47 protein-coding genes, 1 tRNA gene and 1 pseudogene (2 of these 49 running past the window's edge) are annotated in these 57,671 nt (G+C 34.6%); 29 read left to right on the top strand and 20 right to left on the bottom strand.

Features of this window, described 5'->3' with window-relative positions:
- From cydB to QY331_15770, 8 genes are all read left to right on the top strand, one after another.
- Positions 1-779 carry the 3' portion of a cytochrome d ubiquinol oxidase subunit II gene (cydB, locus tag QY331_15805; protein ID WKZ69426.1) on the top strand. Its footprint begins 250 nt before the window's first position, so only the last 779 of its 1,029 coding nucleotides appear in the window; its start codon lies off the left edge, out of view; it ends in the stop codon at positions 777-779.
- Between the two features lie 237 nt (positions 780-1,016).
- A complete protein-coding gene (locus QY331_15800; protein ID WKZ69425.1) occupies positions 1,017-6,038 on the top strand; it encodes a DUF1349 domain-containing protein in 5,022 nt (1,673 codons plus the stop codon).
- A gap of 185 nt (positions 6,039-6,223) precedes the next feature.
- Positions 6,224-6,583 (top strand): hypothetical protein, encoded by a 360-nt coding sequence (locus tag QY331_15795; GenBank protein ID WKZ69424.1) that lies wholly within the window; start codon positions 6,224-6,226, stop codon positions 6,581-6,583.
- Between the two features lie 109 nt (positions 6,584-6,692).
- Positions 6,693-7,163, top strand: a complete 471-nt coding sequence (locus QY331_15790; GenBank protein WKZ69423.1) for a PaaI family thioesterase — start codon at positions 6,693-6,695, stop codon at positions 7,161-7,163.
- A gap of 131 nt (positions 7,164-7,294) precedes the next feature.
- A complete protein-coding gene (locus tag QY331_15785) occupies positions 7,295-7,873 on the top strand; it encodes an RNA polymerase sigma factor (GenBank protein WKZ69422.1) in 579 nt (192 codons plus the stop codon).
- A gap of 1 nt (position 7,874) precedes the next feature.
- A complete protein-coding gene (locus QY331_15780; GenBank protein WKZ69421.1) occupies positions 7,875-8,834 on the top strand; it encodes a HEAT repeat domain-containing protein in 960 nt (319 codons plus the stop codon).
- Position 8,835: 1 nt separating this feature from the next.
- Complete coding sequence (locus QY331_15775) at positions 8,836-9,945, top strand: DUF4097 family beta strand repeat-containing protein (protein ID WKZ69420.1); 1,110 nt, start codon at positions 8,836-8,838, stop codon at positions 9,943-9,945.
- Positions 9,946-9,963: 18 nt separating this feature from the next.
- A complete protein-coding gene (locus QY331_15770; GenBank protein ID WKZ69419.1) occupies positions 9,964-11,079 on the top strand; it encodes a hypothetical protein in 1,116 nt (371 codons plus the stop codon).
- A gap of 42 nt (positions 11,080-11,121) precedes the next feature.
- Here the strand turns inward: QY331_15770 and QY331_15765 are convergent, their stop codons facing one another.
- From QY331_15765 to QY331_15755, 3 genes are read right to left on the bottom strand one after another with little or no spacing between them, the layout of a single operon-like run.
- Positions 11,122-11,556, bottom strand: a complete 435-nt coding sequence (locus QY331_15765) for an OsmC family protein (GenBank protein WKZ69418.1) — start codon at positions 11,554-11,556, stop codon at positions 11,122-11,124.
- A 54-nt stretch (positions 11,557-11,610) separates the two neighbouring features.
- Complete coding sequence (locus QY331_15760) at positions 11,611-11,847, bottom strand: hypothetical protein (protein WKZ69417.1); 237 nt, start codon at positions 11,845-11,847, stop codon at positions 11,611-11,613.
- Positions 11,837-12,409 carry an RNA polymerase sigma factor gene (locus QY331_15755; GenBank protein ID WKZ69416.1) on the bottom strand — a complete coding sequence of 191 codons (573 nt, stop codon included), beginning with the start codon at positions 12,407-12,409 and terminating at the stop codon, positions 11,837-11,839. The genes QY331_15760 and QY331_15755 overlap by 11 nt, the downstream gene beginning before the upstream one ends.
- Positions 12,410-12,675: 266 nt before the next feature.
- On the opposite strand from QY331_15755, the gene QY331_15750 reads away from it, so the two are divergent.
- From QY331_15750 to prfA, 4 genes are all read left to right on the top strand, one after another.
- Positions 12,676-14,985: a GAF domain-containing protein gene (locus tag QY331_15750; GenBank protein WKZ69415.1), complete on the top strand. Its 2,310-nt coding sequence runs from the start codon at positions 12,676-12,678 to the stop codon at positions 14,983-14,985.
- Between the two features lie 6 nt (positions 14,986-14,991).
- Positions 14,992-15,903 (top strand): tRNA (adenosine(37)-N6)-dimethylallyltransferase MiaA, encoded by a 912-nt coding sequence (gene miaA, locus QY331_15745; GenBank protein WKZ69414.1) that lies wholly within the window; start codon positions 14,992-14,994, stop codon positions 15,901-15,903.
- Positions 15,900-17,177, top strand: a complete 1,278-nt coding sequence (locus QY331_15740) for a hypothetical protein (protein ID WKZ69413.1) — start codon at positions 15,900-15,902, stop codon at positions 17,175-17,177. The genes miaA and QY331_15740 overlap by 4 nt, the downstream gene beginning before the upstream one ends.
- A gap of 61 nt (positions 17,178-17,238) precedes the next feature.
- Positions 17,239-18,309, top strand: a complete 1,071-nt coding sequence (prfA, locus tag QY331_15735; GenBank protein ID WKZ69412.1) for a peptide chain release factor 1 — start codon at positions 17,239-17,241, stop codon at positions 18,307-18,309.
- A 3-nt stretch (positions 18,310-18,312) separates the two neighbouring features.
- Here the strand turns inward: prfA and QY331_15730 are convergent, their stop codons facing one another.
- The 10 genes from QY331_15730 to QY331_15685 all read right to left on the bottom strand — a co-directional run bounded on the left by QY331_15730 (position 18,313) and on the right by QY331_15685 (position 31,666).
- Complete coding sequence (locus tag QY331_15730; GenBank protein ID WKZ69411.1) at positions 18,313-20,334, bottom strand: T9SS type A sorting domain-containing protein; 2,022 nt, start codon at positions 20,332-20,334, stop codon at positions 18,313-18,315.
- A 207-nt stretch (positions 20,335-20,541) separates the two neighbouring features.
- Positions 20,542-22,041, bottom strand: coding sequence for an oligosaccharide flippase family protein (locus tag QY331_15725; GenBank protein ID WKZ69410.1), 1,500 nt, complete (start codon positions 22,039-22,041; stop codon positions 20,542-20,544).
- Positions 22,034-22,819 carry a class I SAM-dependent methyltransferase gene (locus QY331_15720; GenBank protein ID WKZ69409.1) on the bottom strand — a complete coding sequence of 262 codons (786 nt, stop codon included), beginning with the start codon at positions 22,817-22,819 and terminating at the stop codon, positions 22,034-22,036. Before QY331_15720 ends, QY331_15725 begins: the two co-directional genes overlap by 8 nt.
- Complete coding sequence (locus tag QY331_15715; protein ID WKZ69408.1) at positions 22,806-24,008, bottom strand: glycosyltransferase family 4 protein; 1,203 nt, start codon at positions 24,006-24,008, stop codon at positions 22,806-22,808. Before QY331_15715 ends, QY331_15720 begins: the two co-directional genes overlap by 14 nt.
- A gap of 1 nt (position 24,009) precedes the next feature.
- Positions 24,010-26,487: a hypothetical protein gene (locus tag QY331_15710; GenBank protein WKZ69407.1), complete on the bottom strand. Its 2,478-nt coding sequence runs from the start codon at positions 26,485-26,487 to the stop codon at positions 24,010-24,012.
- 9 nt (positions 26,488-26,496) lie between these two features.
- Complete coding sequence (locus QY331_15705) at positions 26,497-27,243, bottom strand: class I SAM-dependent methyltransferase (protein WKZ69406.1); 747 nt, start codon at positions 27,241-27,243, stop codon at positions 26,497-26,499.
- 7 nt (positions 27,244-27,250) lie between these two features.
- Positions 27,251-28,252: a D-glucuronyl C5-epimerase family protein gene (locus tag QY331_15700; GenBank protein ID WKZ69405.1), complete on the bottom strand. Its 1,002-nt coding sequence runs from the start codon at positions 28,250-28,252 to the stop codon at positions 27,251-27,253.
- A complete protein-coding gene (locus QY331_15695; protein WKZ69404.1) occupies positions 28,249-29,526 on the bottom strand; it encodes a glycosyltransferase family 4 protein in 1,278 nt (425 codons plus the stop codon). The genes QY331_15700 and QY331_15695 overlap by 4 nt, the downstream gene beginning before the upstream one ends.
- Before the next feature lie 61 nt (positions 29,527-29,587).
- Positions 29,588-30,625, bottom strand: coding sequence for a glycosyltransferase (locus tag QY331_15690; GenBank protein WKZ69403.1), 1,038 nt, complete (start codon positions 30,623-30,625; stop codon positions 29,588-29,590).
- 9 nt (positions 30,626-30,634) lie between these two features.
- A complete protein-coding gene (locus QY331_15685; protein WKZ69402.1) occupies positions 30,635-31,666 on the bottom strand; it encodes a glycosyltransferase family 2 protein in 1,032 nt (343 codons plus the stop codon).
- A gap of 93 nt (positions 31,667-31,759) precedes the next feature.
- Between QY331_15685 and QY331_15680 the strand changes: the two genes are divergently transcribed.
- Entirely contained in the window at positions 31,760-32,068 is a 309-nt protein-coding gene (locus QY331_15680; GenBank protein ID WKZ69401.1) for a hypothetical protein, read from the top strand.
- Between the two features lie 135 nt (positions 32,069-32,203).
- Here the strand turns inward: QY331_15680 and QY331_15675 are convergent, their stop codons facing one another.
- The gene (locus QY331_15675) at positions 32,204-33,088 is read right to left on the bottom strand and encodes a helical backbone metal receptor (protein WKZ69400.1); all 885 of its coding nucleotides are present in this window, start codon (positions 33,086-33,088) and stop codon (positions 32,204-32,206) included.
- Positions 33,089-33,165: 77 nt separating this feature from the next.
- Here QY331_15675 and QY331_15670 point away from each other — a divergent pair.
- From QY331_15670 to QY331_15660, 3 genes are all read left to right on the top strand, one after another.
- Positions 33,166-33,238 (top strand) — tRNA-Lys (locus QY331_15670).
- A gap of 375 nt (positions 33,239-33,613) precedes the next feature.
- A complete protein-coding gene (locus QY331_15665; GenBank protein WKZ69399.1) occupies positions 33,614-33,913 on the top strand; it encodes a helix-turn-helix transcriptional regulator in 300 nt (99 codons plus the stop codon).
- Entirely contained in the window at positions 33,910-35,172 is a 1,263-nt protein-coding gene (locus QY331_15660) for a HipA domain-containing protein (protein ID WKZ69398.1), read from the top strand. Before QY331_15665 ends, QY331_15660 begins: the two co-directional genes overlap by 4 nt.
- Positions 35,173-35,228: 56 nt before the next feature.
- Here the strand turns inward: QY331_15660 and QY331_15655 are convergent.
- Positions 35,229-35,458 (bottom strand): annotated as a pseudogene (locus QY331_15655) (transposase).
- 479 nt (positions 35,459-35,937) lie between these two features.
- On the opposite strand from QY331_15655, the gene QY331_15650 reads away from it, so the two are divergent.
- The 8 genes from QY331_15650 (at position 35,938) to QY331_15615 (ending at position 45,143) form a co-directional block, all read left to right on the top strand.
- Entirely contained in the window at positions 35,938-36,786 is an 849-nt protein-coding gene (locus tag QY331_15650) for an SDR family NAD(P)-dependent oxidoreductase (GenBank protein WKZ69397.1), read from the top strand.
- A 79-nt stretch (positions 36,787-36,865) separates the two neighbouring features.
- A complete protein-coding gene (locus QY331_15645) occupies positions 36,866-37,942 on the top strand; it encodes a sugar kinase (protein WKZ69396.1) in 1,077 nt (358 codons plus the stop codon).
- A 51-nt stretch (positions 37,943-37,993) separates the two neighbouring features.
- Entirely contained in the window at positions 37,994-39,265 is a 1,272-nt protein-coding gene (locus QY331_15640) for a lactate racemase domain-containing protein (GenBank protein WKZ69395.1), read from the top strand.
- A gap of 17 nt (positions 39,266-39,282) precedes the next feature.
- Complete coding sequence (gnd, locus tag QY331_15635) at positions 39,283-40,734, top strand: decarboxylating NADP(+)-dependent phosphogluconate dehydrogenase (GenBank protein ID WKZ69394.1); 1,452 nt, start codon at positions 39,283-39,285, stop codon at positions 40,732-40,734.
- A gap of 188 nt (positions 40,735-40,922) precedes the next feature.
- Positions 40,923-41,699 carry a hypothetical protein gene (locus tag QY331_15630; GenBank protein ID WKZ69393.1) on the top strand — a complete coding sequence of 259 codons (777 nt, stop codon included), beginning with the start codon at positions 40,923-40,925 and terminating at the stop codon, positions 41,697-41,699.
- 21 nt (positions 41,700-41,720) lie between these two features.
- On the top strand, positions 41,721-43,919 hold the full coding sequence (locus QY331_15625) for a sodium-translocating pyrophosphatase (GenBank protein ID WKZ69392.1): 2,199 nt from the start codon (positions 41,721-41,723) through the stop codon (positions 43,917-43,919).
- Positions 43,920-43,937: 18 nt separating this feature from the next.
- The gene (locus QY331_15620; protein ID WKZ69391.1) at positions 43,938-44,273 is read left to right on the top strand and encodes a cupin domain-containing protein; all 336 of its coding nucleotides are present in this window, start codon (positions 43,938-43,940) and stop codon (positions 44,271-44,273) included.
- A gap of 312 nt (positions 44,274-44,585) precedes the next feature.
- Complete coding sequence (locus QY331_15615; protein ID WKZ69390.1) at positions 44,586-45,143, top strand: SRPBCC domain-containing protein; 558 nt, start codon at positions 44,586-44,588, stop codon at positions 45,141-45,143.
- Between the two features lie 124 nt (positions 45,144-45,267).
- On the opposite strand, the gene QY331_15610 is transcribed toward QY331_15615, so the two are convergent.
- Together QY331_15610 and QY331_15605 are read right to left on the bottom strand one after the other, a co-directional pair.
- Positions 45,268-50,085 (bottom strand): choice-of-anchor A family protein, encoded by a 4,818-nt coding sequence (locus QY331_15610; protein WKZ69389.1) that lies wholly within the window; start codon positions 50,083-50,085, stop codon positions 45,268-45,270.
- 387 nt (positions 50,086-50,472) lie between these two features.
- The gene (locus tag QY331_15605; GenBank protein ID WKZ69388.1) at positions 50,473-51,429 is read right to left on the bottom strand and encodes a TerC family protein; all 957 of its coding nucleotides are present in this window, start codon (positions 51,427-51,429) and stop codon (positions 50,473-50,475) included.
- 95 nt (positions 51,430-51,524) lie between these two features.
- On the opposite strand from QY331_15605, the gene QY331_15600 reads away from it, so the two are divergent.
- The 5 genes from QY331_15600 to QY331_15580 all read left to right on the top strand — a co-directional run bounded on the left by QY331_15600 (position 51,525) and on the right by QY331_15580 (position 56,568).
- On the top strand, positions 51,525-52,034 hold the full coding sequence (locus QY331_15600; GenBank protein WKZ69387.1) for an RNA polymerase sigma factor: 510 nt from the start codon (positions 51,525-51,527) through the stop codon (positions 52,032-52,034).
- Complete coding sequence (locus tag QY331_15595) at positions 52,027-52,593, top strand: hypothetical protein (GenBank protein WKZ69386.1); 567 nt, start codon at positions 52,027-52,029, stop codon at positions 52,591-52,593. The genes QY331_15600 and QY331_15595 overlap by 8 nt, the downstream gene beginning before the upstream one ends.
- A 1-nt stretch (position 52,594) precedes the next feature.
- Positions 52,595-53,170 (top strand): DUF4252 domain-containing protein, encoded by a 576-nt coding sequence (locus QY331_15590; GenBank protein WKZ69385.1) that lies wholly within the window; start codon positions 52,595-52,597, stop codon positions 53,168-53,170.
- Positions 53,171-53,231: 61 nt separating this feature from the next.
- Positions 53,232-53,771 (top strand): DUF4252 domain-containing protein, encoded by a 540-nt coding sequence (locus tag QY331_15585; protein ID WKZ69384.1) that lies wholly within the window; start codon positions 53,232-53,234, stop codon positions 53,769-53,771.
- Positions 53,772-53,916: 145 nt separating this feature from the next.
- Positions 53,917-56,568 carry a DUF5916 domain-containing protein gene (locus tag QY331_15580; GenBank protein ID WKZ69383.1) on the top strand — a complete coding sequence of 884 codons (2,652 nt, stop codon included), beginning with the start codon at positions 53,917-53,919 and terminating at the stop codon, positions 56,566-56,568.
- 55 nt (positions 56,569-56,623) lie between these two features.
- Here QY331_15580 and QY331_15575 read toward each other — a convergent pair whose 3' ends face one another.
- The 3 genes from QY331_15575 to QY331_15565 all read right to left on the bottom strand — a co-directional run.
- Positions 56,624-56,983 (bottom strand): co-chaperone GroES family protein, encoded by a 360-nt coding sequence (locus QY331_15575; protein ID WKZ69382.1) that lies wholly within the window; start codon positions 56,981-56,983, stop codon positions 56,624-56,626.
- A 139-nt stretch (positions 56,984-57,122) separates the two neighbouring features.
- Positions 57,123-57,314 carry a hypothetical protein gene (locus tag QY331_15570; protein ID WKZ69381.1) on the bottom strand — a complete coding sequence of 64 codons (192 nt, stop codon included), beginning with the start codon at positions 57,312-57,314 and terminating at the stop codon, positions 57,123-57,125.
- Between the two features lie 4 nt (positions 57,315-57,318).
- Positions 57,319-57,671: the end of an HNH endonuclease gene (locus QY331_15565; protein WKZ69380.1), read on the bottom strand. The gene runs 580 nt beyond the window's last position; only the last 353 of its 933 coding nucleotides appear in the window; its start codon lies beyond the right edge, outside the window — the gene reads right to left on this strand; the stop codon is at positions 57,319-57,321.

Here is a 57,671-nt window from a genome sequence, read left to right as displayed (position 1 = left end):
GGTTTTATACTGCGTTTATGTTACTTCTGGCGGGATTAATTTTCCGGGCGGTCGCTATCGAATTCAGAAGTAAAAGACCTAGCAAACGTTGGAGAAACGCTTGGGATATCGCTTTTAGTGTATCAAGTATTTTGATTGCATTGCTGATGGGTGTTGCACTTGGAAATATTATCACCGGTGTTCCGCTTGGCGCCGATAAAGAATTTGCCGGAAACTTTTGGTCATTAATTAATCCTTACACCGTTATGGTTGGTATAACTACAGTCGCATTATTTATGATGCACGGCTCAATATATGCAGTACTAAAAACAGAAGGTGAACTTCAAAAAAGATTAAGCGGATGGGTTAATAATACAATCATATTTTTTGTAATAATGTATGTAACAACAACAATGGCTACGTTGATTTATTATCCGCATATGATTGATCACTTTAAAGATTCGCCTGCTTTGTTTCTGGTAGCAATACTAAACATGCTTGCAATAGCAAATATTCCGAGGGAGATACATCACAAAAGAGAGTTCAGAGCTTTTCTTTCTTCTGCGGCAAGTATTGCTGCATTGCTGGCATTGTTTGCTCTTGGCTTATTTCCAAATATAGTTTTATCGAATCCCAATCCGGAATTTTCACTAAACATTTACAATGCGGCATCATCACAAAAGACTCTAAACATTATGTTGATTATGGCAATTATAGGAATCCCTTTTGTTCTTGCTTATACGATTAGCATTTATTGGGTATTCAGAGGAAAAGTAAAACTGAATGCGATGAGTTATTGATATACCAAATCCCCGGGATTTGCAAGCTTAAAAAGTAATAAAGGAAGTTTAGGATACAGTTATTACTATAGAAAAATCCCGGGGATTTATAAATGCATCAATTCAAGCAATCCTTTCATTTTGATACATTCCATAATTTTAAAAAGACCTATTATCAACTAAAATCAAAGCAAAATACTGGTATCACTTTTGCCTCTTACTCTTTGTTAAAAATATCGACCATAAAAAGAGGTAAAGATGAAAACCAGATTCACTCTGTTTTTCATCGTCGCACTTTTATATATATCGCAAGCGACGATGTTTGCACAAGCAACTTTATATGTATCACCAACGGGAGGGAACATTGCACCATATTCCAGTTGGGATGATGCAGCAACCGACATTCAAACTGCTGTTAATGCCGCAAGCACTGGAGATTTAGTACTTGTTGACGATGGCATGTACGCTTTATCAACAAATATTTCCATCACCAAAGGAATCACTGTAAAAAGTGTAAACGGTTATTCAGCATCCATAGTTGATGGCAACAATACAACAAGATGTTTTTACATCGATCACGTTGATGCTGTGCTGGATGGTTTTACAATTCAGAACGGTTACAACCCCGGAAGTTTCGGCGGTAATGTTAACATTGTTAGTGGAGGCACTGTTCAGAATTGTTTTATTACAGGTGGACAAGCACGTGATGGCGGCGGTGTCGCTGTCGATAATAACGGTTTAGTTTATAATTGTATCCTAACCAATAACCTTGCCGATAATAATTCAGGAAGCGGTTATGGCGGTGGTATTCGTTTATTGAACGGTGGAACGGCAAGAAATTGTCTTGTCTACGGAAATACTTCAGTCGGACTTGGTGGAGGTATTAATATTTGGGCGGCTGGAACAATTGAAAATTGTACTGTAGTTGATAATACCGGTCCAAACGGAGCGGGTATTAGAAACCGAGGTACGGCGGTTATGAGAAACACAATTTCTTACTTTAATAACGGAGATAATGTAGTTACTGCTGAAACTTCGGGTAAAACTTATACTAATAATTGCACAACACCGGCTTTACCGTTGGGCACAGGCAATACAACTGATGACCCGTTATTTGAAAACGTAGCCTCTAATGATTTTCATTTGACATCGAGCTCTACTTTAATTAATGCCGGTACAAATCAAGCCTGGATGACGGGAGTTTACGATCTTGACGGTAACGACAGAATTTTAGAAAGCACTGTTGATATAGGAGCTTATGAATACGTGGCAGGTCCTTCAATTATTTCGGATGATTTTAATCCCGAAACTATATTGCAAAGCTTTTGGACATATTATGATCCCGTAGGTGATGTTACTCTAGACATGACCGGGACAAATGCTAATATAGAAATTCCGGGCGGAACCGATCATAATCTTTATACAGGAACTAGTAATAATGCGCCTCGCTTACTTCAAGTAGCACCCGATACCGATTTTCAAATTGAAGTAAAATTTGAATCCGTTCCTTCTTCAACTTATCAGATGCAAGGGTTAATTGTTCAAGAAGATAATGATACTTTTATACGACTTGGACATTATTATGGCAACGGATTAAAATTGTATGTAGCGGTTATTGATGGTTCGAATATTCTTCAAACTCCTTCGGTTGCTACAATTTCCAGTTCTCCTCCATATTTAAGAGTAACTCGTACAGGCAATGACTGGTTATATGAGTATTCAAGCGATGGAAATAATTGGAATACCGCATCATCTTTTACTCAAGCTTTTACGGTAAACCAAGTTGGTTTTTACGGAGGCAATGCAGGCAGCAACCCTCCTTATACAGCAAGCGCTGATTATTTTATGAGCAGCGATGATCCGATAACCGACACCGATACACAAAATACAGATCCACCAACAATCGAAGTTTGGTACGGAGATAATCAAACATTCGGCAATCTTGGCAATCCACAGCAATGGGTAAATATTTTGGGAAGAGTTTCGGATGATAACGGAGTAGCAAGTTTATCCTACAAGTTGAACGGAGGATCTTCAGTTTCATTAAACATCGGACCAAACGGAACTCGTTTACTTAGTGCAGGAGATTTCGTAACAGAAATAGACCGCGCTGACTTAAGCAATGGAATAAATACAGTTGAATTTACTGCAACCGATGCTTTAGGTGCGCAAGCAACTGAATCGGTTACCTTAAATTATGAAGCCGGTAATATTTGGCCTCTTCCGTATACTGCCGATTGGTCAACTATTACAACTTTAGGCGATGTAAATAATATCGCAAATATAGTTGACGGTTTATGGGAATTAACTCCCAATGGAATTCGTACTACAGAGTCAGGTTATGATAGATTAATTGTTTTGGGTGATGAATCCTGGACAACCAACTATGAAGTTACAGCCGAAATGACTATTCATTCTACTACAAGTGGATCAGGTGTTGGTTTTGCAATCGGTTGGCAAGGTCATACCGGAACAGCCTCTCCAAGAACTCAATGGCCGCTTGAAGCAATCGGCTGGATCAGAAATTTTAATTCATTAAGAATTCTCACGTATACTTCAGGTATTGTTGCATCACAGAGTTATTCTATGAGTTACAATACAAAATATTTATTAAAAGCTAAGTCCGAAGATATCGGTGGTGGACAAAGTAAATTTTCCGTTAAGATTTGGGCAGATGGCGATACCGAACCTGCGAGCTATATGATTTCGGCGGATATAGCGGATAGAAACGGTTCAGTACTTTTAATAACACATATGGCTGATGTAACTTGGGGAACAATTTCGATAGAACCGTTGAGTGGGAATTTTACACCACAATTTACAAGTTCTCCGATTACAAATGCACAAGTTGATCAAGCTTATAATTATAACATTACAGCTTCGGATCCGAATGCCGGAGATATTCTTACAATTACTGCCCCAACATTACCAAGCTGGTTAACTTTTATAGATAATGGAAATGGCAGTGCTACTTTATCCGGAACTCCTACGAGCGCTAATTTGGGAACACATTCTGTTCAACTTTTAGTAGATGACGGAAACGGTGAAACTGCCGAGCAAAACTTTACTATTACTGTAACTCCAGATGCAAGCTCACTTCCATTTTCGGATCAATTCTGTGGACCGGATATTGAATCGTACTGGACTATTTATGATCCTTACGAAAACCAAGCTGGAGAATCCACGTTTGGTATTAACGATGGAGTATTGGAAATATCAATCCCTAGCGGGGTTTCGCATGATTTAGCTTCTAATTCCTCGCCAAGAATCTTACAAACAATTCTCGATGATGATTTCGGAGTTGAGGTTAAATTTAATTCAGTTCCATCGGTGCAATATCAGATGCAGGGAATAATTGTTCAAGGAACAGGTTATAGATTAAGATTCGAAACATACTTTGGCGGGCAGAATTATTTTTACGCAAACGGTTATGGGGCTGCATTCGGTGCTGCTATTAATCAAGCAATTGGTGGACCTATTCCCGCATACTTACGCGTTATTAGAACAGGTGATGATTTTGCATTTGATTATTCTTATGACGGATCAACCTGGACAAACATCGTCACAAGAACAATTCCTGTTGCAGTATCTGAAGTTGGACTATATGGTGCTAACCATAATCCAAATCCTGCATTTACGGTTGAAGCTGAATATTTCAGAAACACTAATGATCCAATTCCTTCATGCAGTTTTGTTGAAGTTACTTCACCTAACGGCGGAGAAATTTGGGCAGGTAGTTCAACACAAAATATTACATGGACAAGCACAGATGTAACAAACGTAAATATTGAATTCTCATCAGACAATGGCTCTAATTGGAATACTGTTGCAACTTCGGTTGACGCTTCAACAGGTACATTTGCTTGGGCTGTTCCAAATATTAGTTCAAATGAATGTTTAATAAGAGTAAGTGATACCGATGATGCAAACACTTTTGATATCAGTGATGCTTCCTTTACAATAAATTATACTGTTACTGATCCGACCATTACAATCGGATCCGCAACAACAGTTGCCGGTTCTTATGTTACAATTCCTATTGATCTGACAGCACCGACCGGATTCAAAATCGATTATTTACTGCAAGGTAAAATTCATTTCAACGCAAGTAAATTGAAATTCTTATACGGCGGATATGATCCAGGTATGCTGGTAAACGATTTTGCTTGGAACGGAACATTTTATTCCGCATTCCCCGGAACAGTTGATATAATTCTTTCGGGAAATACTCCAATAAATGCAAACGGAACATTATTCTACTTAACATTCCAAGTGATTGATGCAAATGCCGGAAGTACAGATTTAACTTCATCAACTTCAGAATTCCCGGTAGATGTTCTGGAATATCCTTTGACAGTTGTAAATGGAACCGTTGCATATAGCGCAGGTTCAGGTACATCGACTAATAGAGGCGACGCTACATTAAATTATATTGTTGACGTATTCGATGCGCTCGCTGTTATTTATCATTGGATTGGTTTATATCCATTAAGCGGACAAGCGTTTATAAATGCGGATGCTGATTTTGACGGCAATGTAGATATTGACGATTACTTACGAATTATATTCTTCATCTATCTGCATGATTGGGATTTTGTATTCCCAAGCGTTTCTCCAAGCAGTAGTATTGCTTTAGGAGGAGCGTCATTTGAAAACTCTGAAATGATAACCATACCTATTGATTTGGCAAACTCAACTAATGTTCAATCGGCTGAAGTTACTTTTGAATTTAATCCGATCGAGTTTGAGTATATAAATACAAATTCAGAATTAACCGGGAATGCAAATCTAAAGACAGCCGTTAAGGATGGTAAGGTTACGGTTGTCGGTGTTAGTACTCAAGAAATACAAAACGGAAATATTGGAGCTGTTAAATTTAAGAAACTAACCAACAATACAAATTCCAAAATCTCATCAACGTATAAGTTGAATAACGGTAAAGCATCAGGAAGTAATTTATTATCGATTGGCAACGGAACAATTACTGATGTAAAGGAAGACGATAATGAAATCCCTATCAAGTATGAATTATCACAAAATTATCCGAATCCTTTTAATCCCACAACGATAATTAAATTTGCCGTTCCTAAAGCCGGCTACTATCATTTGAATGTTTATAATATTCTTGGACAAAAGATGATGACACTTGTAGAAGGACAATTACAAGCAGGTTATCATTCGTCGGTTTTTGATGGTGCTAATCTCGCCTCCGGAATTTATATCTATAGTCTGGAAGGTGAGAATGTTAATCTTTCCCGGAAGATGTTGTTGATAAAATAACATCCTCCATTTGGCTGGAAAGGGAGTCTACGGACTCCCTTTTTTTATATCTTCTTTCAATAACTTTACAAGATATATTGTTCTAATATCTTGTGACTGCTAGCAATAAATTTTCTCATTTCATAAAATTCTATTTCAATGATCTTACTTTTTCCATATCTTAATTTAGACATCGAGAGGTTATTATGGAATCAAATTATCGAATAGAAAACAAGACCCTCTATATTACCACGGAGGGGGTAAACAACAATCTTGATGATGTAAAACAATTCAGTCACACAATGTTCGAACTGTGTTTGAGAAATAGCTGTGATAAAATATTGGCTGATGATAGATTACAAGAAAATAATCTCAGTGATTTTGAGTTGTTTGAGCTAGCGGAATATCAATCGCATATAATGCCCGCAATTATTAAGATGGCGATAGTGACTAATAAAAAACAATTGGAAAAAATTAGACTCTGGGAAAATACTGGTCGAAACAGAGGTGCGAAAGTAAAGCTTTTTATCGATTTAGAAACTGCCAATCAATGGTTAAATGAGTAGTCGATTCTTAAAATCCCGATTACATTAAAACTCACAATCGAAAAACTATAAGTTTTCAATCATCAGCAAATTTCTTAAATTTTATCTCAACTAATCACAAAAGAAAATTATGAATAAACTTGCATTTCAAGATTTCTATCCTGATGACGTGGCACATTGTTACGGCTGCGGTAAACTTAACGATCGCGGTCATCAAATAAAAACTTATTGGGATGGTGAAGAAACTGTTACCAGATTCACACCAAAGGATTATCATACCGCAATTCCGGGTTTTGTTTACGGCGGATTAATTGCCTCGCTTATTGATTGTCACGGAACAGGATCTGCTGCAGCGGCAATGTACAAACATGAAAACAGAGAAATGGATACAGATCCGCCGTTACGATTTGTAACTGCACAATTGAATGTAACTTATTTAAAACCAACTCCACTCGGTCCCGAGCTAATTCTAAAGGGAAAGATTCGTGAAGTAAAAGGGAAAAAAGTAATTGTAGATGTAGAACTTTTTGCGGATGAGCAACTCTGTGCAAAAGGTGAAGTGATTGCGGTTAAAATACCGGAAATTTTGCTTCAAAAATAAACTTCGTAGAGATTTGATTAACTTGTCCGCCCATGGCGCGATCAAATCTCTACAAAAAATCAGTAAATTTCTACATATTTCCCTACAACCTTTCTATAATTTCTTAGTCTAATTGTAAAGAGACGACAATTATGCAAGAAGATTTTAAATTAATTAAACAAGCACAAAAAGGCGATCAATTGGCTTTTGAACAATTGGTTTATCGTTATGACCGTCAAGTTATAAATATTGCAATGTCGTTCCGAAACAATGAGGATGATGCAAAAGATATTTATCAAGAAGTTTTTATAAGAGTTTTTAGAGGATTAAAAAATTTCCAATTCAAAAGTGAATTTTCAACTTGGCTCTTTAGAATAACAACGAATGTCTGCATAACACACAAAGAGAGAAAAGAAAGAAGCATGCATAAATCATTGGATGAAGAATTGAATAACAATGAAGAAGATATAAGAACCAGAGGAGATATGATCGAATCTGAGATTTCATTGGCAAAAGAAACCGAGAGTAATGAAAACCAAAAATATATAAACGACGCATTGGAACAACTTCCTGTTCAACAAAAAATGGCATTTACATTAAAATACTTTGACGGATATAAAATAAAAGAAATTGCAGAAATGATGCAGTGCGCAGAGGGAACGGTTAAAAGATATTTATTTAATGCGTCACAAAAAATGCGCAGCCAATTAAAAGGTGTAATTGAGGTTTGAAATGAAACATGAAAAGATTCTGGAAATGATTGAGTTATATGTTCTTGATGAACTTAATCAAGAAGAAAGAGAATTGATTGAAAATAAAATTCTTGAATCCGATGAATATAAAAAAGAATATGAATCATTAAAAAAATTCTATTCGTCTGTTCAAGATGTAAAACCATCTCCGGTAAATGAACATACATTGCAAAATTTTAGAAAAGAATTGCTTAACAAAATTGAAATCGAAAAAGAAAAATTCGTAAAGAAATCAATATCGATTTGGGAAAAACTTTTTGTAGGTAGTTACAAACCGGCATTCGCGATGGCAACAACTTTGCTGGTTGGTTTCTTTCTCGGTTATATAATTTTCAGTTCATCGCATACACAAACAATTCCGGCTAAGAATCAAAACGAAGTTGATCTTGATGCGATAGACAACAACGAAATAAACATTTCAAACATTCGTTTTGCAAATCCTTTTTCTGATGAAGGAGAAATCGAAATTAAATTTGACGCGGTTAAACCGATATCTTATAAAGGAGACGCGAGTGATCCGAGAATCCAAAGATTATTAGCTGCAGCTCTCACTTCTTCCGATAATCCCGGTTTAAGAATCAGGTCAGTAAATACACTTTCATCTCAAACATCACAATCAACTTTAATGGATCCGAAAGTTAAGCAAGCTTTAATAAATGCACTCAAAACAGATCAGAACGCAGGTGTAAGAAGAGAAGCCTTAAACGCGTTAATGAAATTTCCGTATGATGATGATATAAGAGACGCTTATTTGTTCACACTTACGAACGATTCAAATCCCGGACTTAAAGTAGCGGCAATAAATGCCTTGGCAGAATTAAAACTGCAAGGCAGATCTATAGATAACGAACTTAAAAATATTATTGATAATGAATTAGGAAACGGCGATGAAGAATATATAAAACTTAAAGCCGCTTCATTAATTCGTGAGGAGTTTTAAAATGAATAAATCGATAACAATATTAATGCTGTTGCTTGCTTCCGTCGTTTTTGCACAGAGAGATGTTGTAACAAAAACCATAGAAGCAAAAAGGGGCGGAACACTTGAGTTGGAAGCTAATCCCGGTGATATCTTCATTAAGACTTGGAACAAGAACGAAGTACTTCTTAAAGTTGACGGACTCGACAAAAATGAAGCAGAGTATCTCGAAGTAAAGTCATCCGGTGATATAATTACAGTAAAATATAACAGTAAATACGGATGGGGTGGAAGTGCTGATTATTTTATAACCGTTCCTTCCGAAATGAATTTGTCTCTGCTTACAACCGGCGGTGATATCGAAATACAAAATGATTTAACCGGGAATGTAAAAGTAAATACAATGGGCGGTGATATAGAAGTTCATAATATCAACGGCAACGCTCAGCTTGAAACAATGGGGGGAGATATTACTTTTAGAGATATTTCGGGCGATGTAAAAATTTCTTCTCAAGGCGGAAATCTTTCAGGTGGAAATATTAAAGGATCATCTTCCGAATTAAAAACGATGGGCGGAGATATTCGTCTCAATAAAATTAATAATGTTAAAAAGGTTACAACCTTCGGCGGTAATATTGACGTCAAAGAATCAACCGGTGATGTTGAACTTACAACCTTCGGCGGCAATATAAGATTAACTGCCGGACAAAACAGTGTTAAAGCAAAAACATACGGCGGAAATATTTATGTCGGTAAAGCTAACGGCGATGTGGACGTTAACACAGGTGCGGGAAATATCGAACTAAAACAAATTTCAGGTAACATTAAAGCAAAAACTTCCGCGGGAAATATCGAAGCGGAAATCTTATCACTTTCTAACAAAGAATCGGACTTAAAAGCATTCTCCGGTGATATTAGATTAATAATTTCTTCAAATGTAAAAGCAACAATCGATGCCGAAGCTACAACCGTCGATTGGAATAAAGATAAGAGTAGAATTATCAGATCGGACTTCCCGGGTAAGATTGAAGATAAACGCAGTAGAGTAGTCGGTGAATTTTTAATAAACGGCGGCGGAGCAAAAATTAATTTGAAAACCAACTTAGGTGAAATCCAAATCAACAAAAAGTAATTAACCATTGGGGGAAAAATGAAACAAACTAAACTTGCTGTATTAACAATCCTGTTCTCACTTTCTGTAATCTTTGCGTATCCGCAAGTAAAGAAAGAGATTAATGTAAAAGCGGGACAAAAACTCGAAGTTAATCTTAAAACCGGTGCGGGTATTGAAATTGAAGGCTGGGATAAAAACATTGTTGAAGTTGATGTCGATATTACCGGAAGAGACGCTGACGATGTTATCGTTGACATTTCGGAAACATCAAACGGAGTTTTAGTAACAACCGAATTCGAAACAAGAACACATAATAATTCAACCAAAGGAAAAGTGAAAGTAAAAGTTCCTTATAAGTTTGATCTTAAACTCAAAACTACCGGCGGTGGAATATCTATCGAAAATGTTGAAGGAAATTTAACCGGAACAACCATGGGCGGTTCTCTTTCCTTAAAAAATCTAAAAGGTGATCTCGAACTGAAAACGATGGGCGGTTCTATTGAACTAATCGATTCCGAAGTTGACGGTGAAGTTAGTACCATGGGCGGAAGTGTTCTTGTTGAAAACGTTATCGGTGATGTTGATGCTTCAACTATGGGAGGAACAGTAACTCAAAAAAATGTAAAGAGCAGTAAAGGTTCAACCGGTAAAGAAGTAAAAATGAAAAGTATGGGCGGATCAATTAATGTTGATGAAGCGATAAACGGTGCCAATGTAAGTACAATGGGAGGAAGTGTAAGGGTAAACAAAGCTGCCGAATATGTAAAAGCTTCCACTATGGGCGGAAGTGTTTTAATTAAAGAAATTGCAGGCTGGGTTGATGCCTCAACAATGGGCGGTGATGTTGAAGTTACTGTTGTCGGAACAGAAGGCAAACGAGATGTAAAACTTTCTTCGATGAGCGGCGATATTACATTATATGTTCCCGCCGATCTTTCAATGGACATAGAAATTGAAATTATTTACGATGACGGTGATGAAGATGATGTTGATGTTATAAGTGATTTCAACTTATCCGAAAAAGTTGAAGATGCCGGAAGCAAATGGAAGAGTCACGATAATAAACTTGTCGCTACCGGAGTAACTGGTTCCGGGTCAAATAAAATAAAAATAACTACGGTACACGGAAAAGTTTACCTCAAAAAATCATAAATCCTTCGTAGAGACTTGATTAATCAAGTCTCTACAAAACATTTATTCTGCTACTACATTCATCTCTAATTTTATATTTGTCTTCATCGAATTGGAAATCAAACAATGATTTTCTGCTTTTTCCACTATTCGTTGTGCGCGTTCAATATCTTTTTCTTCCGTAACAACAACTTTTGGCTTTAACACAATTTCGGAAATCATAAAACGACCATCAACTTTTTCCATCTTGCCAACTCCGTCGCATTCGAAACTCTTAAAATCTAACTTGGAATTTTCTGCAATTGCTAAAAATGTTGTCATCAAACAAATATTTGCAGACGCTACATATAAATGTTCAGGCGACCATGTATTTGGAACTCCTTTTGGAAACTCGGGAGGAGTTGCAACTTCAATTGTCGGCATTGTCGGCTCAATCAATTCACCTTTTCTTCCTTCGGTCCATCTAACAGTCGTATTATAATAATGTACGTTATCCATTTATTTACTCCGGTTTTATTGTATTAAAATTTATTGTGGTATTAATGCGGATGGTTATTCGTCAAGTCCTAAAAAATCAAGTAATCGTTTGTGTGTATCATCATCAACTTCAACATTATACTTTTTATAAAACTGAATTGTCGTATCGACACTCTTAAAATATTTTTGACAGCTATCGCAATTATCCAAATGTGATTTTATCGCAACGCATCTCGGTGAATCGAGGTCTTCACCAAGATTATCACAAATGTGATTCATTACTTCTTTGCAGCTGACTTTTTCAGTTTTCATAACTTAGTTTTGCATTTAATTCATTTCTTAAAAAAGCTCTCGCTCTATGAAGTCTGGATTTAACAGCAGCAATAGAGAGATCGGTAACCTTTCCGGTTTCTTCTGTTGATAAACCTTCGACATCACGCAGCAAAAAAACAACTCTATAATCCGCTGGTAATTTTTTAATTGCTTCGTCAAGCATTTCCCGCAGTTCATTGTTTTCGGAAATTTGATCGGGGGTAATTTTCCAATCGGCAATATTATTTTCCGAAATCAAACCTTCATCATCATCAATAGAAATTGAACCGTGTTCATGTTTCTTTTGTGAACGAGCAAGCATCATACAATGATTTGAAACAACGGTATAAAGCCAAGTCGAGAGTTTAGATTTTCCGCTGAACTGACCGATGTTTTTTACCATACTCATAAAAGTTTCTTGCATGGTATGTTCGGCTCGTTCTTTATTTCGGCAAATCTTAAACGAAAAATTATATACCGTCTGCTCGTAATTTTTTACGAGCTGAGATAATGCGGCTCTATCTCCGTTTTGAGCTTTCTCAATTAGTAGTTCTTCGCTCATCCAATTTGATGTTTTGATTTATGAAAAGATTCAATCTTACTTAACGTGAATGTACATGAGTTTCAAATTTAGCTATTAACAAAACCAAGTCCAAAATCCAAAAAAGTGATTCTTTTTACTGTAAATAAGGAATTTTACGAAGTAAAATCGACATGACATTTTGCTTTTGCACAAGTTTTTTGTTAATCTTTAACCGTTTTTATAGTATTTTAAAAGATATAAATCAAAGTAGGGCAGTCACATAGTATAATTTGAATCTTGTCATTATGGAAAATCAATTATATATCGCGCTTCAAAGCAATAAATTATTTCTTGATATCGATATACAGGAAGTTGATCTGACCGACGTTAAGGGTGAATTGAAACCTCTTAAAGAAGGTGAAATATTATATCGAGAAGAAAATCCTGCCGATAAAATTTATTTAGTTGTCAGTGGTGAAGTTAATCTTCTTAAAAAGAAATTACTTGGATCAACCAAGTCGTTTATATTTAGTGAAAATGATTTCTTCGGTTACGATGAAATTGCAGAAGAGACTTCAAGAACATCAACCGCCGTTGCTTTACGCGATAGTTATTTAATTGCTTTTTCCAAAGATGAAGTGAATGCGCTGATTGATCAGAACCATATGATCAAAACAAACTTATTAAATTATTCCGATATTGAACCGCAAGGTGAACAAGAATACACCGAAGATGAAGTTTATCCGGGTTTTGAAAGTGAACATGAAAGCCCACAGTTTAAAGATAAAAAAACAGATGTAACTTCGTTTGAACAGAGCTTGAAGGATGATTTAATAGATAAACATGATTCTAAAATTGACGAAGAAGCTTCGCTCTATGAAGAAGAAATTGATGAAACATACGATAAACTGCATGTACCTGAAGAAAAATCGGATTATAATCTAAAGGAAAAAGAAGATAAAGCCGATGAACCGCTTTTCCCGGAAGAAGAAGAATCATTAGATGATTACGTTTCAGATAATGACGAAACATTTTCTGAATTATCTTCGCTTGATGACAGGAAAGTAAACGAAACAGAAGACAAACCGAAGAAACCTAAATACACAGATTTTGATGAAGCTTTCCTTGAAGCATTTCACAATGAGGAGAAAAAGGACAAGCCAACTACAGAAACATCAACCGAACCGGAAAACTTTAGTTTTGATGAAGATAAACCTGTTGAGCAAGATGAATTTATATCGGAGAATGAAGAAGTAAGTCAAACCGAAGACTTTAAATTGGAAGAAGAAACTCATTCCGATTCGTTCGATAAAGATTACAATGAAAATATTCTTCCGGAAGAAAAAATATCTTATTCAAAAAGTACATTCGAAGATAAGATAGAAAATGGAAGTCCGGCAAAAACCCATGACTCTTCTTTTACATCAAATACAAAGTTACAATCCGATCAATTAAAGAAGATTATAAAAGCATTACAGCTTGTTAATTCCAACATTAAAATTGATGATGTACTTCAAAACATTGTGAATGTAGCAACCGAGTTAACACAAGCCGATAGGGGAACTCTATATTTAATAGATCGCGAACGAAATGAACTTTGGTCAAAAATTGCAATGGGCAGCGAGACTAAAGAAATTCGACTTTCAATTGGTGAAGGTGTTGCCGGATGGGTTGCACAAAATAGACAAACCGTTAACATTGAAGATGTAGCCCAAGATCAAAGATTCAAATCTGATGTAGATCGTTCATCAGGGTATCAAACAAAAAGTATGTTGTGTTTCCCGTTAAAGGACCGTGAAGATAACGTTGTAGGTGTAATTCAATTACTTAACAGCAAAAACGGTCATTTCACCGAAAAGGATGAAGAGTTTTTAAACGCAATATCAATTCAATGTTCACTCGCTTTACAAAATGCGGAAATGCTTGAAAAGTTTCTTCAGGGTGAACGAGTGCAATCGCTTGGTAAGATGACAAACTTTTTAATTCAAGATATTAAGAAACCTGTTCTAGTAAGTAAACGTTACGCAGAACATCTTAAGTCAAAAGAATTGAATAAAGATGCGGCGCAAATTGTTGAAATGATTTTAGAACAATTAACTCAAGTCGCCGACTTGGTTCAAACTACCGCTAGTTATTCCGAAGGAAAAGCTGTATTAAGAACTTCGAGAATAAGTTTGAATGAAACACTTACCGAGTTCGCAGATCGTTTGAACTCTTATGTAAAATCAAGAAACTGTAATATCAGTAATGAATTTGATAAGGATGTTAAAGTACAGATGGATGTTAAAGAATTTTTCCAATGTTATAATCATATTGTAAGGAATGCATGCGACGCAATGCCGGAAGGCGGGAAAATTCATATTGCTACTAAATTTTCTAAAGATAAAAATGCCGTGGTTATATCAATAAAAGATGAAGGTCTGGGAATTCCAGACAGTTTAGTTGATAAACTTTTTGAACCGTTTATGACACACGGTAAAAAAGAAGGAACCGGACTTGGTTTAACAATTACAAAAAAAATTGTCGAAAGTCACTCAGGTACAATTAACGTAGTTAGTAATTTGGGTGAAGGCGCTACATTTAATATAGCATTGCCTATCAGCTCTTCTTTATAAATTATTATGAGTTATAATCTCATAACCATTCTTGGTCCAACAGCCGTTGGTAAAACGAAATTAGCCGCTCAACTTGCAAACGAATTTAACGGTGAAATTATATCTGCAGATTCACGCCAAGTTTATAAGGGAATGGATATTGGAACCGGAAAAGATTTAGATGACTATAAAATAAAAGGCAAAACTGTTCTTTATCATTTGATAGATGTTATATCGCCGAGAGAAGAATTCGATCTTTATAAGTTTGTCAATTTATTTCATCAAAGTTATAAAGACATTAATTCAAGAAATAGAATTCCGTTTTTAGTAGGCGGTACGGGGCTCTATCTTCATTCAATTTTATCAAACTATCAACTTATCGATGTTGATTTTAATTCGGAGCGGGCAAAAGAGTTGTTAGCATTGGATGAATCCGAATTAAGAGAAATTCTCTTACAAAAGAAATCCACTTTCCATAATACAACAGATCTTTTAGATAAAGAGAGGATTGTTAAAGCAATATTAATTTCTGAATCCACAAAGGAAAATGAAATTAAGAATAAGATTAGTTCATTGACGATAGGAATTTATCTAGAACGAAGTGTGATTAAAAACCGAATTACGGAAAGATTAAAATCACGTTTGAAGAACGGTATGATTGAAGAAGTTAAAGAATTATTACACAATGGAATTAGTCATGATAAACTCCAGTTCTTTGGTCTGGAATATAAATACATAAGCTTATTTATTAAAGGTGAACTTAGTTACAATGACATGTTCCAAAAGTTAAATAGCGCAATACATAATTTTGCAAAGAAACAGATGACATGGTTTAGGAAAATGGAACGAGAAGGAATTAAAATGCATTGGATTGAAGGCCCAGATTATGATAAAGCTAATCGTATCATTACCAATGAATTCTTTGGTAAAAATATATGAATTTGTTTTTACCGAGCCAGATCAAACAATATTTAGAAAAGAGAGCTAATGAAAAATGGCTGAACTTCAACGTTGATCAAAAATTCAATTTAGTGGTTGTTGTTCCCGCAATTAAAGAGTTAGATAACATTCCAATATTAATTGATTCGCTTTCCCAAAATGACGAAGAAGCAAAAAGTAAATCCTTAATCTTGTTTGTAATTAATAATTCCGAACAAAGCTTAGATGATGTTGTTAACAACAATAAACATTCCTTAACTCTACTTAAGAAATTAAAACACGATGCAAATACTCATGCATTAAATATTGAATACATTGATGCTTCGTCAAAAGGTAGAGAACTGCCTGCGAAAGATGCCGGAGTGGGATTGGCTAGAAAAATTGGTATGGATCAAGCTTTGCTTTATGCTGACTATCTTTCTCAAAGTTTGATTGTATGTTTAGATGCGGATTGTAAAGTCGAATCAAATTACTTATCGACACTTCTTAACTATACAAATAAAGATATCAAAGCCGGAGTCATAAAGTATGCTCATGAAATGGATAATGAAGCAATCATAAATTATGAAATATTTTTGCGTTACTATGTTCTGGGATTAAAGTTCGCAGATTCTCCGTATGCTTATCATTCAATAGGATCATGTATGGTTATTGATCCAATAACTTATGTAAAGATCGGCGGCATGAATAAAAAGAAAGCGGGCGAGGATTTTTATTTTTTAGAGAAAGCAGCAAAACTTGTTGAAATTATTTCTATTGATGAAACAACAGTTATAGCATCATCCAGAAAATCATGGCGGGTTCCATTCGGTACAGGTCAGCGTATGACAAGATTCTATAAAAAAGTACGTGATGAATATGTTCTTTATGATCCACAATCTTTTATAATTCTCAAAAAATTTTTACAACTATTTCTATCTGATGATAATTATTCATCACAAAAAATTTTATCAGAGACAAAATTAATCTGCCCGGAATTAAATCAATTTTTAGTAAACAATAATTTCGAATCAGCATATCAGCAAATTATTAAGAACTCAAAATCAGCCGAACAATTAAATCGTCAAAAAAAAATTTGGTTTGATTCATTTAAGACATTGAAACTAGTTCATTTTTTAAGAGACAATGGTTATCCAGAAATGCCGATGTTCGATGCGCTAAATAATGTTTATACACAGCTTGGCTTGATTGAATTAGAGTTGCATAAAGAGAATCTACTTCCGTCCATCCAAAAACAAATAGAATATCTCAATTTATTAAGAAAACTCACATAATTACGTTTTAGATTTTGGAAATCAACTTTGGTATATTTGATTCCTATTTTCAGAGGATATGATGGATTTACTAGAAAAATTAAGAGAAGTGAAAGAAAAGTTTGATAGGATAAACATACAGCTATCCGATCCCGCTACTTTAAGTGACCAAGAGAAGTTAATTAAACTAAGTCGTGAACGAAGTCATCTAGAGGATATTGTTGAAGCTTATGAAAAATACAAAAGTGTAATTGAAAACTTGGAAGAAAACAAAGATATATTATATTCATCCAAAGATAAAGAACTGGTAGAGATTGCAGAAGCTGAATTAGATGAGCTCGAAACAAGAAAAATCGAATTAGAAGATGAAATTAAGTTTTTATTAATTCCAAAAGATCCAGCCGACGATAAACCGGCAATTATGGAAATCCGTGCCGGTACAGGCGGAGATGAAGCCGGATTATTTGCTGCTGATCTCTTGAGAATGTACACTCGTTACGCTGAAGTTAAAGGTTGGAAATATGAGTTAATCGATATTAACGAAGGCGCAATGGGTGCTATCAAAGAAGTTGTGCTTAATATTACAGGTAAAGGTGTTTACGGGGACTTAAAATTTGAAAGTGGTGTACATAGAGTTCAACGTGTTCCCGAAACTGAAGCAAGCGGAAGAGTTCATACCTCTGCTGCATCAGTGGTAGTTTTACCTGAAGCGGAAGATGTTGAAGTGGATGTTGATCCTAATGACATTAGAGTTGATGTGTACAGAAGCGGTGGTGCAGGCGGACAAAATGTTAACAAAGTTGAAACAGCAATAAGACTTACTCACATTCCAACCGGAATTGTTGTTCAATGTCAGGATGAAAGATCACAACTAAAAAACCGTCAAAAAGCAATGAAAGTTTTAAAAGCAAGATTATATGATTTGAAACTCCAAGAACATAACAGCAATATTGCACAACAAAGAAAAACAATAGTTAAGAGCGGTGATAGAAGTGATAAAATACGTACATATAATTATCCCCAAAATAGAGTCACCGACCACAGAATCGGTTTAACACTATACAACCTTTCAGAAGTTATGGAAGGTGTAATAGATGAGCTGATAGAAAAAATAAAAATAGCCGACAGAACTGAGAAGTTGAAAGCGGTGTAAGCATTATTTTATTAAGATCATCTTCCTTACATCTATAAAATCTCCAGATGTTATCCGATATAGATACAGTCCACTATTATACTCATCAGCATGAAAAGTAAATGCATGATTCCCAGCAGCAAGTTTGCTATTTACTAATGTTGAGATTTTTCTTCCTAAAACATCAAATATCTCAAGGCTTACATGCTCGCTATTAGGTATTGTGAATGAAATTGTAGTGGAAGGGTTAAACGGATTCGGATAATTCTGATCTAAAGTGTAATTCAACAGACTTACCTCATTCTTAACATCAGTTAACATGTTAAGAATAGAGGAAGCAACATTAAATTGGTTCTTGGATTCGTTGACTCTAACACGATCTAAGGAAACAACAGAATTTTCGACAAATACTTTATTACTAAGAATAAATGTAAGTAAAGTATCACTACCAGGAATTGTATTTCCAAATAAAGCAAAACTGACTAGTCCATTATTATTTGAATATGTAGTTGAAAAATTTGAATACTTTTTTCCCCATCGTACTGAAATTAACTCAAACTTTTTATTATCGAATTCAATTTCACCCTCAACTGAAAAAGTATTCGATTGAGTTTCTAAATAAATCGGTAATTCAATCAATGCAGATTCGCCGTCAACGATGTCATCCATATAAAATTTACCTGTGAATGCAATATGATTACTGTCCGGAGTGTATGGTAATTTTTGAACTTTTCCAGTTAAGTAATCCAATATAATGTTTGCATCAAGACCGGACACGGTTGAATCGAGAGTAACATCAGCAGAAAGAAATTGAGTGTTGTTAAATTCAATTCCGCCAATTAAGTATTCTAATATATAGGAGGCGTCGAGAGCTCTTACTTGTCCGTCTAAATCGACATCACCATATGTAATCTCGTCTGAATAAACAGTTATAGAGCCGTTGATTGTCTCTACGTAACTAGAATTATTGTTCACTATTGCTTTAGTTACAATAAGTGGTACAATTTTATTTTCAAGTATCGGTTGTTCAACAGAATAGATCAAATTAAAAAATAAACCTGACCTCGTCTCACCAGAACTAATTTCAGTGGCTCCAGCAATTGAAATACCTTCTGAAGTACTATAAACAGAAATTCCCCAATCGCTTGTTAGGACATCACTATTTTCAGTTAATAAATAGTGGAAATTCACATCATCTTGGAATCCTTCTATGTCAATTTCAAAGGAATTTAGAGTTTTATTGTCGGGGATGGTAAAATAGACTGGAACTTCTATTTGATTTGGATTATCCATTAATACATTATCTATAGAAAGCAAAAAGTTTTTGGAATTGTCCCACCCATCAACAAGAGCTCTAATTTCCCTATCAGTTAAGACTCTGTTGTACAGTCTGAAATCATCGAGACGTCCATTCAAAAAATATGGAGGTCCGTAAGTCTGACTATCCAGCATTCCAAATACAGCAGGACCATCACTATAAACTAAAGATTCTGCATAACCACTTTGTTCAATATCAGCCTTAATTCCATTTATATAAAGTTGCATATTATAATTTATATCAATTGTGCCAGCAATATGCACCCATTGGTTTGGGGCATGTATATCGGCCATCACTGTTTTTCTTGCATTGGGGCCAATATTAAGTCCATTGCAATAAGAAAAGTCAATTATATTGTTTTGGTTTACCAATAACCTTAGCCCGTAATAAATTGTTTCGTTAAAATCATTACCCCAAATTACCGCTGGTAGGGAAGCATAATTTACCCATACTGCAATTGTTATCGGAGGATAAGGTTTTAATAAATTGCTACTGCCTAAGTTTATAAAATCGTTTTCTCCATTAAAAAATACAGCACTACCAAAATTACCAAAACGATCGTGAGTGGATTGAGTTCCTATTAAGTCTCCGTGTAAGTTATTCCCTGAAATGTCAATCGCATTCCCGTTCAACGGATAATGAGCTATTAGACCAGTATCGATTTCATTTTGACCTAGACATAATCTGCTTATAAGTACAAATAAAAAAAACAATATTATAATTTTCATAATTACCTCAGGTTCTTAATTTGTCACGCAAAATCAATAATAAGTATTTATTATAAACATTGCAACTAAATAGAAATCAAAATATTAAATTGGATATGAGGTGTCGGATGATTGTCAGTTCGAAAAATTCTAAATGTATATAAAAACATTAGACTGAAGTTAAAAAAATCACGGATAGAGCAGAGAAATTGAATACGACATGATAAGTTAAAGTTTAAATTGCTTGATATTATCCCTCCACCGTTTTGGATTTCGCCACTTATGCCAAGATTGCTTAATCCGAAGCAACTCAATCTCTTCATAGAAATTGAAGAAATATAACACAAATGGAAATCCAACTACAATTATGATTTTAATGGAGATTCTTAAAAAAAGTTTAAAATCATTCACAAATAAAAATACTCCCGATACAATTAGAGCAAATAGAAATAAAAGAAGTAACAGTTTCCATTTTTCAAAAGGAATAAAATAAACTCTTTGAGCAAAGAAATAAGATAAAAACGACATTAAAGAATAAGAAATAATCATCGATATCGCTGCCCCGAACACTCCGTAAATTGGTATTAGTAAAAAGTTAAGCCCAATATTTAAAAGAGCACTTGTTATAACTATTATTGCGTTATACTTGGTAATCTTCATTTGATGAAATGCTAAGGAGAATACATACTCCATTCCTTTTAATACAAAGGCAAAGCTTATAAAAGGAATTATCAAATAGGACGACAGATAACTTTCATCAGACGTAAACACTTCGACAATTTCTAATGAAAATATAGAAAGAGCTAAAGCGGAAAGAACAAGTAGTAAAGTAAAATACGTTTGGATTTTCGAAAAAAATCTTTTGGAATCGTTTTGTTCTGCATATTTAAAAGCTAATGGAAGAAAACCCAGTTGAAAAGAATGTATAATAAATACATTAATAAAACTGGCGACCTTATATCCAAGAGAGTAAATTCCAACATCCGAAAGCGTGCTGAGAATTTTTAGAATATATCTATCTCCCATTGATAAAAGCATCGCGAACAAAGAAGAAAAGACAAGCGGAAAGCTGTAACTTATCATATGCTTCAATGTAATCAAATCAAACTTTGTTGAAGAATTTCTAATCATGAATGGAAGAGTGACTAGCGTAAATAAAATTTGTCCAATTAATTGACCAAGTATAACACCTTCAACACCCATCTGAAGAAAAGCTATGAAATAAATATTGAGTATCAGAATTATTGTAAACTTTAAAGTGGTAACAACTACAAAAAAAGTGGATTTCTCTTGAACCCTGATTAAACTAAGTGGTAGTAAGTTTAAAATCCCGAATGCAATAGAAAAGAAAAGGATAGTGAAATAGTTACTATACCTATTGTGATCAAAGAATAACTCGGAAAAGAAATCAACAAATGGCAGTAAAAAAATTAAACTCAATAATGATATTATTACTGTGGAGAAAGAAATTGTAAAGACAATTGAACGTTTTCTATTTTCGTCTTTTTCAGCAGAACACCATCTTAGCATTGCAGTACTTAAATTCAAACCGAGCATTAAAATTAAAATCTGACTTGTAACCTCAAGCAGCGCAAGTATACCGTATTCGGATGTCGTGAGGTATTCAGTATATAAAGGAAGTAGTATTAATCCGACTAACTTTGAAGATAAATTTCCAAGACTGTAAATAATAGAATGTTTTATTGTCTTTTTTAATTTACTAAGCATTTCTTTTCTTCAATAAAACAAATTGTTGGTAAGGTATTCTGGGGGAGATAATTTCATTCAAGCTGTCAATTAAAAAGCCAAGTAGATTAAATTCATATGTAATTTCAAATGAATGAGAACATTCAGGACACATTGTTGATCTTCGCTTTTCAGGGGTCCATCGCATTGGTATCCAAGATTTCGGCGGAACTAAAGCATGTTTTAATTTTGCCAATAATTTGTTGTATTTCTTTGTTGGCTTCCCGTGAGTTGTTTGAAAAATAATTTCATATTCCGGAAACAACTTCTCAATTTTTTCCAAATTAAGATTCCGTAGGTGATAAATTTTATTAAACACAAAATTACAGTTTGGGCATTTCACAAAATTCTTTTGAACATTCTCGTCATTAGGAAAAGTTAAATAGATATACTTTTTCGAAATTCTTTTGAATTCATTAATAGTATTCCGAAAAATATCATCAGGAAGATGTTCAATCATTTCACTCGAAAAAACTTGATCAAATGAATGATTCTTTAGTGGTAGTTTTTCCGCAGAAGAACAAAACTTTTCTGTTTCAACAAATTTAAGTGCATTAAAACTTCTATCAGACGCAACTACCTTAAAATGCTCTCTTAATTTATTAGTAATTGCACCGTCACCGCAGCCAATATCACAAACATTTCTAACATCTGACGGAATACTATTAAATAAAATGTTTATCTTCTCTGTGAGCCGCACATCAAGTTTAGCTTTTTCCCAATTATAATTATCGTAATATTGTTGATTATCTAACTTCAAAATCAGTCTCAATTTTTTTATAGTGATTAATTAAAACTTCTGAGTAAACAGATAAATTATATTTTGTTAAAACCGCTGATTTTCCATTAGCACCCAACTGCTGTCTAAGTTCAGAATTTTTAAAAAGTTCTAATACTTTATTAGCGAAATCCTCTGTCGAGTTGTGTCGAAAAACAAGTCCACATTTTTCTGTTTCCGTTAGTAATTTCTGTGATAAGCTATCACTAACTATTATTGGCTTACCGAATAACATATACTGAAAAACTTTATTAGCGACCCCAATATCATGCTGATCATTCTTTTTGATGGGTGAAATACAAATATCGCTTATCTTTATCCACGATGGAAATTTTTCCATTTCTTGAAATCCGACATAGGTAACATGTTCTTTTATTTCTTCTGAATTGATTTGTTTATAAAAAATCTCTTTATCTGCGTTATCAATAGGTCCTATTAGCAAGAACCTAAATTTTGGAATTTGGCTTTTTAATATTGGGATGGAATTAAAAATTATATCTAGCCCCCTTCGTTCTGCAATCACTCCGAAATATAAAATTGTAAATGAATCAATTTTATAAGTTAAGTTTGCATCTAGCGGATAATTTAATAATTGCCCTGTGTCCGGGACATTTGGGTATACTAATATGTTATCAGCCGACAGGCTATACTTCGATAATAACTGCTTTTTATAATAATCACTTAATGCAACGATAGAATCTACACTTTCTAAAAGCTGCTTCTCCATAATTAACCATTTCTCAGGTCGAATTAAAAATCGCAAAAATGAATTTGCCCATTTATAGTTTGATATAGCTGCTGGAAAGTTTTCATGTAAATCTAAGACTAAATGTATATTGGCAGTAAATTTAGATTTTAAAGAGGGGACTGCCATATATAGATCATGAATATGTAATATTCTGATATTATAGTATTTTAAAAAATTATTTATTTTAAATCGCCAAATCCAAAAGTACAATGGGAAGCTATTGACTAGTGGTCTAAATCTATTTTTTATCAATTCTGGTATTTTAGCTGGAATTATTTGGATATTTTTATGTGGAATTTGCACTTTTTTAGTGCAGCAAAGAATCTTAATTGAAAATCCAGCATTTGCTAACGCAAAAGCTTCATTTCTTACTCGCATATCTTTATTAAAATCATTATCAACAATCATCCCAATAATGGTCATCTTAATTGCCTTTGTTTCGAAGTCTTTTTCTGAAAAGATTAAGAAAGATTATTAATAAAATGATTATATTTCCCACCCAAACAATACTCATACTCGAATAATAAGTTTCAGGTTCGAATGAGAATGTAATTTGATAATTCCCCACCGGGACTTTAACTCCGCGTAGAATATGGTTCGCTTTTTCGATTATTAATTCTTCATTGTTGCTTGTTACCGCATTCCAACCTTTGGGATAATAGACTTCAGATAATACTAAAAACTGTTCACTGTCAGTTTTGATATCTAAAGTAATTTTGTTCGGAGTATATTCAACGACATCAACGCTTCCTTTGCCTGAAAAATTTTGTGTTTCAAGAGAAGGATTTACCAATAATGCCAAGCTGTCCGGGTTGAATTCAAAATCATTCATAAACAATACAAGATTTTCAGAGGAATCAAATGATTTAATTTCTTTTACAAACCATGCTTTTGGCTGAACAATCATGTTTTCATATAAAATTTCATTTCGATCCTGTGCTTCGGTTATTTTTTTTAAGAATGGGTAGTTTAACGGATTGGGAGAAATAATATACTTTCCGTTTAACATATTAATTACATTCCAATTCAGGCGATCTTGTGTAGGAAATTTGAACAAGTTATGATCTATAATATCTTGAATAACCTGAAGCTTAATAGCTGAATAACCATTTATAGTGGGATAGAAATACGCATAATAATTGCTTTGAAAATCATTACTGATAACCAACGCTCGCATGTTGTCTGATCTATCCTTAAGAGCATTTGTAATTTGTGTTTGTCTAAATGCAGTTGCTTCTATTTGAGCTTCTTCAATCAGATTAGCATGAGATACTTGTCGTGTAGTAATAGAAAAAATTTCAAAAGAAACTAAAACTAAAATTGCAGCAACAGTTACAACTTTATTAAGTTTATTAAAAACATATCCCAGGACTACTAAAGCAGTGAGTCCAACTAAAATTAACACACGAATCGTATCGGTAGTAAGAAACTCCATTCTAATTTGCTTAATTATATCTAATGTTTGCTGATTGTATCTTCCGAGTTCATTTGCAGAAATATAAGCGTAAGAACCCTTGCTCATTAAAACATATAACAAGAATAAAATTCCACCACCGAAGATTGTAAATAAAATTTTGTAATCTTTCTTTTCGATTCCACTAAACAAAGCTTTTAATCCAAACGCACCTAAAATAAATGTTGCAATAAAGGTTATATGCGCAAACATAACCGGTACACGAAACTTTGAAAAGAACGGCATGTACTCGTAAAATAAATTATATAACAAAGGAAAATGTCTTCCTAAAGCAAGAAGAACGGAGAATACTAAAAAAACACCTAATGCGATTACAAAAGGATTCTTTCTGTAATAAACAATACCAAACATTGCGAAAAGAAAAAGTATCATTCCCATCGCATCGTAACTTTCTGTGAAAGGCATTTCACCCCAGTAACCGGGGACTTGCTGACCTTTAAGTTGAGGTAGTTGGTCACCGTCATAAACTTCTGATGAAGCTCCGCCGGTATATCGTGGAATAAAGAAGTCAATAATTTCTCTCGGTGCTAATGACCATCGCGTAGCATATTCAAAACTAACTCCACCTGTTCTTGCTGCACTTTCAGCTTCTTCACCAAGTTGAACTGGATTACCACCACGAGTTGAGTAATCTGCATACTCATAAGTTGCAAGCATTGGTTGAGCGGCAGTCATTATTGTAAGTACAACAGCAACAGCAAACTTCAAAGTTAATTCGGCAAACTCTTTGAATTTTTTTTCAAGTAATATTTTTATGAAATAATAAACGTATAAAAACAAAAGCATCAATATTGCATAAAACACAATTTGAAAATGGTGTGTCCTAACTAGCCAAGAAAAGGCTAATGCAAAAAGACCTGCACTAAACCAATTTTTCTTCTCAAGAAAATAGTCGAATGTAAACAACAACCAAGGCAGAACCATTATTGCACGAATTTTAGAAAAGTGTCCAGCGTTTAACATTGCCTGCCAATCCGGAAGAGCAATAAATGCAGTTGCAATCATTGCGGCGATATACCATGGAATTTTTTTCTGATGCAGATATAGATACAAACCTAAACCACCAAGTAAAAAATACCAGAAGAAGTGATAAAAAATATTTCCGAGAAAATTTATAAGCGAATCGATGTGTAATGTTGTTGGTGATTTTCTGTTATACATAGGCATACCACTGAATAAAGATGGATTCCATAAAGCGGTTTCGCCGGTTTGTTCCTCATATTGTAAAACAAGATTTGTATTTCCTTTTGACCCCACTATGTCTGATCCAACCGGAATTTTGCCATCCAATATTTGAGGTGACATGAAGGTGAATATTGGTACTAAAAGCAAAGCTACCAGAATTAAATATTTCTGATAAGTTTTTAAGTTATCCAAAATATCTTTAGTCACTTTTAAATTTTCTTTGTTACTTTTCTTTTTAGTCATATTTCCTTCTCAAACTTTCTTTTTTAATAATGTCTCGCATCCAAATGCCAATATTTCTCTAAATAAAGGAATGTTTGGAATATTAATTGGATTAACTCCAAATCTTGTTTTGTAAATCGGTCTGAATAAAAACAGATTTTTTTTAATGACCTCAAATGAATACTTATTATAAAACCTTTCAAATTTATTAATACTTAACCCGATTTTATAATTAATAATAACATGATTAATCAATTTGTCGCTTTGATTGGAAATCTTTCCTAAAAATCGAATTAAAAAGTTAGGTAAAATTTGAATATAGGGAAGATATTTAAAAAATGATTTCCCATTTTGCTGATGACCTGCGAAACCCGAAAAACGCGGTGGAAAAGTTATAAATAAAAATCCATTATCATTTAATAAGTTATACAGATTTTTAAATGCGGCATCTCTGTTCGGAATATGTTCTATAACATCCCGCATGACAATCACGTCAAACTTTGTACCTAGGTTTTCTGAAACATTTGGATCGGTAATATCAGCTTGTATTATATCCAATTCTGGTGCTTTAGATTTGGCGGTATCAACTCTGATCTGCTCCAACTCCAATCCTTTTACTTTAATTCCTCTATCGTGAAGCACTTTTACAAATCCCCCTTCAGCGCATCCTACTTCAAGTACATTGCATGAATCAAAATTATCAATGTGCTTTTTAAAGTATGGGATTAAATACCAATTTGTAAATTCGATCTGTTCAAAAAAATGTTTTTCTGCCATAAGAAAACTAAACTCTACCGATTTTTTTTAATGCACTAAATTTTATCCGGTACATTTTTAGCGCATTCATCAATGTATCTTGTTCTGTAAATTTTTTAGCAAATGCGTTAAAGATTTCTTTTCCGCTTAACTTATATAGCATTTCTAACTGATTAATATGTAATCTCTGATACCCAATCGTTGCCGGGTCAATTTCGGGATACCAATCTGCATTGCATAAATTATATTTCGACCAAAAGCCTAAATCAAATTCTGGCAAAATATTTTCTAATGTTTTTATTCCTTCGCTAAATAATTTTTTTGCTGTTTCGTTTTCGGGAGAAACTCTAACAAAATCATAAACTCCGCAAAGTGCAAATATCATCCCGTTTAATACTAGGGTTGGAACCGAAGAAGTATATTCTTCATAAAATGGTCCATGTTTTGTAAATGAAGTAACGCCGCCATCCGGAACCGAAAGCCCAAAACTTACTAACCCTTTTTCTGCGGAGTCGAGATAATTTTTGTTTTTTGTTAATTGATAGCCGCGAAGTAAAATTGATATTGCTCGGCTTTGTGAAAAAGCAGATTGCCACGGACCCGGATTTTTATACTGAGGAAGAGAGACATGTGTAAGCCATCGAACACCAAGTTTTTCTGAATAATCATAATTGTTTGTATCGGCAAACCAATCAACAAATTTCAGAAATCTGATTTTATCGGTTTCACTTCTTGTTTTTAAATAAGTGTGATAAACAGAAAGTCCCATTTGACCGATTGAAATTGGAAAATAAACATATTCTTTCTCTTCAACATCAACGTATGTTTTATTTATCGGAATTCCATTTTCATCAAAGCGTTTAATTAATTTTTGCTTTTTACCTGAGGCTACGGATTTTTCTTCGAATAAAAAATAATATTCACCCAACTCAGGGCCATGAAGATCATCTGTAATTTTGTAATGACGTTTTGGAGACCGCAAATCGGTTAAAAACTTATCCAGCATAAATATTTTTTTTCTTATGTTCATAAAATCGAATCAAAAATTGAACTTAATTTTTTTGTCAAATTCTTACGAGTATATTGTTCTGAATTGATCTCAGGGGTATGACTAAATCCCGCCTCCCACTGACTATATTTTTCAAGCACAATTTTAGAAGTATCTTCATCAAAATCGAAAGTTATACCGCAATTTAATTCAGAAATGATTTTTGCAGCATCTCCATTTTTTGGTCCAATACATAGAATAAAATTGTTGCTTCCAATATATTCAAACAGTTTTCCGGTTAATATTCCTTCGTTATTTTGAGTATTGGGAATTGATAAAAGAAGCATATCAGCGTTGATAATACATTTAATTAATTCATTGTGCGGTTTGTATGAATAAAATTTGACCAACTTGTTCAAGTTAAACTCATTGACTAGATTCACAGCATCGGGATGCACCGTCCCAATAAAATGTAATTCTAGATTTAAAATCGCATTGTTGCTATTTAATTCACTTAGCGATCTTAAAAATTTATTAGGAATCTGACTTTTTCTTAAACTTCCGGTGTATACAATTGTGAATTTTTCGGATTTTGATTTAACGATATTAGCGAAATCATACTCATCGTATCCATTGGGAATTACATGGTAACTATTATGGTTTTTTTTATCTAATAATTCTGCTATTGAGTCACTTACAGTGATAACTGCATTCGAACTTTGTAAAACTTTTCTTTCAAGTTTGCTATCCTTCTTAATAGCATACCTTGTGCGAGGCAACTCTTTTTGCCAGAAGCCATCAGTCCAAGGATCACGAAAATCAGCAACCCATTTTAAACCAGTTTGTTTTGCTAATTTCATAGCACCGATTTGTAATGAATGTGGTGGAGATGAACTAAAAATTAAATCTGGTTTTTCTTTCTCTATAATATTTTTACCTTCTTTAACAATTGTAGGTATCCACCCAACTCTTGCATCCGGAATAAATACATTGGCTCTTATCCATTTTGAAAGTTTCTGTAAAGCACTTTCATTTTCACTTTTATTTAAAACATGTGTAGGAATATTTCCTTTTTGTCCGGTAATACCTTTGTATAAATTAAACGGTTCAAATGATTTTGTTTTATAGACTTTTATTCCAGGGGGAATATCATCAAGCAAGCTTTCATCAATCGCCGGGTATTCACCGTTTTCTACAGTTAAGATAATTGGCTGCCAGCTAAAATCAGGTAAGTACTTTGCGAATTTCAAAACTCGCTGTACTCCCGGTCCACCCGCAGGCGGCCAATAATATGTTATGATCAATACTTTTTTCAAGGGTAGTTTATAATGTAAAATTTATAATGAAAAAAATATATTCTCCATTATCAATTATACATTATTGATAATATTTTTTTACGAATCCGGTAAACTCGTTTTTTTTTAAAATTACTCTTCTAACAAATGCAATTAAAAATCCCAATCCATAACCAAATATTTGAGTCGGTACAATAACTGGAATATAGAAGAGAGTTCTATAATCTTTGTACTTAACAATTCCATGAATACCCATAGAAAGTAAAATCATTAATCCGAATAAAACAAACCAAATGAAAACTTTTGGAAATATTAGAGTCAGAATTATAACCGTTAATGAAAGTAAAGTTCCGATTGAGGGGAAAAAATGAACCGGCTCAAGCATTCCTTTATCTATCTTATAAAGATTAATTCTTGCCACGCCCCAATTAAATACTTGCCGGAAAAATTTTTTTATGGACATTCTTCTTTTATGATAAACTACAGCGTTATCAACTTTAATTACCGATTCACCGGTTGAAAGAATTCTATGACTGAATTCGATATCCTGTCCATGTCTTAGTTTTCCCATTCCACCGATTTTTTCATAAACATCTTTTCTTACACCCATATTAAAACTGCGCGGATAATATTTTGAAATTCCTTTTTTCGAATGACCTCGAATTCCACCGGTTGTTATGAAAGAAGTCATCGAATAATCAATTGCTTTTTGAACAGGAGAGAAGGTTGGTAAAACTTTGTCGGGACCACCAAATCCTGCCGGTTTTAATTTCTTTTCCTCTAACGCTATTTTATATGCCGTAAGCCAATTTTCATCAGCAATGCAATCGCTATCAATAAAGAGCAAATATTCACCATTAGCTTCTTTCATTCCTAAGTTACGAGCTTCGCCCGGACCTTTATGGTCCTGCTTTAAGAATCTCAAATTTATTGATGAGTTATCGATTACATTGTTAACTACTTTATCAGTATTATCTGTTGAACCATCATCAACAATGATCACTTCAAATAATGAATCATCTAATGTTTGGTTAACTAATGAATTTAGAAGTTCATTAATTTCATTGGATCGATTATAAGTAGGAACTATTACCGAAAAAATATATTGGTAGGAAGACATTATTAAGATTTATCTTTTTTCTTTGATGTTGTAATCTTCCTGACGTGGAGTATTATGGACTATTATTTCACCAAGTAAACCAACAGCAAAAAATTGAACACCAACAATGATGAGTAAAATTCCTAAAAATAATAGGGGACGATTTCCAATTCCTTTTCCCAAGAATAATTTTTCATATGTCAACCAGAGATTGACAATTATACCAAATAAAAATGCAGTCGCCCCAAAAAATCCAAACAAATGTAATGGTCTACTTATATAACGAGAATTAAATACTACAGTAAGTAAATCAACAAACCCTTTGAAGAATCTAGATATTCCGAATTTAGTTTTGCCATATCTTCTTGGATGATGCCTTACCGGAATCTCTGTTACGGTAAATCCTTTATTATTTGCGAGCACAGGAATATATCTGTGAAGCTCACCATACACATTTATATTTTTTATAACTTCTTTTCTGTAGGCTTTTAATCCACAATTAAAATCGTGGATATTAATTCCAGTCATTACTTTTGTTGTATAATTAAAAAACTTAGATGAATGTTTTTTAATAAATGGATCGAAGCGGACTTTTTTCCAGCCGGAAACCATATCGAAACCTTCATCAAGCTTCTTTAATAAATTTGGAATTTCAGCTGGATCATCTTGAAGATCGGCATCCATTGTAATTACAGCATCGCCGCTTGCTTTTTGGAAACCAACATTTAAAGCAGCAGATTTTCCGTAATTTTTTCTAAAAGAGATGTATCTAATCTTGTTGTCTTTTCGATTAAGTTCTCTCAATTTTTCGAGTGAGCTATCTGTACTTCCGTCATCAATAAAGATCAATTCATAATCAATATTATTTGCCTTAACCACTTTTATTATTTCAAAATACAGCGGACCTAAAGATTCTTCTTCATTAAAAAGCGGAACGACTATAGAAACTTTATTAAAAGAAAATGGATTACCTTCCTTCTTTTCTTTTGGCGGATTCTTTTTATTGCCGTAATATTTCTTTTTGTTATAAAACTTTTTCCGTTTTGGAGCTTCGTTTTCCATGCTATAAGTATCGAAATTGTTGTAATTTACGGCTAAAATTAAACTAATAAATCTCTAAAAGCAATTTGTGTAAAAATGGTGTTACTTTAACTTATGGGTAAAATAATTTTTTGGGGTCTGATAAGGGTTGCAGTTTTAATTCCCGTACTATGGATAGCAACTGATTACATTGATTATAGATATTGGTGGATAATTACCGCAATGTCAATTTATGGTGTGGTTTTTCATCCGGCTGTTATTCAGCTAAAGATTTTTCGTGAAGAAAATAAAATTGTTTTGGAAGATACAATTTGCTCGCAATGTAAGCATTTTGATGCGTCTGCAGTTCTTTGCTTAAAATATGATGAGCATCCAACGGAGGATTATATTCCATGTGATGGAGTCGATTGGGAACCTATTTAAGTTATTAAGAAAAATAATTTAGACTAAGCGTAACGTTCCCAAGAATAAATATTAATTGATAGAGAAGGGGAGAAAAAGTGAAAGGGAGAAAAACTTTTGAATAAAAACACACTTATTTAATCAACGCTCTTCCCATTAATCAATCGAAGAAGTTTTTGCTAATCTTGAATAAAAATCTGTAAGTGCTTCAATAAAACGTGGCCCCGGTCTAAAGTACAAATCACGATCAACAAAAAATACTCTATTATTTTTTATTGCCGATAGAGAAGCCCATTCCGGATAAGTGTCTGTCAAAGTTTTTATCGATTCTTTTCCCGATGATGGGTAAACAATAATATCGGGATCTCTTTCGATTACAGTTTCTCTGCTAAATATCGGATAGTTTAACTGTGCTTCTTCAGAAAAATTCTTCATGTTGCAAGTTTCAATATAAGTATTGATAAAAGTATTTTTCCCGGCAATCATAATCGGATTTAACTCGACAAGGATCATAACAGTTTTTCTAGTAAAATTTTTAGAATCACTTTTTATTTGTGCTAAAGTTGAATCCCATTCTTGAATTTTAATTTTTGCCAATTGCCGTTTACCGAAAACCTTACCTAGATCTTTGAATGTTTTCTTAATTCCCTCGTAGTCTCGCGGGTTTGAAACAAACACTTTGAAACCGAGATTCAGGAGTTTTTCATAAACATGTTTTTGATTTCCTTCAACCGTTAGAAAAATAACATCAGGTTGAAGTTCAATAATTTTTTCATAATTAATTGTCAGAATATCTCCAACCTTAGAGACACTCTTAGCATCTTCGGGGAAGTAACAATATTTGGTATTGCCAACTAATTTATCGCCGACATTTAATTGATAAATCATTTCCGTGATATTGGGAGCTAGCGAAATTACTCTGGTTGGAATTGAATCAAAATAAATTGATCGATCAAGATCATCATCTATAGAAAAACTTTGAGAAAATAGAAAGATGGGAAATAATAAAACGAACAATAAAGTCTGAAGAAGATTTATCATGTAATCCATTTGAAATAATAAAAATAAGTTTACTTAAAATTTTTGTAAGTATAAACCGAAGGAATTATATTTGCAGTGCACCGTTAGCTCAGTTGGTAGAGCATCTGACTCTTAATCAGCAGGTCGCCGGTTCGAATCCGGCACGGTGCACAGAAAACCTCAATTTTAGCTCAAAATTGAGGTTTTTTAATTCGTGCTTTTCTCATATCTGATAAAAATTAGCCAATTTCGACCAATGAAAGCTCCAAATGTACTTCAAATGTACTTCAGTTTAATACTTCAGAGTCTTATTTGGAGCGGTAATTAAAGCTATTTTCTGTATCGATATTCAACAGCGATGAATTATTTATCATTTCGATTATCTAATAATTATCATAGTTAATACAAATACCGATATAATTAGATCATCGCAGGAACCTTGATTCTTTTGTTTTGATAGATATAAAAAATATTAATAATGATAAATATATTTTACAAAATATGTTATATTTGTAAGAAATAATTTACATTAAATATAAGAATCAAATGATATCGCCAAAAACAAAAAAAATATTAATCCAATTGGGAGAAAACATTAAATTGGCTCGGTTAAGGAGAAAATTAAGTGCTGAGCAAATAGCTGAACGTGCGGGAATTAGCAGACCAACGTTATTAGCTATTGAGAAGGGTTCACCTTCAGTAAGCATAGGATCTTATGTTGATGTTCTTTTTGTATTAGGATTAGCGGATGACTTATTAAATATAGCAAGTGATGATGAGCTAGGTAGAAAATTGCAAGACGCAAAATTATTGATTAAAGAAAGAGCTCCGAGGAAATTATTATGAAGAAGGATAGAAAAGAGATATTAGTTTATGCTGATTGGCAATCGATCATAGGCGCTAGACTTATGGGAGTTTTATATTCAGAAGTAATAAGAGGAAAAGAGATTTTCTCTTTCCAATATTCTGATGAATGGTTAAACGCTGACTTTGCACAAGTATTAGATCCGGACTTAAGATTGTATCAAGGGAAACAATATTTGAATGAAGGTAAGGATAATTTCGGTATTTTTCTTGACTCATCACCTGATCGATGGGGGAGACTGCTTATGCGAAGGAGAGAAGCAGTACTAGCTAGAATTGAGAAGCGTACTCAAAACATTTTATATGAATCCGATTATTTATTAGGAGTATTTGATGAACATCGATCTGGTGCCATTAGATTTAAGACAAATGCCGATGGTGCGTTTTTAAATGACAATAAAGATTTAGCAACTCCACCGTTTACAACTATTAAGAAACTTGAACAAGCAAGTTTGAGAATAGAGCAAGACGAATTAATAAATGATCCGGAATATATAAAATGGCTGAATTTATTAATCGCCCAGGGATCATCATTGGGAGGGGCAAGACCCAAAGCAAGTGTTATAGATGAGAAAGGAAATCTCTGGATTGCCAAATTCCCAAGTATTAATGATGAAAAAAATATTGGCGCTTGGGAAATGGTCGTTCATGATCTTGCCATAAAATCTGGGATTGATGTAGCTCAAGCTATGACAAAAAAGTACTCAAGCAAACATCATACTTTTTTAACAAAACGATTTGATAGAAATAAAAAACGGAGAATTCATTTTGCTTCAGCAATGACTCTTCTTGGCTATAAAGATGGTTCTGATTATTCGCAAGGAGTTAGCTATTTAGAGTTAGCAGAATTCATTGCTGTAAATGGAGCAAGGGTGAATGAGGATTTAGAAGAACTATGGAAAAGGATAGTATTTAATATCTGTGTCTCAAATACTGATGATTATTTACGAAATCATGGATTTATTTTGACAGATAAAGGATGGATTCTTTCACCGGCATATGATGTCAATCCAAATGAGAAGGGTACCGAATTGAATTTAAATATATCAGAAAATGATAACTCCTTAGAACTTGACTTAGCTATGGAAGTGATTGAGTACTTTCGTCTCAGCGAAAAGAAGGCTTTAAAAATAATATCTCTTATAAAGAAAACGGTTGCAAATTGGAAGGAAGTGGCCAATAAGTATCAAATATCAAAGACAGAACAAGAAGATATGCAAACAGCTTTTATTGCAAAATAATGTTGCTAATGAAATTTTACGAGTCTGCAAAGTAGTTTGTGTAGATGAGATTTTGTTTAAGTAAAATCATAAAATCTACCCTTAAAATTGATTGAAAAATTTGAAAGCACAATAGCCCAATTACGAATCGGCATTGTCCATTTTTTGATAAATCTCTGTAAGCTAAGTATAACATTTTTTTAAGTGCATCGTCGTTTGGAAAAATAGATCTGGATTTGGTTACTTTCCTAAATTGATGATGCAATGCTTCTACTGCATTCGTGGTATAAATAACAGGTCTGATTTCTTCGAAGAAGCAGAACAAATTGCATAACAGTTAGCCTATGGCTTAGCAAAAAAGAATTATAAATTATAATATAAGAGTACTACTATGGAAATTGCGGAATTAAAAAATAAGATTTTGTGATGTTTAAGAAAAAGTGAAAAAACACATTATGAATTACTAGAACAACATTTTCATAAACATCTTATGCATTTTAGCAGCAACTGACAAACGGCGGTTTCATTAATCATAGTACTTTAAGGAATTCTCCATTATTTCTTGTAGGGAAAGAAAGAGTATTGTATATTTGTATATACAAATAGCAAGTTTGATTATCCCTTAATGATTGACTTATATGTTCTATTTTTAGGCAGAAACAGAAAAAATGAAAATAAGATGAACTGAACTAATTTTTAAGAGTGACTCAATTTCTTTATAACTAAACAAGTAATTTAATATAGCAACAAAATATTTTTAATAAGTGATAATTGACCGGAGAATATATGAAAGGAACGACATTTTCTGATTTACAAAACAAAGTCTGTGTTATTACCGGAGGTGGCGGAACTATTGGCAATTCACTTGCAATGGGTTTAGCAAAAGTTGGTATGAAAGTCGCCATTTTAGATATTTCAAAAAATAATGCAGATGAATTAGCTGAGAAATTGCAAAAAGAACTAAACTGCAATGCAATCGGTATTGAAGCTAATGTTTTGGAAAAAAGTTCTTTAATTGCCGCACAAAAATTAATCAATGAAAAATTAGGAGCCGTGGATTTTTTAATAAACGGTGCCGGAGGTAATTCGCCGGCTGCTACTACCAAGACGGAATTCATTACCGATGATGTGGAGTCTTTGGATGATACTTTTTTCGGGCTAGATCTGAAGAGCATAACAAAGGTCTTTGACTTGAATTTTATGGGTACTTTAGTACCGACTATGGTTTTTGGAAAAGAAATGATTCAGCGAAAGTCAGGTACAATATTAAATATATCTTCAATGAATTCATTTAGACCATTGACGAAAATCCCTGCATACTCTGCGGCAAAATCCTCAATCAATAATTTAACGGAATGGCTGGCTGTGCATTTTGCTAAAATGAATGTAAGAGTAAACGCAATTGCCCCGGGATTTTTCATTACAGCTCAAAATAAATTTTTACTTATTGATGAAAATACCAATGAGTTAACCAATAGAGGAAACAAAATTATTGCTGCAACTCCTATGGGTAAGTTCGGAGAACCCGATGATTTAATAGGTGCTACATTGTTCCTTTTGTCTAATGCCTCCGAATTTATAACGGGTGTTGTATTACCGGTGGATGGTGGTTTTAATGCGTACAGCGGTGTGTAGTTTAACGGTTTTATCTACTATTATTAGCAGTTCAAAAATCTCGTAGATTGCTTTTCAAAAGAAAATATTGAGGAACAATATGTCATTAGAGTTAAAGAAAGATTGCAAATATGCATTGCTTGTACCAACAAGTATCGGAGTACGAATTACACCTGTAAACGGGCAGCCTGTTCATAGCAGCGATATGTTTATGATGCAGGTAACAAGTGCCGAAACTAATGTGGCAAGTATTGCTTCATATTTGGGATTACCGGTAAAAGTATTAACTTCTTTTGTAAAGGACAGCCCCATTTCGGAAAAGATTAAAAGTAATTTGAAAAGCCGGCATATGGATTTTGAAGGACCGGAAGTTGAACAGGGTAACCCATGGGGCTATCGTCATCAATTAAATATTGCCGATAGCGGCTACGGTCTGCGTGGACCTAGAGTTCATAACGATAGAGCCGGTGAGGTTGGAAGAAAACTCAACGTAAAGGACTTCGACTTAGATAGAATTTTTGGAAAAGAAGGAGTTCAAATAATTCATTTATCCGGACTAATTGCAGCACTCTCAGAAGATACAAGCATATTTTGTTTAGAACTTGCACGTTCTGCAAAAAAACACGGAACAAAAATTTCATTCGATCTAAATTACCGGGCTTCATTTTGGAAGGGAAGAGAAAAAGAATTAAGAGATGCTTTCACCGAGATAGCTTCGGTGTCGGACATTTTAGTCGGTAATGAAGAAGACTTCCAGCTTTGTTTGGGAATTGAGGGACCAGAAGCTGGCGGAAAAGAAGTAAACAAGATCGACAGCTTCAAGGATATGATCACAAGGGTAAAGAAAGAATTTCCAAACACATCCGTTTTTGCTACAACTCTTCGTCAAGTAATTCATACAAATCAGCATCTTTGGGGTGCAATAATGCTTAATAAGAATGATTGGTTTATTGCAGAGCCTAGAGAAATCTACGTTTTGGATAGAATCGGTGGCGGTGATGGATTTGTCGGTGGTATGTTGTACGGTATTCTAAAAAGCTGGAATCCGGAAAAATGGATGCAGTTTGGTTGGGCAAGCGGTGCTTTAGCAACAACGTTTTTAACAGATTACGCGCAGCCCGCAGATGAAGAAATGATCTGGAGTATTTGGCACGGAAACGCGCGAGTGAAGCGATAAAGCTTAACTGACTTTTCATTTATGAAGAAAATATTTTTTGGGTTTTAAATTATGTTATACTTTGCAGAAGGATCTGAAAATAAAGTATTCACTCAAGAAGAAATTAAAGCTGCACTGTTTACAACTTATGAAAAATTAGGTGGTAAAAATAAAGTGCTCGCTATTCCTCCCGATATTACACGATTCCATTCCAAGGCCGGTGAGTTAACCACTATAACTTATGATTATTATAAAGATAAATTAACTGACATTCTTCCTGCGCTTGGAACTCATTCTCCGATGACAGAAAAAGAAATAGATCATATGTACAAAGGTGTTCCCAAAAATTTATTCAGAGTTCATAAATGGCGGGAAGATTTAGCTACTCTCGGAATTGTTCCTTCCGAGTTTATTGAAAAAGTTTCTGAAGGAAAATTAAATTATGAATGGCCCGCACAAGTTAACAAACTGCTTGTTGAAGGCGGACACGATTTAATTCTTTCCATTGGACAAGTTGTCCCGCACGAAGTTGTGGGAATGGCTAATTATAATAAAAATGTGTTTGTAGGTACAGGCGGACAAGAAGGTATTAACAAAAGTCATTTCCTCGGCGCAGTTTACGGAATGGAACGAATGATGGGAAGAGCTGATACGCCTGTTCGCAAAGTTCTTAATTATGCTTCCGATAATTTTGCACTAGATTTACCCATCGTTTACGTGCTTACAGTTGTCGGTAAAGATGAAAACGACAAACTCGTTTTGAGAGGATTATATGTTGGCGACGATTACGAATGTTTTAAACTCGCCGCAGAGTTATCTCTAAAAGTAAACTTCATAATGCTGGAAAAGCCGTTGAAAAAGACTATAGTTTATCTAGAACCTGAAGAATTCAAATCAACTTGGTTAGGTAATAAAGGTGTTTATCGAACTCGAATGGCAATTGATGATGATGGAGAACTGATTATTCTTGCACCGGGACTAAAAGAATTTGGTGAAGACAAACAGATAGATAAATTAATTCGTAAATATGGATATCTAACCACTCCGGAAATATTAAAATTTGTCGATGAAAATGATGACTTAAAAAACAACTTAAGCGCCGCTGCACATTTAATTCACGGTTCATCTGAAAATAGATTTAAAATAACTTACTGCCCTGGTTATATTACCAAAGAAGAAATAGAAAGTGTTAATTATAATTATGCGGATTTATCAATAATGTTGAAAAAATACAATCCGGATAAACTAAAAGATGGTTTGAATAATGTTGATGGAGAAGAAGTGTACTACATTTCAAATCCGGCATTAGGGTTATGGTCATATAAAGATAGATTTACAGAATAAATTTAGGAGAACAAAAAATGAGTAAAGCTGATATTGGATTAATTGGTTTAGCTGTAATGGGAGAGAACTTAGTGCTGAATATGGAAAGTCATGGTTACACAGTTGCAGTTTATAATCGTACGATACAAAAAGTTGATGACTTTGTTAATGGAAGAGGAAAAGGAAAGAATATAATTGGTACGCATACTGTTGAAGAGTTAATTCAAAATTTAAAATCGCCTCGTAAAGTTATGATCATGGTCAAAGCCGGCAGCCCGGTTGATAAAGTGATCGATCAATTAGTTCCGTTACTCGATAAAGGTGATATAATAATTGACGGTGGCAACTCACACTTCCCGGATTCAATTAGAAGAACAAAAGAATTGGAAGAAAAAGGATTGTTGTTTATCGGTACAGGTGTTTCCGGCGGTGAAGAAGGCGCACTTAAAGGTCCGTCAATCATGCCCGGTGGTTCGAAAGATGCTTGGCCACATGTGAAGTCAATCTTTCAAGATATAGCAGCAAAAGTTGAAGACGGTTCACCTTGTTGTGATTGGGTTGGTGAAGGGGGTGCCGGTCATTTTGTTAAAATGGTTCACAACGGAATTGAATATGGTGATATGCAGTTGATTTGCGAAGTATATCAAATTATGAAAGACTTGCTCGGTATGAGTTACGATGATATGCATGATGTATTTAAAGAATGGAACGAAGGCGAACTCGATAGTTATTTAATTGAAATAACTCGAGATATTCTTGCTTATAAAGATGAAGACGGTGAACCGCTTGTTGAAAAAATTCTTGATACTGCCGGGCAAAAAGGAACCGGTAAATGGACTGCCGTTGCATCACTCGATCAAGGTGTTCCTTTAACTTTAATCGGTGAAGCAGTTTATGCCCGTACTCTTTCAGCAATGAAGGATGATAGAGTTGAAGCATCAAAAATTTTAAAGGGTCCAATCCCGAAATTTGAAGGCGATAAAAAACAATTCATAGAAGATTTACGTAAAGCTTTATATGCCTCCAAAATTATCTCGTATGCTCAGGGTTATATATTGATGAGATACGCAGCTGAAGAATACGGATGGAACTTGAATTACGGCGGTATAGCTTTGATGTGGCGCGGAGGTTGTATCATTCGTTCTATCTTTTTGGGAAAGATAAAAGAAGCATTCGATAAGAATCCGAAGTTAACTAATTTATTACTGGATGATTTTTTCAAAAAAACAATCGAATCATCTCAGGATTCTTGGAGAAGAGTTATTGCATCTGCTGCTACAAACGGAATTTGGATCCCGGCAATGTCAACTGCATTAAATTACTTTGACGGTTACAGGAGCGAAAGACTTCCTGCAAACTTACTCCAAGCGCAAAGAGATTATTTTGGTGCTCATACTTACGAAAGAATTGATAAACCAAGAGGCGAATTCTTCCATACAAATTGGACGGGAAGAGGCGGTAAAACAGCTTCTTCCACTTACAATGCATAATTGAGAAATTATTTCTTATGTTGGGTTATCTACAGGTCGAAGTTTTTTCACTTTAAAGTAAGGGAAATAATTTTTCCTCAAGAATTATTTTTATTAAAGGTTGATTTACACTTTAAAAGGATGTGAAAGTATTATAATGCAGTAGAAATTAGTAAATTCATAATTGAAAAATAAAATAGAGTATCACTATGAAAAAGTATCTCTATCTATCTTTAACACCCGAAGCTTTAATTGCCTCGATGCTGCCGCCGAATGAATTTGGTACTTACTTCGCGGTTGGTACAAAAAAACGAACAAGGGGTCAAGCAATATTCTTCGAAGTTGATCCTCAAAAACTAAACTCACACTTTCCATTAGATCTTATCGAAACACGATGTGTTCCTCAAGAGAACGGTAAACCAAAACGATCCGTTTACTTAGGTATTTATAGAGTTCTTGAACACATTCCTTTAGAAGCGCTTAAAAACTTATACTTAGTTACGGATGACGGACGTGTCTTAGAGCTTGAACAAGGGAAGTATGAAGAAAGAACAAACGATAAACTTCACCTTTACCAGCAGCTCAGTCCGGTCTCACCATTGATTGCAAGTATCGCAAGTCCTACTAATTTTATTGAAATATTAACAGACAAGAAAAAACCAATCTGGGTTCCTAAAATAGTTTTTGTTGAACTCGAATTAGGTGAACTTGCAAACAATCCGGAAACCGGATCGACCGATGATTTGCCTTATCCGAATATACATCATTTACGCGATTGTCTTATCAGCTTAAGTAATAAGCCTGATAAACCATCAAAAACAATTATAAGAACATTCAAAGGTGAGTTGTTTTACAGAATGTGTAAGAATGGAATCTTTGTTGGTGAAGCAAATTCATTCTTATTTTATCCGTTTCCTTCAAGAGAGGAATTAAAAGACAAATATCATGTGTGGTGGAGATCGGCTACTGATATAGGTTTTAGTTGATATAATTATTGAGGTAATAAAATGATTCCGAACAATTTATTCTGGCTTGTACCAATAGGTTCAATTCTTGCGTTAGGTTTTGCGTACTTTTTCTTTAAACAGATGATGAAAAGAAGTGAAGGGAATGACACGATGAAAAAAATTGCTGTTTATGTTCGTGAAGGTGCGATGGCTTACTTAAAACAGCAATATAAAGTTGTGATTATATTTTTTGTTATAATGACAATTCTATTTTCAATTCTTGCCTATGGATTTAATTACCAAAACCCGTGGGTTCCGTTTGCATTTATAACCGGTGGATTCTTTTCGGCTTTAGCCGGCTTTTTCGGTATGAAGACTGCAACGTATGCATCCGCACGAACTGCTCATGCAGCAAGTAATTCACTTAATGATGGTCTTCAAGTTGCATTCCGGAGCGGTGCAGTAATGGGGTTGGTTGTAGTAGGTTTAGGTCTGTTAGATATTTCAATCTGGTTTATAGTTTTAAATTATGTTTATCCGGTTACTTTAACAGACGGACACAATTTAATAGTAGTTACGACGACAATGTTAACATTTGGAATGGGTGCCTCGGCGCAAGCTCTGTTTGCGAGGGTTGGCGGAGGTATTTTTACTAAAGCGGCAGATGTGGGCGGTGATCTTGTCGGTAAAGTTGAAGCCGGAATTCCCGAAGACGATCCGCGTAATCCCGCTACTATTGCTGATAATGTCGGCGATAACGTTGGTGACGTTGCCGGAATGGGTGCCGATCTATATGAGTCATACTGCGGTTCAATATTAGCTACTGCAGCCTTGGGTTCAGCTGCTTACTTAAAAGACACTTCGATGCAGTTTAATGCTGTAATTGCACCTATGCTTGTTGCGGTGGTTGGAATCGTTCTCTCTATAATCGGAATATTTATGGTTAGAGCAAAAGAAGAAGCAAATCAAAAACAATTACTTGCCGCTTTATCAAGATCAATAAATGTAAGTTCAATTCTTATAGTAATATTTTCTCTCGGTATAATCCATCTTTTGGGATTTCCAAATCCTTGGGGAATTTGGGCGGCAGTCGTAACCGGCTTAGTTACCGGAATTGTAATTGGTAAAGGAACCGAATATTACACATCAGCTTCATACAGACCAACAATTGCGATTGCCGAAAGTTCAAAAACCGGTGCGGCTACAGTTATTATTTCCGGCTTAGGAATGGGAATGATTTCAACAATTATTCCTGTAATATCTGTAGTGGTCGGAATTATTTTTTCATTTATGTTTGCCTCCGGCTTTGATTTAGCAAATATTAATATGGGCTTATATGGAATAGGAATAGCAGCAGTCGGTATGCTTTCTACATTAGGTTTAACACTCGCTACCGATGCATACGGACCAATTGCAGACAATGCAGGCGGCAATGCAGAGATGAGTAATCTCGGATCAAAAGTAAGAGAAAGAACTGATGCACTAGATTCTTTAGGGAACACAACAGCTGCAACCGGAAAGGGTTTTGCAATCGGTTCGGCAGCTTTAACCGCTTTGGCTTTGCTCGCTTCATACATCGAAGAATTACGAATAGGTTTAATAAGAATTGGTGAAGAAGTACTTTCGCTTGGGAATGGAGTTGTTGTAAGTATTAAAGATGCAGAGATAATGGACTTTATGCATTACTTTGAAGTGAACTTGATGAATCCGATTGTTTTAGTCGGAATTTTTATAGGCTCAATGATGGCATTTGTTTTCTGCGGTTTAACTATGAATGCCGTCGGACGTGCCGCGCAGAAAATGGTTGACGAAGTAAGAAGACAATTTGCTGAAATCCCGGGAATATTAGATGGCAAAGCAATTCCTGATTATGCTAGATGTGTTGAGATTTCAACTAAAGGTGCACAGTTAGAGATGATTCTTCCCTCTTCACTCGCAATAGTCATTCCTATTTTAGTTGGAATAGTTTTCGGTGTCCCTGGTGTAATGGGATTGTTAGTCGGTGGTTTAGCAACGGGATTTATTCTTGCCGTATTTATGGCAAACTCTGGTGGTGCTTGGGATAATGCAAAAAAATATGTTGAAGAAGGAAACCTCGGCGGTAAAGGTTCTTCGAGTCATAAAGCTACAGTGATCGGTGATACTGTTGGTGATCCTTTCAAAGATACATCGGGACCTAGTTTGAACATATTGATAAAATTAATGAGTATGGTTGCAATCGTTATGTCAGGCTTAACAGTTGCCTTTTCTATTTTGTAAAATCCATTGAGGTTATTTGTGGAAAGCAAAAAATATTTGATCAATGAAGAAATCCCTTGGGAAAATATCATGAAGGGAATAAAGCGTAAAATGCTCGGCTTTAATAAGGATTTGATGATGGTTAAAATCTTCTTTGCAAAAGGAGCAGTCGGCGCAAAACATAGTCATCATCATAGTCAAACTTCATATATAGAAAAAGGAAAGTTTGAAGTGAACATCGGAGATGAAACAAAAATATTAAATGAAGGTGACGGTTTTTATGTCCCTCCCAACATTGAACATGGAGTAAAATCATTAACGCCGGGCATCATTATAGATGTATTCAATCCTTGTCGTGAAGATTTTTTAAGATGATGAAAATATCTAGAAGGTAAATCGTTGAAATGAGTGCAGAGGTATAGCTTTCGGTAATTCAAAAATCAGTATTTGTTTGTCGTGAAAGAATTATAAAAAATTCAATGAAAGAAATTGATCGTGATAGAAGAACGGGTTACGGTTGGTATACTTATGTACCTGAAGAAGTTTATGAATTGTATAAGGAATGGGAAAAACACATAAAAAATTAAACTCCATTGAATAGTCATTGTAAAAAATTATTATTTTGTGCTCGCAGTATTTTGCTAAGTTTATCTTAAAGCAATAAATCACAAAACAAGGGACACAAAAATGAAAAGTAAAACAATATTCATTTGGCTTTTTATTTGGGGGATAAACATGAACGCACAAAATAAAATTATAGATTTTGAATTTACAGTAAACACTTCGCCATCACAAGCATACAAAGCTTGGACAACAGTCGAAGGTATTCAGACATTTTTTGCTTTGGATGGGAAAATAGAATTAGAATTGTTCGGCGATTATCACATTTACTTTTTCCCGGATGCACCGGAAGGAAGCCGCGGTGCCGAAGATGAAAAAGTAATTTCATTCGAAGAAAATAAAATGATTTCATTCACTTGGGGATTCCCACCATCATTACCTGACCTTAGAGCTAATCAAAAAACAGTTGTGAATATTAGATTTAATCCGACGGACGATGGAAAAACAAAAATTCATTTTATACAAAGTGGTTGGGGTGAGGGAGAAGATTGGCAAAAAGGCTATGAATATTTTGTAGCAGCTTGGGGAAAAGCGGTATTACCAAGATTAATTTACAGTTTTGAGAATGGTCCGGTTGATTGGAATGACATGCCTGATCTATCACAATATCATTTAATTAAATAACGAAACTAAAAGCCCAGCTTTTCCGAGAAGCTGGGCTCTTTTAATTTGTATCTAGATTGACTAAATAAAAAAAGGCGGCTCAGATGAGCCGCCTTTCATATAATCACAAACCAATCACTTTCTTTTACTTTATTAATATCATCTTCTTGGAGAAGTTTACATCTTGACCAATCAGTTGATAGATATAGATACCGGATGCTAATTGATTAGCACTGAAATCCACTTTATGAACTCCCGGTTGCAATTGAGTATTTAGTAATTCTGCAACTTGCTGACCGAGGATGTTATAAACAACAACTTTATATTCACCAGCTTTTGGTACTGCAAACTGAATTGTTGTACTTGGGTTAAATGGGTTCGGATAGTTTTGATCCAATTTGAACTCTCTTGGTAAATCTTCATCTTCAACTGAAGTTACACCATTGTTATCAGTTTTGCGATAGATCTTACCATCACTTGTACCAACATATACGTTGCTTGCTTCAGAAGAACCGAATGCTAATACTGAGCTAGTACCTAATCCGCCCATCCCAGCATTGTTGAATGATGAACCACCGTCAACCGAAACATATATTCCACCAAGTAGTGTACTGATATAAACATTATTGTTTACGTCAACTGTTATGTCATAGATATAGTTTGCAGTTACTTCAGTAACATGTGACCAGTTCATTCCACCGTCAACAGATGTGTAAAGACCACCACCGTATGTACCGGCGAATAATGTACCGTTAGATGTTGAAGCGATTGACCATACAAAGTTGTAACCAATGTTTAGTTCAACCCACGAAGCACCTCCGTCACCTGAGTAACATACACCGTTACCTAATGTAGCAACGAAGAGTTCGATGTTAAAGTCTAGATCGAATGTAACTGTTATATCGTGTACTGCTGCCCAGTTAAGCATATCGGATTGTAGGTTTGTCCATGTCAATCCATCATCTTCAGAGACATAAACTCCGCCAGTCCAAACACCCGCGTAGATCTTTCCTTCAACTGCAACTAATGATCTTACATCCATACCAGCTAAACCAACTAATGTCCAGGTAGATCCATTATATCTAAATACACCTTGTTCAGTACCAGCATAGTAGTAACCGTTATGGACTAACAATGACCAAATGAAACCAACATTCATATCTTCGTTAATTTGTGTAAACTCTGTACCTTCTGTATTTGATTTATAGATTGCGCCACCCCATGTACCGACTAAGATACATCCATCGTCAGTATAAGCTAGTGACCAAACTATTTGACCTTCTAAGAAGCTACCAATGTATTCCCAATTACCATCTCCACTTCCGCCGCCGTTTCCACCACCATTGCCACCACCGTTTCCATTATCTTGACCATTCACTACGACAACAGCATCGTCACTATTATTGTCTGGATTTGTATCTGTTTCAATTACGTTTGTTAATGTTGCAACGTTTGTAATGACTTGTTCAACCGGAATATTGCCAATAAATTGTGAGTTGTTGAATTGACCCATTCCTTCAAGTGATTTACAAATCATTTGACCGTTCTGTACACCGGCTACAAAATTAACGTGTGCTTTTGGTGCAAGAATTGAACCGCGAATGTCAATACCTTGAATTGTAATATCTGTTGCTTCTTTGAAGTTATAAAGCACATTTCCTATTGATGTACCTTGTACTGTTAAACCACCGGACCAACTTACAGTAGTTCCGCTAACGTTAACAAGCACAACAGAACCGTTAGGTACATTGATTGTTACATTATTAGCTGCAGAAAGATCAGCAGCATCAACGCTAAATACATTAAGATAAGGATCAGTACCGGTTAACTTTAAGCCGCCCCATTCCATTGTTGTTGTAGCGTTTACACTATAACCGAACAATGTTGAGGATAATCCAAGTAAGTAACCCTCAGCTGCTGAGAAGTCAATACGATTAGGATTCTTTATTAAAGAACCACCACTAATACTTACAGCGTAGTAAACACTATCTAGATTTGTTGTATTACCATAAACTATGTTTCCGTTATAAACCGCACCGGAAGTGTATTGAAGATCGTTTCCGACAATCAGCACATCACCGCTATTAGCGGGAAGTTTATCCCCAACACTGTAATTTGCAAAACTTGCATTTCTACCAACAGCAACTCTTCCTTCTGTATCGGATGAAGGTTGTGTTGCATCATAAAGAACAAACAAGTTGTAATCAGAAGCGATTCCTAAATTGAAACTAGCATTGTTTACATCTTCAACATCAACTTGAACTGTAATTTGTAATGTTTCAGAAGCTCCGTTTGCTAAGTTTCCAACATTCCATACGCCTGTGTTTTGATCATATGATCCTACAGAAGCTGAACTTGCTATAAATACAACACCGTCAGGAAGAAGATCAGACACTTCTACTCCGTGAGCATCGTCAGGACCATTATTAGTAACTGTTATAATGTAATTAAACTGAGTTCCGTCTTCTGCATTATAAGTAGATGCTGATTTAATAACTTCTATATCAACTTCAGGTTCTTCAGCAGGAGCACAATAACCGAAATCAATTGTATAATCTTTTGAATCATCGTGTGGTAAGACAACTTCGACTCCATTTACATCGCTATCTTTTGCGTCGTTACTACCTTGATCTGTTGGTGCAGGTGTGTAACCTTCCGGTAAAGTTGATTCATCAACAAATACAAAGTAAGTTCCGGCACAAAGTCCTGTAAATAGATAGTTACCGTTTGAATTTGTATAAACTGTATCTATTGGAGTATTTGCCGCATCTTTTAATATAACTCTAACATTAGAAATACCGGGCTCTGAAGTTGCACCTGATCCGTCTTGAATACCGTTACAGTTTTTATCACCACCGTCTTCTCTGTAATCTAACCAAATTCTATCACCGATTTCACCTGAACAATCCGGTGCACATTCAATCATGGTTGTCCATTCAGAGTCATCGCGTACATTTGCGGATCCGTCAATTGGATGCCCGATAGCCCATGCATGGTTAACTAACTCGCCGCAATCTGTCGATTTAACTGTGTATTCTTTTTCGAAGAATTTCACGTCACCAGGATGAACCGGTGTAATGTTTTTGATTTTATGATCACCGGATGGATTTATTAAATCATCATATATATCCACACCACCGCTAAGAGTAACATCGCCGCAGTTTTCAATTCGGAAAGTATATGTGATTACATCACCAGGTTTAGCCGTAGCAGGACCTTCTTTAATTATTGAAACACATGTTTTATAGAAACCAAAATCTATTGTTGTGTTATCTGCACAATCTAATGTTACTGTAACAGATTCATTTTTGTTTGCATCGCTATCTTTTGAATCGTCGCTACCTTCATTTTTCTTTGTCGAGTACCATTTAGTTTGGTCAGTACTTTCCAAAACACCACCCGCAGCATAATTTGAAGAAGCAACTTTAACTGAATAAGTGCCATTTTCTAAACCGGCAAATTCATAATAACCGTTTTCATCAGTTGTAGTGGTTAGAGTAGTACTGCCATAAGTCAACTCAACAACAACACCTTCAATACCAGGTTCATTGTTGTCTTGAATTCCGTTCACGTTTTTATCATGCCAAATGAAATCACCGATTTTGTTTTCACAATCTTCAATTTCTTCACAAGAAGGACCAAGAATTGTACAATAATAACTCGAGGTACCTGCTTTAAAAGCTATATCAACTATATCTATATCATAAATACCGTTGAGTGTAAATGAGAAAGTAAGTGTACCACCGTTTTTATCAATTTCTTTATCCCACTTAATACCATAAACACTTGTGGTAGGATCAACTACAACTTCCCATTTCCCGCTGAATGATGCACTAAGTACTTCGTGTTCTTCACAAAGAGCAAGTACCCAATGAGAAAGATCTTTCGAAGCACCCATACCGGTTACTGTATAAGTCCAAGTAGAAGTTCCGTCTCCATTATTAATCATACCGTCAAATTCAAATTTAAATCCGTCAAATATTGAAACAGAATTATCGCCGTCACCGTCACAATCATCTTCGGCAAATTCCCAATTAACTTCGGCTGTTCTGTTAAGGGTTCCGGTCGTAGGTGTTGCAAGTACTAATTTTTGTTTATCGTCCGGATTTGTTTTATGTACATATCTTGTTCCCAAAGGTATTGTTACTTCTGCCGTTGCAGTTACATTGGCAAAATCTACAGCACCTTGAGTTAAGCTAACCGGACCAGCATGACCTGTTGCATCCGTAGTAACTGAAACGTCACTTAAAGTACCGGAAGTACTTGAAAGATTTACTAAAATATTTGGTGCAGCATTGTCAAAATTATCTGTTGTGTAAATATCAAAAAGAGCTGCTTGACCACTAGGAATTGTTTGTGTTGAAGGAACAATTGTTAATGTGTTAGCGTAAGTAATTGAAGCTGCATTGGCATTTGCATCAGCTATAATTGCTAAAGTTCTGCTTTTAATATCTGATTTACTAATTGTATTTGCATTAACACCATCTGCAAAATGCCAAATTGCCAACTGTACTGCAGCGGCTTCTTTCGACTCGGTTAACGAACCGGAATATGGAAGTGATTTAAATGGATAATAATTATATAGTATATAAGTTATTTCCGCCGGAGTATTTCCATCGTCTGTATATTCATGTTGATGTTCTGAGGTCCATGTTGCTAAAGGATGTTGTAGATCGATACAGTAAAATTTAGCATTCTGTCCGTCTAAATCACCTTTAAATGTACCTGCCCAAACTTCTTGTGTATTATTTGAATAAGGGTTTGTTATATCAATATCGCCTGTACCTTTGTCGATACCAAATACTTTTGCAGTACTAGCACCGGTCATAATAACATTACCCGGATTATAAGGAGTTTGTTTTTGATCTGCGTTCGGATTAACCGACGCGAATAGTTGTGTTGTTAACCCTGTTACTAAGAAAACAACTGTTAGAATAGAAGAGAGTAAATTTCTCTTATTCAATGTAGCCTCCATTTGGTTTTTTATGTTCGTTTCTGATTTCATCATAACTACTTATCCAAAGGAGGTGCCAAGAAAATATTACGTTTTTGCTACAAAAACGAAGATTATGTGAAGTGAATGTGTCTCAATTTGATATTGCGATACATTTGAGAATAGCTGATTGTATTAAATTGAAGTTTCAATTAGGTGGAGTTCTTACAAATTAATATACTTCTGAGAGATAAGGTCCTTATTTAATAAACTGATAAGTGTAGTTTAATCGTGAAAAACAATCAAATTATTAATTTACCAGGTGACATATCTCAAAATGATACTAGAATTTTGCACTAAAATATGAAATGTGCCTGAAAACAATGATTTTAAATACCTTTTGTTGATAGGGCAAGATTAGTTTTTATCTTTTTGCAGAAGAGACACTGCAACTCCAAAACCTAAAATCAATATTATTACTCCGAGAGAAAAGAGTGTCGGAATATGATATAGTTCCGAAATTAACATTTTTACACCAACGAAAATCAGCACAACCACAATACTAATTTTTAGATAACGGAATTTATTCATCATTGCGGCTAGAGCAAAATAGAGTGATCTTAATCCAAGGATTGCAAATACATTTGAAGTAAACACAATATAAGGATCGGTTGTAATCGCAAAAATTGCGGGAATTGAATCGACGGCAAAAATTACATCGGTGCTTTCAATTACAAGCAATACTAAAAACAAAGGGGTAATGGCTCTTTTTCCATTCAGATGTGTAAAAAAGTGATGCCCTTCATATGTCCCGGTTACGGGATAAAGCCTCCTTGCTAATTTTACAAGTGGATTTTCATCCGGATGAATTTCTTCATCTTTTGAAATCAGCATTTTAATTGCGGTAAGAATTAATAATCCACCGAATACATAAATCATCCAATCAAAACGATCAATTAGAGCTGCACCTGCATAAATCATAATTCCGCGCATTATAAGTGCACCAAGAATTCCCCAAAATAAAACTCTATGTTGATAAATATCCGGAACTCGGAAGTACGCAAAAATCATTGCGATGACAAATATGTTATCCAGACTAAGTGATTTTTCAATCACATAACCTGTGAAATATTTTATCGCCGCTTCCTTACCACCCATATCATGACCAACATGAAGACCTATGCCAAGCCAATGATATTCATAAGCAAAATAAATGAATACATTAAAAAGCAATGCGAGGAAAATCCAAAACCCGGTCCATAACAAAGCTTCTTTTGTAGAAATTGCCTTGTCTTTTTTATGAAATACACCGAGATCGAGTGCGAGAAGTATAAAAACCAAAAGCAGAAAACCGAGCCAAAAATAGAATGTCATAATTTTTCCTAAAACGAATCAGCTAAACTAATAAATTATTTATCAACTTCTTTGTAACATTTTTAGGTCTCATTCCGTCTTTATATGTAGAAATCATGATCTCTAGGGAAAAGAAATACAGTTTGCTGGTAAAACAGCATAAAAATATGATTTACGGCTATGCTCTTTGCATGTTGAAAGACAGAATGGAAGCAGACGACGCGGCTCAAGAAGTTTTAATCCGGTTTTGGGAAAATTTAGATAAGATAAATCTACTTGCGGCAAAATCCTGGCTGATGAGAACAACTCACAATTTGTGTATTGATTATATAAGAAAACGAAAACCATTACATGAAATTGACGAAGAGTTTTCGGAATCAATCAGTGCGCAGGAAAATGAAAGTAATCCATTAATAATGACACAGATAAAAATGGCAGTATCAAAAGTAAAAGAATTAATAAAAGAATTGCCTGATCATCTAAGAAGTGTTTTTGTCCTATACGAAATTGAAGGACTTAAATATAAGGAGATCAGTAAAACATTAGATCTCCCGATAAATACAGTAAAAGTGCAACTATTAAGAGCAAGAAAACAATTACAAGAAAAGATGAAAAATTATGAATAATATATTAGAAAATAAAAACGAACAAAAAACTATCGACTTAATAATCAATGCCGCTTATGGTAGTGCAAACATGTTTGAAAAAATTAAAGTCTGGTTTCTTATAAGAAAAAATGAAGAATTGAATTTGTTCTACAAAGAATATAAAGCAACAGCAGATTCAATTCATTCTTTACCAAGAGAAGTAATGCCGGATTATATTCTTGAAAGAGTAGAACATTCAATTAATAATTCGATACAAGTTAATGAAAACAGTTTCATCTCGGATTTGTTGAACATATTCTTAACAAGACCGCAGATAGTTTTTGTTGCGACCGCCATTGTAATTGGATTAATGATCTCATCACTTTTTGTAAAAGAACAACAGTTCAACAATCAATATTCACAAGCCGAAATTGAATTAGCAAACAAACAAGCACACGAAGCATTATTGCTTGTTAGTAAAATTTTTAATTCGACACATACAACACTTACGGAAGAAATTCTTCCAAATAGAGTTGTAAAACCATTAAATGAAGGTTTTGGATATGTAAACGATTTATTCAAAAAAGGAGATATATAAAATGAAAAACTTAACAAAATATTTTGCAATAGTTTTCTTTACCGCATTCAGCATGATTTTCGCACAAAGCAAGGACTTTACCAACGAACCCGGTTATGTTGATTTTGGTGATTTAGCACAATTTGAAACCGGTGAGGGAGTAACTGAAGTTTATCTGGAAGAAAACTTACTTAAGATGGTTTCCAAAATCACAAATGAAAGTGAACCCGATGTTACTGAATTACTGAAAGGATTAAAACTCATCAAAGTTAACTCTTTCGAAGTTTCGGATAATAACGAATCTGCTTTATTAAAGCGCATGGAAGATATCGACAAAAAACTTAACGGAAAAAGCTGGCAAAGAATTGTTAAAAGAAAAGCAAAAGATGAAACTGCTTACGTTTATGTGCGAACAGGTAATTCCGATAAATTTACCGGTCTCGTAGTACTTGCATTCGATAAACCAGGCGAAGCCGCCTTCGTAAATATTGTCGGCGATATCAATTTAGAGACAATTGGCAAACTGACTAATCGTTTTGATATTCCGGCTCTCGGCAAAGTTAATGAAACAGATGAAACTAAAACCGACAAGAAATAATATGTTTATGACACAAACTCGAAAGCGGAACGTCTAAATTTTTGAAAATGGGGAAACGATTATGAAAGCAACTAAATTGATAACAATAACTTTGGCGATAGCATTTTTGTTATCCGGATGTATCGCAGTTGATGGTTATTTCAAAGGTGTAAGGAATAAAGTATTCAGCAGTGTTGAAGGTGATTTTAAAAAAGAAGTTGAATTTTCGATAGGACCGGCAGCCATAACACTTTCAAGTGCGGTTGTAAGTTTTTCGGATGCACCTGAATTTACCGACGATATGTTACGGAAAGTCGATAGAATTCAGCTTGGTGTTTATAAAAATTATGATTGGAAAAACTATAAACCCAGCTTCAATTCACTTAGAGAAATAACCGCAGAATTAAAAGACGATGGCTATGATTGTATTATAAGATCGGTTGATAATACTGACATGTTTGCGGTGATGGTTAAAACAAACACAGATAGAATAAAGGAAATGTTTGTTATTGCCGTAAATGATGAAGAGATGGTTATGACTCAAATTTTCGGTGATCTTGATGAACTTCTAGAAATTGCAATCCGATCTCAAGGCATGAACGTAAATTTTGCAAAAAACTAAATTTTTATTTGGGCTGACTGAGAAATAATTTTTAGTCGGCCTTTTTTTTCTCGCCTCCTTACAACTTTCTTCGCTTAGATGAGTCTAAATACAATAAATGGGACAATTATTCGTTTATTAGAGAACAGTTGGGGGGATTTTTTTTATGAAATTAGTAATTCTAATTTTATTTTCATTTCTAATTAGCTTTTCATTTGTATCCGCAAAGGAAAAAGCCGGTAATTCCAAGCGAGTCAATGCTTTCAAATTGGAACAATCAATAAACCTTGATGGAATTCTGGAGGAAGAAATTTGGAGCAAACCTCCTGTTAAAGAATTTACCCAGCGCGATCCGGAAGAAGGAAACCCGGCAACAGAACCAACACATGTTTGGGTCGCTTATGATGATTCATATCTATATGTAGGTGCTCGTCTTTACGATTCCAAACTAGACGAACTTGATGCCAGTCTGGCCAGAAGAGATTCCTGGCATGATTCGGATTGGTTCACTTTTTATGTTGATCCATATCTTGATAGAAAAACCGGTTATTATTTTGCAGTCAATGCCGGCGGTTCAATCAGAGACGGTGTCTTCTATAATGATAGCTGGAACACCGATTCTTGGGATGGAATTTGGGAAGCCAAAACTTCTGTCAACGGTGATGATTGGACTATTGAAATGAAAATCCCGTTTTCACAATTACGTTTTAATCAAGCCGATGTAATGAACTGGGGAATAAATTTTAAAAGAGAATTAAAAAGAAAAAAAGAAGTTACCTACTTTGTAATGATTCCTAAAACTGAAAGCGGGTTTGTTTCTCACTTTGCAACTCTTGAAGGAATTCAAGGGGTTGAACCAAAACAAAGATTAGAAATTCTTCCTTACATTGTTCAAAAAGCGCAATATCTTGTACATGATGAAAATGATCCTTTCTATAAGGGCAATCAATACAAAACAACATTTGGTGCAGATATAAAAGTTGGAATAGGAACTAACTTGAATTTGGATTTAACAGTTAATCCTGATTTCGGTCAAGTAGAAGTTGATCCCGCTGTATTAAACTTGTCGGCATTCGAAACTTACTATCCTGAAAAAAGACCATTTTTTATTGAAGGCGGAAATATATTCAGCTTTGGTTCTAATGGATCAAACAGTAATTGGGGATTTAATTTCGGAAATCCCGATTTGATTTATTCGAGAAGAATCGGAAGATCGCCGCAAGGTCCGGTTCCGGACAATGAGTATGTAAATTATCCAACCGAGACAAGAATATTAGGTGCTGCAAAACTGACAGGTAAACTAAACGATACATGGTCTCTCGGTGCAGTAAGTGCCTTAACCGAAAGAACATATGCGAATTATCGATTAGAAGGAAATGAACATCAAGTTGAAGTTGAACCTCTTACTCATTATGGTGCAATTAGAGCGCAAAAAGAAATAAACGGCGGAAAGCAGGGTTTGGGTTTTATTGCTACAGCCGTTAATCGTGACTTAAGAACTCCGGAACTTGAAGCAAGAATGAGTGATCAAGCATATGTATTCGGTCTTGATGGTTGGACATACTTGGATGATGATGAAACTTACGCACTTACAGGTTATGTAATCGGTTCATATACTACCGGATCAAAAGACTATTTAACCAGACTACAAAAGCAACCTTATAGATATATGCAAAGACCCGACGCAACGTATATGACTCTCGATACAAATAGAACTTCACTTTCGGGTGTTTACTCACGCATTGCATTGAATAAACAGAAAGGGAATTTTTATATAAACTCGGCTCTCGGTTTAGTTTCACCGGGATTTGAAAACAACGATCTCGGTTTCCAGTGGATGGCTGATAGAATTAACGGACATACTGTTCTCGGTTATCGTTGGTACGATCCCGATAGTTTGTTCAGACAAAAATGGTTTTATGTTTCTCACGCACGAACATACGATTTTGAAGGAAACAATTATCAAAACTTATTATGGGGAAGAATCGGCGGACAATTTCATAATTATTGGGAATTCGGATTAGTTCTATTTAGCCAGACAGAAACTATGGTTAAAACTCTTACACGCGGTGGTCCGATGATGAAAAATCCTTCATATTACGGAATTGAATTTTGGGGAAATACCGATAGCAGAAAAGATGTGATGTTTTATGCAGGTGGATATTTTAATTCTGATGCACTTGGTTCAAATGCTTACAACGCATGGTTAGAAATGGTTTGGAAACCAAATTCTCAAATTTCATTTACATTTGGTCCAGAATACCAATTCATGCATGAAAAAACACAATGGGTAACTCGAATTGAAGACGCATCTGCGGTTAACACTTACGGTAACAGATATATTTTTGCAAACATCGACCAGGATCTTTTAGCCGCAAATATTAGATTAAATTGGACTTTCACACCGACGTTGAGTTTACAATTGTATTTACAACCATTATTTGCTGTCGGGGCCTATTCCAATTTCAAAGAAGCTGCGAGACCGAGTTCGCTCGATTATAATGATTACGGTAAAAACGGATCGACAGTCAGTTATGATTCCGAAAACTCTGAATATACAGTTGATCCTGATGGTGATGGACCTAATAGTTCGTTTACTTTTGGTAATCCGGATTTTAATTTCAAATCATTAAGAGGAAATATTGTATTACGTTGGGAAGTTCTTCCCGGTTCAATATTTTACTTCGTGTGGGCGCATGATCAAACAAATTTTGATGATCCGGGCAAATTTAATTTGGGTAATGATTTCAAAAATTTATGGGCTGCCGAAGGGAATGATATTTTCTTAGTAAAGTTTTCTTATTGGTTTGATATGTAAATTGTAACCGTAGACTTTATGTCTGCCGTTTTTCATGTCGGCATAAAGCCGACGGTTACATTAATAGTTCTTCATCACGAAGCAATAATAAAATTGCCGATTGACTTACAATCACCATTTTTTGTTTATCAAGTTCAATATCAATTGCATCGCGTCTTAAGAATAATGCAAAGTCACCTTCCTTTGCTTGTAGCGGAATATATTTTGTCTCTTTTTCTTTCCAAACTTCTGTTTCATCTGTCGTTGCGGGGATTGGATAACCAGGACCAACTTTAATAATATATCCACCTTGTACTTTTTCTTTTTCCGTTACTCCAGGAGGAAGATATAATCCGCTTCTAGTTTTTTCAAGATCACTTTCCGGTTTAATTAAAACTCTGTCACCGACTACAATTATTCTTTCTGTTTTTACCATTTTGTTACCTCAGAATCAGAAGCTATTTAACTTAATTATCTTATTCTCACTGTTCTATATCTATCACCAATAATAATATATTTTTTACGACTATCTTATAAGCCATTTAAGTAATCTTGACAAGTTTCACTACTTACAATTATTTATTGTTATCTTGGTTTTCTATTTTAGTTATGATAACATTTTCAATTATTTCAAACCAATCAACATTTTTATTAATTGTCTCTTCAATAATATTCATTTCATCGTTTGTTACTGTTCGATTGAGAATTTCATTTGCTACTAGTTGTACATCTTCTATGCTTAGGGAATAGATAATTTTATTTTCCATTTTGTTAACCTTTTTGTAGAATGTTTTCCATATGCCATTGTAAAGCTAGGAAGTCTGGCCATTGACTTTTATCTGATGGTAAAAAAAGCTTAATATTCTTATTTGTTGGGTAGTTTATTAAATCATAATTCCACTGTTTACCCATATCGTTCGGCAGATTATGCACAAATCTAGATGTCACAATCCGTAATTCAGGGTCAATCCCATACCATCCAACATCGAATGCCCAATGATGAAATCGACATAAACTAAGACCATTCCATATATCATCTTTACCATTTTTGCTGTGTGGAATAATATGCGCTGCTTCAACTTCCCATTGATATTTGTTGGGAGAATAAATTTTCAATCCACAGA

Source organism: Melioribacteraceae bacterium, from assembly GCA_030584085.1.
Classification (GTDB): Bacteria; Bacteroidota; Ignavibacteria; order Ignavibacteriales; family Melioribacteraceae; genus SURF-28.
The sequence above is the reverse complement of the archived record's forward strand: the minus strand, read 5'-3'. Positions and strand labels throughout refer to the sequence as shown.

Excerpts from the sequence above, each read along its gene's own strand:
- QY331_15800 (WKZ69425.1), top strand. The coding sequence starts at position 1,017 with ATGAAAACCAGATTCACTCTGTTTTTCATCGTCGCACTTTTATATATA.
- QY331_15795 (WKZ69424.1), top strand. The coding sequence starts at position 6,224 with ATGGAATCAAATTATCGAATAGAAAACAAGACCCTCTATATTACCACG.
- QY331_15790 (WKZ69423.1), top strand. The coding sequence starts at position 6,693 with ATGAATAAACTTGCATTTCAAGATTTCTATCCTGATGACGTGGCACAT.
- QY331_15785 (WKZ69422.1), top strand. The coding sequence starts at position 7,295 with ATGCAAGAAGATTTTAAATTAATTAAACAAGCACAAAAAGGCGATCAA.
- QY331_15780 (WKZ69421.1), top strand. The coding sequence starts at position 7,875 with ATGAAACATGAAAAGATTCTGGAAATGATTGAGTTATATGTTCTTGAT.
- QY331_15775 (WKZ69420.1), top strand. The coding sequence starts at position 8,836 with ATGAATAAATCGATAACAATATTAATGCTGTTGCTTGCTTCCGTCGTT.
- QY331_15770 (WKZ69419.1), top strand. The coding sequence starts at position 9,964 with ATGAAACAAACTAAACTTGCTGTATTAACAATCCTGTTCTCACTTTCT.
- QY331_15765 (WKZ69418.1), bottom strand. The coding sequence starts at position 11,556 with ATGGATAACGTACATTATTATAATACGACTGTTAGATGGACCGAAGGA.
- QY331_15760 (WKZ69417.1), bottom strand. The coding sequence starts at position 11,847 with ATGAAAACTGAAAAAGTCAGCTGCAAAGAAGTAATGAATCACATTTGT.
- QY331_15755 (WKZ69416.1), bottom strand. The coding sequence starts at position 12,409 with ATGAGCGAAGAACTACTAATTGAGAAAGCTCAAAACGGAGATAGAGCC.
- QY331_15750 (WKZ69415.1), top strand. The coding sequence starts at position 12,676 with ATGGAAAATCAATTATATATCGCGCTTCAAAGCAATAAATTATTTCTT.
- miaA (WKZ69414.1), top strand. The coding sequence starts at position 14,992 with ATGAGTTATAATCTCATAACCATTCTTGGTCCAACAGCCGTTGGTAAA.
- QY331_15740 (WKZ69413.1), top strand. The coding sequence starts at position 15,900 with ATGAATTTGTTTTTACCGAGCCAGATCAAACAATATTTAGAAAAGAGA.
- prfA (WKZ69412.1), top strand. The coding sequence starts at position 17,239 with ATGGATTTACTAGAAAAATTAAGAGAAGTGAAAGAAAAGTTTGATAGG.
- QY331_15730 (WKZ69411.1), bottom strand. The coding sequence starts at position 20,334 with ATGAAAATTATAATATTGTTTTTTTTATTTGTACTTATAAGCAGATTA.
- QY331_15725 (WKZ69410.1), bottom strand. The coding sequence starts at position 22,041 with ATGCTTAGTAAATTAAAAAAGACAATAAAACATTCTATTATTTACAGT.
- QY331_15715 (WKZ69408.1), bottom strand. The coding sequence starts at position 24,008 with ATGACCATTATTGGGATGATTGTTGATAATGATTTTAATAAAGATATG.
- QY331_15710 (WKZ69407.1), bottom strand. The coding sequence starts at position 26,487 with ATGACTAAAAAGAAAAGTAACAAAGAAAATTTAAAAGTGACTAAAGAT.
- QY331_15705 (WKZ69406.1), bottom strand. The coding sequence starts at position 27,243 with ATGGCAGAAAAACATTTTTTTGAACAGATCGAATTTACAAATTGGTAT.
- QY331_15700 (WKZ69405.1), bottom strand. The coding sequence starts at position 28,252 with ATGAACATAAGAAAAAAAATATTTATGCTGGATAAGTTTTTAACCGAT.
- QY331_15690 (WKZ69403.1), bottom strand. The coding sequence starts at position 30,625 with ATGTCTTCCTACCAATATATTTTTTCGGTAATAGTTCCTACTTATAAT.
- QY331_15685 (WKZ69402.1), bottom strand. The coding sequence starts at position 31,666 with ATGGAAAACGAAGCTCCAAAACGGAAAAAGTTTTATAACAAAAAGAAA.
- QY331_15680 (WKZ69401.1), top strand. The coding sequence starts at position 31,760 with ATGGGTAAAATAATTTTTTGGGGTCTGATAAGGGTTGCAGTTTTAATT.
- QY331_15675 (WKZ69400.1), bottom strand. The coding sequence starts at position 33,088 with ATGATAAATCTTCTTCAGACTTTATTGTTCGTTTTATTATTTCCCATC.
- QY331_15665 (WKZ69399.1), top strand. The coding sequence starts at position 33,614 with ATGATATCGCCAAAAACAAAAAAAATATTAATCCAATTGGGAGAAAAC.
- QY331_15660 (WKZ69398.1), top strand. The coding sequence starts at position 33,910 with ATGAAGAAGGATAGAAAAGAGATATTAGTTTATGCTGATTGGCAATCG.
- QY331_15650 (WKZ69397.1), top strand. The coding sequence starts at position 35,938 with ATGAAAGGAACGACATTTTCTGATTTACAAAACAAAGTCTGTGTTATT.
- QY331_15645 (WKZ69396.1), top strand. The coding sequence starts at position 36,866 with ATGTCATTAGAGTTAAAGAAAGATTGCAAATATGCATTGCTTGTACCA.
- QY331_15640 (WKZ69395.1), top strand. The coding sequence starts at position 37,994 with ATGTTATACTTTGCAGAAGGATCTGAAAATAAAGTATTCACTCAAGAA.
- gnd (WKZ69394.1), top strand. The coding sequence starts at position 39,283 with ATGAGTAAAGCTGATATTGGATTAATTGGTTTAGCTGTAATGGGAGAG.
- QY331_15630 (WKZ69393.1), top strand. The coding sequence starts at position 40,923 with ATGAAAAAGTATCTCTATCTATCTTTAACACCCGAAGCTTTAATTGCC.
- QY331_15625 (WKZ69392.1), top strand. The coding sequence starts at position 41,721 with ATGATTCCGAACAATTTATTCTGGCTTGTACCAATAGGTTCAATTCTT.
- QY331_15615 (WKZ69390.1), top strand. The coding sequence starts at position 44,586 with ATGAAAAGTAAAACAATATTCATTTGGCTTTTTATTTGGGGGATAAAC.
- QY331_15605 (WKZ69388.1), bottom strand. The coding sequence starts at position 51,429 with ATGACATTCTATTTTTGGCTCGGTTTTCTGCTTTTGGTTTTTATACTT.
- QY331_15600 (WKZ69387.1), top strand. The coding sequence starts at position 51,525 with ATGATCTCTAGGGAAAAGAAATACAGTTTGCTGGTAAAACAGCATAAA.
- QY331_15595 (WKZ69386.1), top strand. The coding sequence starts at position 52,027 with ATGAATAATATATTAGAAAATAAAAACGAACAAAAAACTATCGACTTA.
- QY331_15590 (WKZ69385.1), top strand. The coding sequence starts at position 52,595 with ATGAAAAACTTAACAAAATATTTTGCAATAGTTTTCTTTACCGCATTC.
- QY331_15585 (WKZ69384.1), top strand. The coding sequence starts at position 53,232 with ATGAAAGCAACTAAATTGATAACAATAACTTTGGCGATAGCATTTTTG.
- QY331_15580 (WKZ69383.1), top strand. The coding sequence starts at position 53,917 with ATGAAATTAGTAATTCTAATTTTATTTTCATTTCTAATTAGCTTTTCA.
- QY331_15575 (WKZ69382.1), bottom strand. The coding sequence starts at position 56,983 with ATGGTAAAAACAGAAAGAATAATTGTAGTCGGTGACAGAGTTTTAATT.
- QY331_15570 (WKZ69381.1), bottom strand. The coding sequence starts at position 57,314 with ATGGAAAATAAAATTATCTATTCCCTAAGCATAGAAGATGTACAACTA.